Annotated in this window: 47 protein-coding genes (1 of these 47 only partly in view); 30 read left to right on the top strand and 17 right to left on the bottom strand. The window is 34.6% G+C overall.

Going from position 1 to position 57,671, the window contains the following annotated elements:
• Nucleotides 1–133: 133 nt before the first annotated feature.
• Nucleotides 134–343 (bottom strand): hypothetical protein, encoded by a 210-nt coding sequence (locus ACNQGJ_RS13095; protein ID WP_417973546.1) that lies wholly within the window; start codon nucleotides 341–343, stop codon nucleotides 134–136.
• Between the two features lie 754 nt (nucleotides 344–1,097).
• Here ACNQGJ_RS13095 and metK point away from each other — a divergent pair.
• A complete protein-coding gene (gene metK, locus ACNQGJ_RS13100) occupies nucleotides 1,098–2,348 on the top strand; it encodes a methionine adenosyltransferase (protein ID WP_417973544.1) in 1,251 nt (416 codons plus the stop codon).
• Nucleotides 2,349–2,548: 200 nt separating this feature from the next.
• Here the strand turns inward: metK and ACNQGJ_RS13105 are convergent, their stop codons facing one another.
• Entirely contained in the window at nucleotides 2,549–5,251 is a 2,703-nt protein-coding gene (locus ACNQGJ_RS13105; protein WP_417973542.1) for a carboxypeptidase-like regulatory domain-containing protein, read from the bottom strand.
• Between the two features lie 57 nt (nucleotides 5,252–5,308).
• Entirely contained in the window at nucleotides 5,309–6,199 is an 891-nt protein-coding gene (locus ACNQGJ_RS13110) for a GLPGLI family protein (protein WP_417973540.1), read from the bottom strand.
• Nucleotides 6,200–6,313: 114 nt separating this feature from the next.
• On the opposite strand from ACNQGJ_RS13110, the gene ACNQGJ_RS13115 reads away from it, so the two are divergent.
• The 4 genes from ACNQGJ_RS13115 (at nucleotide 6,314) to ACNQGJ_RS13130 (ending at nucleotide 8,594) form a co-directional block, all read left to right on the top strand.
• Nucleotides 6,314–7,105: a hypothetical protein gene (locus ACNQGJ_RS13115; RefSeq protein WP_417973538.1), complete on the top strand. Its 792-nt coding sequence runs from the start codon at nucleotides 6,314–6,316 to the stop codon at nucleotides 7,103–7,105.
• The gene (locus tag ACNQGJ_RS13120) at nucleotides 7,105–7,719 is read left to right on the top strand and encodes a deoxynucleoside kinase (protein ID WP_091204248.1); all 615 of its coding nucleotides are present in this window, start codon (nucleotides 7,105–7,107) and stop codon (nucleotides 7,717–7,719) included. The genes ACNQGJ_RS13115 and ACNQGJ_RS13120 overlap by 1 nt, the downstream gene beginning before the upstream one ends.
• 206 nt (nucleotides 7,720–7,925) lie before the next feature.
• Nucleotides 7,926–8,222, top strand: a complete 297-nt coding sequence (locus tag ACNQGJ_RS13125) for a type II toxin-antitoxin system HigB family toxin (RefSeq protein ID WP_417973536.1) — start codon at nucleotides 7,926–7,928, stop codon at nucleotides 8,220–8,222.
• Between the two features lie 3 nt (nucleotides 8,223–8,225).
• On the top strand, nucleotides 8,226–8,594 hold the full coding sequence (locus ACNQGJ_RS13130) for a helix-turn-helix domain-containing protein (protein ID WP_417973534.1): 369 nt from the start codon (nucleotides 8,226–8,228) through the stop codon (nucleotides 8,592–8,594).
• A 63-nt stretch (nucleotides 8,595–8,657) separates the two neighbouring features.
• Here the strand turns inward: ACNQGJ_RS13130 and ACNQGJ_RS13135 are convergent, their stop codons facing one another.
• From ACNQGJ_RS13135 to ACNQGJ_RS13155, 5 genes are all read right to left on the bottom strand, one after another.
• The gene (locus ACNQGJ_RS13135) at nucleotides 8,658–11,024 is read right to left on the bottom strand and encodes a sodium-translocating pyrophosphatase (protein ID WP_417973532.1); all 2,367 of its coding nucleotides are present in this window, start codon (nucleotides 11,022–11,024) and stop codon (nucleotides 8,658–8,660) included.
• A 112-nt stretch (nucleotides 11,025–11,136) separates the two neighbouring features.
• Nucleotides 11,137–11,667, bottom strand: coding sequence for an inorganic diphosphatase (locus ACNQGJ_RS13140; RefSeq protein WP_417973530.1), 531 nt, complete (start codon nucleotides 11,665–11,667; stop codon nucleotides 11,137–11,139).
• A 107-nt stretch (nucleotides 11,668–11,774) separates the two neighbouring features.
• A complete protein-coding gene (locus ACNQGJ_RS13145) occupies nucleotides 11,775–12,377 on the bottom strand; it encodes a DNA-3-methyladenine glycosylase family protein (protein ID WP_417973528.1) in 603 nt (200 codons plus the stop codon).
• Between the two features lie 98 nt (nucleotides 12,378–12,475).
• Nucleotides 12,476–14,962: a DUF5686 and carboxypeptidase-like regulatory domain-containing protein gene (locus tag ACNQGJ_RS13150; RefSeq protein ID WP_417973526.1), complete on the bottom strand. Its 2,487-nt coding sequence runs from the start codon at nucleotides 14,960–14,962 to the stop codon at nucleotides 12,476–12,478.
• A 133-nt stretch (nucleotides 14,963–15,095) separates the two neighbouring features.
• Entirely contained in the window at nucleotides 15,096–16,076 is a 981-nt protein-coding gene (locus ACNQGJ_RS13155; RefSeq protein ID WP_417973524.1) for a pyruvate dehydrogenase complex E1 component subunit beta, read from the bottom strand.
• Nucleotides 16,077–16,366: 290 nt separating this feature from the next.
• Here ACNQGJ_RS13155 and ACNQGJ_RS13160 point away from each other — a divergent pair, with 290 nt between their 5' ends.
• From ACNQGJ_RS13160 to ACNQGJ_RS13180, 5 genes are all read left to right on the top strand, one after another.
• Nucleotides 16,367–17,113 (top strand): electron transfer flavoprotein subunit beta/FixA family protein, encoded by a 747-nt coding sequence (locus tag ACNQGJ_RS13160; protein WP_417973522.1) that lies wholly within the window; start codon nucleotides 16,367–16,369, stop codon nucleotides 17,111–17,113.
• A 101-nt stretch (nucleotides 17,114–17,214) separates the two neighbouring features.
• Nucleotides 17,215–18,183 carry an electron transfer flavoprotein subunit alpha/FixB family protein gene (locus ACNQGJ_RS13165; RefSeq protein WP_417973520.1) on the top strand — a complete coding sequence of 323 codons (969 nt, stop codon included), beginning with the start codon at nucleotides 17,215–17,217 and terminating at the stop codon, nucleotides 18,181–18,183.
• Between the two features lie 145 nt (nucleotides 18,184–18,328).
• Nucleotides 18,329–18,952, top strand: coding sequence for a bifunctional nuclease domain-containing protein (locus ACNQGJ_RS13170; RefSeq protein ID WP_417973518.1), 624 nt, complete (start codon nucleotides 18,329–18,331; stop codon nucleotides 18,950–18,952).
• 334 nt (nucleotides 18,953–19,286) lie between these two features.
• The gene (locus ACNQGJ_RS13175) at nucleotides 19,287–20,570 is read left to right on the top strand and encodes a metal-dependent hydrolase family protein (protein WP_417973516.1); all 1,284 of its coding nucleotides are present in this window, start codon (nucleotides 19,287–19,289) and stop codon (nucleotides 20,568–20,570) included.
• Between the two features lie 33 nt (nucleotides 20,571–20,603).
• Nucleotides 20,604–21,428: a thymidylate synthase gene (locus tag ACNQGJ_RS13180; RefSeq protein WP_417973514.1), complete on the top strand. Its 825-nt coding sequence runs from the start codon at nucleotides 20,604–20,606 to the stop codon at nucleotides 21,426–21,428.
• 25 nt (nucleotides 21,429–21,453) lie between these two features.
• Here ACNQGJ_RS13180 and ACNQGJ_RS13185 read toward each other — a convergent pair whose 3' ends face one another.
• Nucleotides 21,454–21,750, bottom strand: coding sequence for an isoamylase early set domain-containing protein (locus ACNQGJ_RS13185; protein WP_417973512.1), 297 nt, complete (start codon nucleotides 21,748–21,750; stop codon nucleotides 21,454–21,456).
• A gap of 236 nt (nucleotides 21,751–21,986) precedes the next feature.
• Between ACNQGJ_RS13185 and ACNQGJ_RS13190 the strand changes: the two genes are divergently transcribed.
• The 4 genes from ACNQGJ_RS13190 to porT all read left to right on the top strand — a co-directional run bounded on the left by ACNQGJ_RS13190 (nucleotide 21,987) and on the right by porT (nucleotide 24,849).
• Entirely contained in the window at nucleotides 21,987–22,319 is a 333-nt protein-coding gene (locus ACNQGJ_RS13190) for a 2TM domain-containing protein (RefSeq protein ID WP_417973510.1), read from the top strand.
• 13 nt (nucleotides 22,320–22,332) lie between these two features.
• Nucleotides 22,333–22,815, top strand: a complete 483-nt coding sequence (locus tag ACNQGJ_RS13195) for a dihydrofolate reductase (RefSeq protein ID WP_417973508.1) — start codon at nucleotides 22,333–22,335, stop codon at nucleotides 22,813–22,815.
• Between the two features lie 575 nt (nucleotides 22,816–23,390).
• Nucleotides 23,391–24,122, top strand: a complete 732-nt coding sequence (gene ubiE / locus ACNQGJ_RS13200) for a bifunctional demethylmenaquinone methyltransferase/2-methoxy-6-polyprenyl-1,4-benzoquinol methylase UbiE (protein WP_417973506.1) — start codon at nucleotides 23,391–23,393, stop codon at nucleotides 24,120–24,122.
• Between the two features lie 22 nt (nucleotides 24,123–24,144).
• Nucleotides 24,145–24,849, top strand: coding sequence for a type IX secretion/gliding motility protein PorT/SprT (gene porT / locus ACNQGJ_RS13205; RefSeq protein WP_417973504.1), 705 nt, complete (start codon nucleotides 24,145–24,147; stop codon nucleotides 24,847–24,849).
• 63 nt (nucleotides 24,850–24,912) lie between these two features.
• Here the strand turns inward: porT and ACNQGJ_RS13210 are convergent, their stop codons facing one another.
• A complete protein-coding gene (locus ACNQGJ_RS13210; RefSeq protein WP_417973502.1) occupies nucleotides 24,913–25,638 on the bottom strand; it encodes a TrmH family RNA methyltransferase in 726 nt (241 codons plus the stop codon).
• Nucleotides 25,639–25,675: 37 nt separating this feature from the next.
• Between ACNQGJ_RS13210 and tamL the strand changes: the two genes are divergently transcribed.
• From tamL to accD, 3 genes are all read left to right on the top strand, one after another.
• Complete coding sequence (gene tamL / locus ACNQGJ_RS13215) at nucleotides 25,676–28,243, top strand: translocation and assembly module lipoprotein TamL (protein WP_417973500.1); 2,568 nt, start codon at nucleotides 25,676–25,678, stop codon at nucleotides 28,241–28,243.
• Nucleotides 28,244–28,303: 60 nt separating this feature from the next.
• Nucleotides 28,304–29,371 carry a class II fructose-bisphosphate aldolase gene (gene fbaA / locus ACNQGJ_RS13220; RefSeq protein ID WP_417973498.1) on the top strand — a complete coding sequence of 356 codons (1,068 nt, stop codon included), beginning with the start codon at nucleotides 28,304–28,306 and terminating at the stop codon, nucleotides 29,369–29,371.
• Between the two features lie 104 nt (nucleotides 29,372–29,475).
• Complete coding sequence (gene accD / locus ACNQGJ_RS13225) at nucleotides 29,476–30,330, top strand: acetyl-CoA carboxylase, carboxyltransferase subunit beta (protein WP_099713614.1); 855 nt, start codon at nucleotides 29,476–29,478, stop codon at nucleotides 30,328–30,330.
• A 121-nt stretch (nucleotides 30,331–30,451) separates the two neighbouring features.
• Here the strand turns inward: accD and ACNQGJ_RS13230 are convergent, their stop codons facing one another.
• Nucleotides 30,452–31,702 carry an ABC transporter permease gene (locus tag ACNQGJ_RS13230; RefSeq protein WP_417973495.1) on the bottom strand — a complete coding sequence of 417 codons (1,251 nt, stop codon included), beginning with the start codon at nucleotides 31,700–31,702 and terminating at the stop codon, nucleotides 30,452–30,454.
• A 199-nt stretch (nucleotides 31,703–31,901) separates the two neighbouring features.
• Between ACNQGJ_RS13230 and purH the strand changes: the two genes are divergently transcribed.
• The 6 genes from purH to rodA all read left to right on the top strand — a co-directional run bounded on the left by purH (nucleotide 31,902) and on the right by rodA (nucleotide 39,119).
• Complete coding sequence (purH, locus tag ACNQGJ_RS13235) at nucleotides 31,902–33,428, top strand: bifunctional phosphoribosylaminoimidazolecarboxamide formyltransferase/IMP cyclohydrolase (protein ID WP_417973493.1); 1,527 nt, start codon at nucleotides 31,902–31,904, stop codon at nucleotides 33,426–33,428.
• Nucleotides 33,429–33,481: 53 nt separating this feature from the next.
• A complete protein-coding gene (locus ACNQGJ_RS13240; protein WP_417973491.1) occupies nucleotides 33,482–34,510 on the top strand; it encodes a rod shape-determining protein in 1,029 nt (342 codons plus the stop codon).
• A gap of 95 nt (nucleotides 34,511–34,605) precedes the next feature.
• Nucleotides 34,606–35,430, top strand: a complete 825-nt coding sequence (gene mreC / locus ACNQGJ_RS13245; RefSeq protein WP_417973489.1) for a rod shape-determining protein MreC — start codon at nucleotides 34,606–34,608, stop codon at nucleotides 35,428–35,430.
• Complete coding sequence (mreD, locus tag ACNQGJ_RS13250; RefSeq protein ID WP_417973487.1) at nucleotides 35,423–35,929, top strand: rod shape-determining protein MreD; 507 nt, start codon at nucleotides 35,423–35,425, stop codon at nucleotides 35,927–35,929. The genes mreC and mreD overlap by 8 nt, the downstream gene beginning before the upstream one ends.
• Nucleotides 35,926–37,878: a penicillin-binding protein 2 gene (mrdA, locus tag ACNQGJ_RS13255; protein ID WP_417973485.1), complete on the top strand. Its 1,953-nt coding sequence runs from the start codon at nucleotides 35,926–35,928 to the stop codon at nucleotides 37,876–37,878. The genes mreD and mrdA overlap by 4 nt, the downstream gene beginning before the upstream one ends.
• A gap of 5 nt (nucleotides 37,879–37,883) precedes the next feature.
• Nucleotides 37,884–39,119 carry a rod shape-determining protein RodA gene (rodA, locus tag ACNQGJ_RS13260; protein ID WP_417973483.1) on the top strand — a complete coding sequence of 412 codons (1,236 nt, stop codon included), beginning with the start codon at nucleotides 37,884–37,886 and terminating at the stop codon, nucleotides 39,117–39,119.
• A gap of 730 nt (nucleotides 39,120–39,849) precedes the next feature.
• On the opposite strand, the gene ACNQGJ_RS13265 is transcribed toward rodA, so the two are convergent.
• The gene (locus ACNQGJ_RS13265; protein WP_417973481.1) at nucleotides 39,850–42,027 is read right to left on the bottom strand and encodes a carboxy terminal-processing peptidase; all 2,178 of its coding nucleotides are present in this window, start codon (nucleotides 42,025–42,027) and stop codon (nucleotides 39,850–39,852) included.
• A gap of 209 nt (nucleotides 42,028–42,236) precedes the next feature.
• Between ACNQGJ_RS13265 and surE the strand changes: the two genes are divergently transcribed.
• The 5 genes from surE (at nucleotide 42,237) to ACNQGJ_RS13290 (ending at nucleotide 47,175) form a co-directional block, all read left to right on the top strand.
• Nucleotides 42,237–43,016: a 5'/3'-nucleotidase SurE gene (gene surE, locus ACNQGJ_RS13270; RefSeq protein WP_417973479.1), complete on the top strand. Its 780-nt coding sequence runs from the start codon at nucleotides 42,237–42,239 to the stop codon at nucleotides 43,014–43,016.
• On the top strand, nucleotides 43,009–43,281 hold the full coding sequence (locus ACNQGJ_RS13275; protein ID WP_417973477.1) for a hypothetical protein: 273 nt from the start codon (nucleotides 43,009–43,011) through the stop codon (nucleotides 43,279–43,281). The genes surE and ACNQGJ_RS13275 overlap by 8 nt, the downstream gene beginning before the upstream one ends.
• 104 nt (nucleotides 43,282–43,385) lie before the next feature.
• Nucleotides 43,386–44,498 carry a lipid-A-disaccharide synthase gene (gene lpxB / locus ACNQGJ_RS13280; protein ID WP_417973475.1) on the top strand — a complete coding sequence of 371 codons (1,113 nt, stop codon included), beginning with the start codon at nucleotides 43,386–43,388 and terminating at the stop codon, nucleotides 44,496–44,498.
• A 46-nt stretch (nucleotides 44,499–44,544) separates the two neighbouring features.
• Nucleotides 44,545–45,066, top strand: coding sequence for a C40 family peptidase (locus tag ACNQGJ_RS13285; protein WP_417973473.1), 522 nt, complete (start codon nucleotides 44,545–44,547; stop codon nucleotides 45,064–45,066).
• 69 nt (nucleotides 45,067–45,135) lie between these two features.
• Nucleotides 45,136–47,175 carry a ComEC/Rec2 family competence protein gene (locus ACNQGJ_RS13290; protein WP_417973471.1) on the top strand — a complete coding sequence of 680 codons (2,040 nt, stop codon included), beginning with the start codon at nucleotides 45,136–45,138 and terminating at the stop codon, nucleotides 47,173–47,175.
• Here the strand turns inward: ACNQGJ_RS13290 and ACNQGJ_RS13295 are convergent, their stop codons facing one another.
• From ACNQGJ_RS13295 to ACNQGJ_RS13310, 4 genes are read right to left on the bottom strand one after another with little or no spacing between them, the layout of a single operon-like run.
• Entirely contained in the window at nucleotides 47,176–47,637 is a 462-nt protein-coding gene (locus tag ACNQGJ_RS13295) for a thioredoxin family protein (RefSeq protein WP_417973469.1), read from the bottom strand. It lies immediately after the preceding gene.
• Between the two features lie 46 nt (nucleotides 47,638–47,683).
• Nucleotides 47,684–49,489 carry a peptide MFS transporter gene (locus tag ACNQGJ_RS13300; protein ID WP_417973467.1) on the bottom strand — a complete coding sequence of 602 codons (1,806 nt, stop codon included), beginning with the start codon at nucleotides 49,487–49,489 and terminating at the stop codon, nucleotides 47,684–47,686.
• Between the two features lie 4 nt (nucleotides 49,490–49,493).
• Entirely contained in the window at nucleotides 49,494–51,038 is a 1,545-nt protein-coding gene (locus tag ACNQGJ_RS13305) for a peptide MFS transporter (RefSeq protein ID WP_417973465.1), read from the bottom strand.
• Nucleotides 51,039–51,046: 8 nt separating this feature from the next.
• Nucleotides 51,047–53,218 carry a S9 family peptidase gene (locus ACNQGJ_RS13310; protein ID WP_417973463.1) on the bottom strand — a complete coding sequence of 724 codons (2,172 nt, stop codon included), beginning with the start codon at nucleotides 53,216–53,218 and terminating at the stop codon, nucleotides 51,047–51,049.
• Between the two features lie 180 nt (nucleotides 53,219–53,398).
• On the opposite strand from ACNQGJ_RS13310, the gene ACNQGJ_RS13315 reads away from it, so the two are divergent.
• Together ACNQGJ_RS13315 and ACNQGJ_RS13320 are read left to right on the top strand one after the other, a co-directional pair.
• A complete protein-coding gene (locus ACNQGJ_RS13315; RefSeq protein ID WP_417973461.1) occupies nucleotides 53,399–54,715 on the top strand; it encodes a hydroxymethylglutaryl-CoA reductase, degradative in 1,317 nt (438 codons plus the stop codon).
• A 59-nt stretch (nucleotides 54,716–54,774) separates the two neighbouring features.
• Nucleotides 54,775–55,692, top strand: a complete 918-nt coding sequence (locus ACNQGJ_RS13320) for a GYDIA family GHMP kinase (RefSeq protein ID WP_417973459.1) — start codon at nucleotides 54,775–54,777, stop codon at nucleotides 55,690–55,692.
• A gap of 101 nt (nucleotides 55,693–55,793) precedes the next feature.
• Here the strand turns inward: ACNQGJ_RS13320 and ACNQGJ_RS13325 are convergent, their stop codons facing one another.
• Nucleotides 55,794–57,671, bottom strand: the 3' portion of a protein-coding gene (locus tag ACNQGJ_RS13325; RefSeq protein WP_417973457.1) for a peptidylprolyl isomerase. It continues 219 nt past the right edge of the window; 1,878 of the gene's 2,097 nt are visible here — the last part of the coding sequence; its start codon lies beyond the right edge, outside the window — the gene reads right to left on this strand; its stop codon occupies nucleotides 55,794–55,796.

Below are 57,671 nucleotides of genomic sequence, written 5' to 3' on the forward strand. Positions count from 1 at the left end.
ACTTGAAAAATCTGCACACATAATCAGTATTCCGACGAAAGAAAAAAATACAACACTAAGGTTTTATCTTTCGTCGAAATCACAACACAAGATTTTCATTCAAAGATTCAAAAACTAAAATAAGGATTCCTTTTTAAATAAAAAGCTCTTCATTTTCTTTTGAATACATTTGAAATAGCAATGAATTCGGCACCGTTTTTTGTGCCAAAGGATCATTTTTGGATATTTCAAATCGTGGATTGGTCAATTCATTTTTTAAATCGCTTTCCTTTTCTGTTTTGTTTTTCGATCTAAAGCCTTTTAGCAGCTGAATAGTTTTCGGGAAATATTTTAATGTGCTCATAATCTTTGAATTTTCGAGGTTAGTTATATTTAAATTATATTTTCAATTCGGAAATTTCTTTGCTTGCAAACTATTCTTAATAAAAAAACCCTTTTAGATACGTATCCAAAAGGGTTTTAAGCTTTATTATCAACTTATACTTTTGGAATCAACAGACACGAATGCGCATAATGGCATTGGTGTAAAACCTATTTTTGACTTTACAATTATTTGTTTTCTGGATTTTCAAGTTTTTCATTCTAAATTGATATTGTTTTCGTTCAGTTAAATAGATTTAAAAAAAAACCTTCGAATTTCTTGGAAGGCTTTTGCTATATAAATTTTAATTCAAATTTAAGCAATAGACGACCCATAGGACTTTTCCTGAATGGCTTTTGATTTATTACACACATTAAACTTCATCTTTCGTTTTTTGTTATTACAAATATGGCAACTATTTTTGAATTCTCCAAATAACTTTTAAAAAAAATAGAAATAAAAACAAACCTAACACTCTCAATTGTAGTAACATAAGGAGATCGAAAGATTTATCACCAAAAAAAAGTTAAGATTAATTTGCAATTCAAAATGGTTTCATACATTTGCACCCGAATACAAGAGGAAAAATTTGAACTGATTGCAACCTCTTCATAATGAAATCAATTCATTATGAATACTGAAAATTTTTCAGTAGAAAAAATGCTAAAGCAGAAACGCTCCTTTAGTCCTTTTCAGCAATTATTTTTTCTCACTTAATTTTAAAATAATAATTATTATGGCCTATTTATTTACGTCAGAATCTGTAAGCGAAGGACATCCAGACAAAATTGCAGATCAAATTTCGGATGCATTAATTGATAATTTTTTGGCATTTGATGCTGACTCAAAAGTAGCTTGCGAAACTTTAGTAACTACTGGTCAGGTAATTTTGGCTGGTGAAGTAAAATCAAATACCAATTTAGACGTACAACAAATTGCTCGTGATGTAATCAAGAAAATTGGTTACACAAAAAGCGAATATATGTTTGAAGCCAATTCTTGTGGAATTCTTTCTGCTATTCACGAACAATCTGCCGACATTAACCAAGGTGTTGACAGAGCAAATCCTGAAGAACAAGGCGCTGGAGACCAAGGAATGATGTTTGGTTATGCTACAAATGAAACGGAAAATTACATGCCATTGGCACTTGATTTATCTCATAAATTATTACAAGAATTAGCTGTTTTAAGACGCGAAAATAACGAAATCACGTATTTACGACCTGATGCTAAATCACAAGTCACGTTAGAATATAGCGATGACAATAAGCCGGCTCGAATTGAAGCTATTGTAATCTCGACACAACACGATGATTTTGATGAAGAAGCAAGTATGCTTGCAAAAATCAAAAAAGACATTATCGAGATATTGATTCCTAGGATTATTGCAAAAAATCCTGCTCATGCTCATTTATTCAGCGATGCAATCCAATATCATATTAACCCAACCGGGAAATTCGTAATTGGAGGTCCTCACGGAGACACCGGATTAACAGGACGAAAAATTATCGTGGATACTTACGGTGGAAAAGGGGCTCACGGTGGTGGTGCGTTCTCTGGTAAAGATCCAAGTAAAGTAGACAGAAGCGCAGCTTATGCTACTCGTCATATTGCTAAAAATCTAGTTGCAGCGGGCGTTGCTGACGAGATTTTAGTGCAGGTTTCGTATGCCATTGGAGTTGCAAAGCCAATGGGTATTTTTATCGATACGTACGGTACTTCAAAAGTGAATTTGACTAATGGCGAAATTGCCAAAAAAGTGGAAGCTATTTTTGATATGCGTCCTTACTTTATTGAGCAACGTTTGAAATTAAGAAACCCAATCTATAGCGAAACTGCTGCTTACGGGCACATGGGACGTACTCCAGAAACGGTTACTAAAACTTTTTCAGCTCTTGGGGGAAACAAAAAAACAGTTACTGTTGAATTGTTTACTTGGGAAAAATTAGATTTTGTTGACCAAGTTAAAACAGCATTTGGATTGTAATCATCTGAAAATATTTATATCTAAAACCCGAAATTCAATTGGATTTCGGGTTTTTTTTGGCCCTGATGGGAATGGAAATCCTTTCCTGGAAAAAAGATTTTTTTTTCTTATAAAAAAAGAGCGACCAACGGAAGCTCCTTTATTTATTTAGAAAAAGAATCTTTTTCAGGAAAGATTGCAATGTACAGCAGGATTAGCTCCTACAAATTATATTTTAAAGAAAAAATTATATACCGTGGCTGAACGGTATATTGCGAGGTTCTGGTGGCAAACTGACTGAAATTATCATCATTTAATGAACTGGTGTTTAATAAATTAGTTCCGCTTACTTTATATTCTACCTTGCTGCCCTTCTTTTGATAAATCAAACTGGCGCTCAAGAAATCATATTGATTATCGACTGTTTTGCTGTTATTGTAATAATGATAAAACTCACATTCAGTTACGAATGAGAAGCTCTTTAAAAAGAAATAATCCAGTTTTGCAAAAGGTCTTTCTGTGTAAAACGTAGCATTATTGTAGTCATTCGTAATCAAATTATATCCTAATTCCAGATTGGGCAAGTTTTTGTAATTCGTAGCCGCTTTAAAGGTGTAGTTTTGAGTAAAACTCTCGTTTGTTGAGAACACATTATTCTGAATGTTGTTGAATTTAGACCAATTTAGAGAAGCTGCCAAAGAGGCTTTGTAATTCTTCAAAAAAGAACGTCCGTAAGAGCCCATTCCTGACAGTGTTTCATCGGCAAAATCAGAGTTGAAAGGTGATGACGTTTGATTGACTCCGTTGAATACGGCTCGGGTTTTTATGGCGTCTACTCTTTTCGAATAAGTAGCAAAAGCAGTAATGTTTTCAAAATTAAACATGTTGTATTTAAAGTAACGCAGCGAATGAACTTGGGCAGTGGCGTTTTCTAAAAGTCGGCTTCCTTTTGTCAAACTGTTGTAATTTGAAAAAATAAATCCTTCGGCAAGTTGATTGATATCAGTAAAATTATTGGTGTACGAAAAATTATAGGTCAATGTTTCCGATTTTTTGATTTGATAAATCGCCAATAAATCTGGTAACGCTCTAAAGAAATTCTGACTGGTACTACTTTCTAATTGCTGATTTGTCATGTTATAGGAATGCAGACTTACACCTGGTGTAAAAGTGAATTTACCGCTTAATATTTTATAATGCAGACCCAAAAAAGTATCGTTGAAATTATAAGTCACATCATTTCTATTACTATTATCAGTCAAATTATTGACTGTTTGGTTATCCAAAATTTGAAAAATATGCGAATCAAAATTTTGACGGGAAAACGTATTTCCTAACGTCACATTGATGTTGCTTTTTGGGGTCACCATGTAATAGTAATCCAGTTTAGCGTCAATCTTATTGGTTTTCACAAAGCGAATTTGGCTGATGTTATTTCTGTTTTGTGCCGAAACATATCCCGCCAAACTAAAAGGCTGGGATCTCAAATTCGCATTATAAAAAGGATCTTCTTCTTGGTACAAATGTTGCATTTCGAACGCAAAAATATTCTTGTCGCTTTGCGTGTAATATAAACTCAAGTTTTGATTTATTGAGATTGGATCTTGATTTTTTATCGTATTGATATTTTCAGTTGTAGCATTATTGCTAACAATAGACTCTCTCAATAACGAATTATTCTCGTCCTGTTTGGACAATTTAGCCAATATATCATAATCAAATTGAAACTTCGTAGTTGGTTTATAGCTGGAGCTCAACTTGAATAATCCCAAATTACTTTTTTGGTTTGCGGTTTCCTGACGATTCTCAGTTGAGAGAATTTCAGAAGAATTAGGCTGTAAAATATTTGTTTGTGACTTCGTTTCTAAATCCGTTAGCGAAGAGGAAAGAATTCCAAAACCACTTAAAGTCCACGCTTTATTTACATTATAAGAGAAATTTGTAGCTCCAAATTTAGTCTCGATTTCCTTTGCTCGGTTATTTCTAAGCAGTGAAATTCCTAAATCATTTGACGACACATTAAAGCTGGAACCGCCTTTTTGCATCAAGCCTCTAAAACCGCCCGTGAATTTAAAATAATCCTGAACCGTCAACGGCAATTCTCCAATATTATTAAAATTCGTGATTACGTTAATGCTGTATTTTGGGCTGTAATAAAATAATTTTGGGTTAATTAAATACCGACTTTCCTCGTGCGCTACTCCAATTCCAGCGGTCATATCTCCAAACCAGAAATTTTTCTTCCCTGATTTAAGTTTGATATTCATCGCGATATTATCTTGATTGTTCTCCACTCCTTTTAGCGCACCAATTTCGCTGTAATTGCGCAACACCTGGATTTTATCAATGGCGTCCGCAGGAATATTTTTGACCCCTAGCTTTGTATCACCATCAAAAAAATCTTTCCCTTCCACCATTAATTTAGAGACTTTTTTCCCTTCGACTTCGATTTCGCCATCGGCATTGACCTCAACTCCCGGTAATTTTTTCAGAATATCTTCCAGTTTTCGTTCGGTACCGGATTTGAAAGAATCAGCATTATAAACAATGGTATCTCCTTTTATCGAAACCGGCATTTCACGAACAATTTCGACACCATCCAATTCAATTCCGCCTTCTTCAAGCGCTATATTTTTAATGCTGTTTTCTGAAGTTGTGGTGATTTCCAACTCTTTATTCTGCATTCCCAGATAACTGATTTTTAAGCTATACGAAGTATTTGGTTTTAGATTAAGCACAAACTTTCCTTTGTCATTTGTTATGGCGTAGGCATCCATAGCTTTTGTGGCTTTATTTACCGCCATAACATTGGCCATTTCAAGCCCAACAATTTTGGAATCGGTTATGAGTCCTTCTAATTTAACGGATTGCGAAAAGGAAATTGAGGTAATAAGAAATAGGGCAATAAGTACTGTATTTTTCATTTAGGAATTATGGATGTAATCTTATACTATTGATTTTAATTCTGATTTGGCGTATTATTATCCTCCAATTCTCATTCTCATTCCGCCATTTCCTCCACGTCCTTGATTCATATCTCTAAACTCTTCCATTTTTTTCACTACGATTTCGTCAAATTCTTTTTGAGTCGTTACTTTTCCTTTCGTTACCGCTTTTATTTCTGTTTTAACTTTAGGATTTAAAACCACTTTCGAACATAAAATAACCGTTTTACCGTCATTCACTTCCAATATTAAACCTGGCAATCCCCAGTAATTTTCCGGTCCTTGATTCACTGGAATTTCCGGAGTATACCACGCTGTAATTATCGTTTCCTTAGGCATCTCTAAAGCATCCATAAGATTTGTTTTCTTGGCCGCATCCGCTGGTTTTGTTGTTGTGGCATCTTCTTTTTTGGGTCTGAAATTTCTAAAATCAGTTTTACTTGCAACACGCACGGCAGTAGCCTTAAAACAATTGTATCCACCAATAACACGAGTTTCACTTTCCATTTTCCATTGTAAATTAGGCAGGGAATCTTTTATTAGAAATTCTTTCCCCATAAACTCTTTATCAACGGTATACGACTTGTCTTTTACATTTTTATAATACGTTCCGCCGCCGCCCGTCATAGACATCATCATTCGCATTCCACCACCATTTTGACCTGGAGTTTCTAGTTTTTCTTCTTCTTTGTATATCGATGCCGATTTATCAAAATTAAGAATGTATGTTTTTTCGAACATTTTTTTCATACTTTCCTCAATCCTTTTTTGCATATCCGGAGTCATTTCCTTATTTCCTTCCATTCGTGTTTTAAAATCGGATGTGCTTGTTTTTGATTCGTAAACCGCCATTCCTTGAAATTCCTGAGCGTGAAGTCCCATAAATGATGCAACCGCTATTACTAATGTGAAAATTACTTTATACATACTTTTGGATTTTAGTGAATAAGACTGGGAAATACTGTTTTTGTTACAAGCATTCTGTTAAAATAATAGTATGACACCCATAATTGTAGAAGGTTTAATTGTAATTTCGCTTTCATGAAAAAATTAGTGTTATTACTATTTATCGCCTCGTTTTCAGTTGTATCAAGCCAGAACCAAAAACTAACTGCTCTTGAAATAGATTTTATTGGTTTTGATGGAGATCAGTTTTTAGGATACGATTCTTTTGGTTTTTATTACACCATTAAAAACAATGTTTTTTCTAAAATTAATACGCACGATACTTTAGAATATAAAAATATTTCTTTGGGCAAAATCACCAAAGTTGACCTACAAAACCCACTAAAAATTATTTTATTTTACGAAAATTTCAATACTGTTATCGTATTGGATAACCAATTAAATGAAATTCAAAAAATAAATTTTTCAGAAAACATAATTCCAATCGTAGCTACTGCAATTGGAATCGCATCAATGAATCAGTTGTGGATTTACAACAGCATGAATCAGCAACTGGGACTTTATGATTATTTAAACAAGGAATACAAGACCATTTCAGTTCCTTTTACCGAAAGCATCAAAAATTATTCTTCAGATTTTAATGCCTTCCATTGGGTTGACACGAAAAATAATTGGTACACTTGTGATATTTTTGGAAAAATAACAACAAAGGGAATAATTCCTGATTTTGATTCCATTGTAATTATTAATGAGAGTCAGTTTATTTATTCCAAGGATGCTATTTTGACTTTATATGATTTGGAAAAAGGTAAAAAAACTGAAATTAAAATTTCAGAAAAAACGTTTAAAAAATTTTATTACAAGGACCAAATTTTATCTATTTTTACATCAAAAGGAATTACAAATTATAAAATCACAATACCGTAATGCATATAGCAATAGCAGGAAATATAGGTTCTGGAAAAACAACTTTAACTCGATTATTAGCGAAACATTTCAAGTGGGAACCGCATTATGAAGATGTAGTTGACAATCCATACTTAGATGATTTTTACCATCAAATGGAACGTTGGTCGTTTAATTTACAAATTTATTTCTTGAATAGTCGTTTTCGTCAGGTGATGCAAATTCGTGAAAGCGGTAAAAAAATCATTCAAGACCGAACTATTTACGAAGATGCGCATATTTTTGCTCCAAACTTATATGCAATGGGCTTAATGACCAATCGTGATTTCCAGAATTATTCTTCTCTTTTTGAATTAATGGAATCTACGGTTAAAGCACCTGATTTATTGATTTATTTAAGAAGTTCTATCCCTAATTTAGTGGGACAAATACACAAAAGAGGTCGCGAATACGAAAACTCAATATCCATTGATTATTTAAGCCGATTGAACGAACGCTATGAAGGTTGGATTCAAACTTATGACAAAGGAAAACTATTAATCATTGATGTGGATAACATTAATTTTGTTGACAATCCCGAAGATTTAGGAACTATTTTTAACCGCATCGATGCGGAATTAAATGGATTGTTTTAGAATCCTCTCCCCAACCCTCTCCGAAGGAGAAGGAGCAAAAAATAAATAAAACAAAAAATGCCTCGCAATTGTGAGGCATTTTTTGTTTTATGATGATTTCCAAAAATTTACATTTGTTTTACAACTCAATGAGTATAAATTAAAACATAAAAATTATTTTTCCCAAATAGGGAATTTTCAGCTATCTTTGACATAGAAAATAATGTATGAGAATAATCGCTAAAAGAACGTTACAAAATTTTTGGGAGCAATATCCAAACTCAAAACAGCAATTATTGTCTTGGTATCAGGTCATTGACAAAAACAGTTTCACCAATTCTAATACTATAAAAGCAATTTTTGGTTCAGCTGATTTTATTGGAAACAACAAAGTCGTATTTAATATTTGTGGGAATCATTATCGATTAATCGTAAAAATTAATTATGCAACACAAATTGTCTATATTTTATTTATTGGAACTCATCCTGAATATGATAATTTGGAAGACATTAAAAACTTATAAAAAATGGAAATAAATCCTATAAAAACAGAAAAAGATTATGATTTAGCTTTAGACAGAATAAACATTCTTTTTGATGCTAAACCAAATACAAATGAAGGTGATGAATTAGATATTCTAGTCACTCTTGTAGAAAAATATGAACAAATACATTATTCTATCCCTGAGCCAGACCCAATTGAAGCGATTAAGTTCATGATGGAACAAAACGGTCTTACAGATGCTGATTTAGGAGTCATTTTAAATAGTCGTTCTAGAGTAACTGAAATTTTTAAACGCAAAAGAGCTTTAACTATTAAACAAATTAGAGTTTTAACAAAAACACTTCATATTCCCGCTTCAACTTTAATTAAGGAATATGCATTAGAACAATAGTCTCATGATTTCAAACAACAAATGCCCCGCAACTGCGAGGCATTTTATTTATATAACGTTTAATTATTTCAAAGCATCAATTTTTGCCTGAACTTCGGCATCGGTTCCTTCAAAATTTTGGATATCCTCTTTCCCGTTTATATTTGTTTTAATAGTAGCTTTTACTTTTCCATCAACATTGGTTTTTTCGATCGTAACTTCTTTAGAAACCATTTCAGTTGCTGCTCGAAAAGGTGCTTTATCCGAAATAGTATGACTTCCATTTCCTAAAATTGGGGCAATTACAAGACCTATTAAACAGGTCAATTTAATTAAAATATTCATCGATGGTCCAGAAGTATCTTTGAACGGATCACCTACAGTGTCACCAGTGATGGCAGCTTTATGCGCATCAGAACCTTTATAGGTCATTTCACCATTGATTAAAACTCCCGCTTCAAATGATTTCTTAGCATTGTCCCATGCACCACCTGCATTGTTCTGAAAAACAGCCCAAAGCACACCAGAAACAGTAACACCTGCCATATATCCTCCCAGCATTTCGGCGATTAACTGATTATTATCTCCATAAACTAATTTACCCAGAAGTACAATAGCAATTGGAAAACCAATAGTCAATATTCCAGGTAACATCATTTCGCGCAAAGCGGCTTTGGTAGAAATATCAACACATTTAGCATACTCTGGTTTTCCGGTTCCTTCCATAATTCCAGGAATCTCCCTGAACTGGCGGCGAACTTCATATACCATATCCATAGCGGCTTTTCCAACAGAATTCATGGCTAAAGCCGAGAAAACTACAGGAATCATTCCGCCCACAAATAGCATCGCTAAAACAGGTGCTTTAAAAATATTAATTCCGTCAATTCCCGTAAAGGTTACATATGCCGCAAATAAAGCCAATGAAGTTAATGCTGCCGAAGCAATAGCAAAGCCTTTTCCGGTTGCAGCAGTGGTATTTCCTACAGAATCTAAGATGTCTGTTCTGGTGCGCACTTCTTTTGGTAGTTCGCTCATTTCAGCAATTCCTCCAGCGTTATCAGATATGGGTCCAAAAGCATCGATTGCCAATTGCATAGCAGTTGTTGCCATCATCGCCGAAGCCGCCAAAGCCACACCATAAAATCCAGCAAATGCATACGAGGTCCAAATCGCTGCTGCAAATAAAAGTACGGTTGGAAATGTAGAAATCATTCCGGTTGCCAAACCTGCAATTACATTTGTCCCAGCTCCGGTTGACGATTTTTGCACAATTGCCATAACGGGTTTTGTTCCCAATCCAGTGTAATATTCCGTTACCGATGAGATAACAGCTCCAACCACTAATCCAACGATTGTGGCATAGAAAACGCGCATGGATGAAATTTCTTTAGTGCCTTCGCCAAAGAAATCCATTTTCATCGTTTCTGGTAACATGTATTGTACTAAGAAGAAACACGCAATCGCTGTTAATACAATAGAAAGCCAGTTTCCCATGTTTAAAGCGCTTTGCACTTGTGCTTCTTTGGCATTTTCATCTGAAATTTTCACAACCATTGTTCCAATAATTGAAAATAAAATCCCAAAACCAGCGATTGCCATCGGTAATAAAATAGGTCCTATTCCGCCAAAAGCATCTTGAATATTTCCGCCCATGTCTTTGATCACATAATTTCCTAAAACCATGGCCGCTAAAACTGTCGCTACATAAGAACCAAATAAATCAGCACCCATCCCGGCAACATCGCCTACATTATCTCCTACGTTATCTGCAATTGTGGCTGGATTACGAGGATCATCTTCTGGAATTCCAGCTTCTATTTTCCCAACTAAATCAGCACCAACATCGGCCGCTTTGGTATAAATTCCACCACCAACTCTGGCAAACAAAGCGATAGATTCTGCTCCAAGAGAAAATCCAGCTAGTGTTTCCAATACAATGGTCATGTCTTCCGTAGAAGTCCAAACGCCGTTCATAAAAAAGTGAAAGAAGAAGATGAAGAAAGTCGTCAATCCTAAAACAGCTAATCCCGCCACGCCTAATCCCATTACGGTTCCACCGCCAAAAGAAACTTTTAAGGCTTGTGGCAAACTAGTTCGAGCGGCCTGCGTGGTTCTAACATTAGTTTTTGTTGCAATTTTCATTCCCATATTTCCCGCTAAAGCCGAGAAAAAAGCACCAAAAACAAAAGCAACAACTATTAATATATGTGTAGTAGGAACGACAAATGAAATTCCGGCTAAAACAATGCTTGCTCCAATTACAAAGAAAGTCAATAACCTATATTCTGCTTTTAGGAAAGCCAATGCTCCTTCATAAATGTAATCTGAAATTTCTTTCATTTTACCGTCACCCGGATCTTGTTTTAAAACCCATGCTCGTTTTGTAAACATAAATGCCAGTCCAATAAATGCCATGGCTATTGGCAAATAAATCATTATTGTATTCATAATTTTAGTTTGGTTTTTGGTTAAAGTTAATAATGTAACTAAACGAATTTAAACAAAAAAAGCAATACTCCTAACAGAATATTGCTCTTTTTGTATAAATTATGATGTAAAATTATTTAATACTAAATAATCCTTCTGGTTTGTTTTCGATTTGATTAAAACGCTCCGTACATTTTTTGATTATCGCATACGCCTCATTTACATCGCCCCAACCGCCTACATCAACTTTCTTGTTTTCAAGATCTTTGTACACTTGGAAAAAGTGTTCAATTTCTTTCAATAAGTGTGGATTCATATCGGATAAATCATTTAATGAATTCCAGATTGGATCTGAAACAGGAACGCAAATTACTTTTTCATCCGGTCCTTTATCATCCGCCATGTGGAAAACACCAATAGGCTTCACTTCCATTACACATCCAGGAAAAGTAGGTTCGTTTACCAAAACCAAAACATCTAATGGATCTCCATCTAAAGCTAATGTTTCAGGGATAAATCCATAATCAGCCGGATACATCATGGATGAGAATAACATTCTATCAAAACGCATTCTTTTTATTTCGAAATCATATTCGTATTTATTTCTACTTCCTCTTGGTATTTCGATTAAGACATCGAAAGTTGTTAATTTGTCTGCAGTCATTTTAGTTTTTTCTTATCTATAATTATGGTTGCAAAAGTAAGGAAACTATACGATTACACAATACGAAATTTATGTTATCTCTTGATTAAATTTCACCACGCCGTACTTTAATAAACCACCGTTCTGTTTCGTTTTTTTAAATAATGGTGCCACAAAAAATATGTGGCAAAAGAACGATAGGGACTCCATTTCATTGTGTGCGCTTCCATGGCGCCTTTATCGTGAATATCCAGCAATTCCTTTATCGTATTTACAACAGCAATATCTCCTAACGGCAATAAATCTGGGGCTTGCAGACAAAACATCAAGTAAATATCGATGGTCCAGTTTCCTATTCCTTTGATTTTGATAAGTTCTTCGCGCACTTGTTGCGCCGATTTGTTTGGTAAACTTTCTAAATCAAGTTCTTTATTTAACAGGGCTGTTGCCAATGCTTTAATATAAGACGTTTTTTGACGGCTTACGCCAAGATTCCTAAATTCGGCATCAGAGAGATAAAATAATATTTCCGGCGTTACCGTTTTTTGACTGGTTTTTATTTTTAGAAATGTGGCTTTAGCCGAATCTATAGATACTTGCTGTTCCAAGATTAACAATACCAAAGTTTCAAAACCTTGTGGCCTTTTGGGAATGACTGGCATCCCGTATTGTTCTATAATTGCTTTAAAGATGGTGTCTTTTTCTAAAAGATAGTCGATGGCTTCTTGCATAATCTGATGTTTTTTAGCCCAGATGGAAACGGCATCCTTTTTATAAGGCGACTTTTTTTCGCCTTATAAAAAGATATAGTGTACAGCTGGAATAGCTCCTAGAAATTAAATCCAAACGAACCTTTTACAGTAAAACGATTCGTATCAGGCGTATTAAGATAATTCCCTCGCCAAGCGAAATCGATACGAAAAACTTTAAAAATATTCCCAATTCCGGCACTATATTCCCAATACCCTTTTTCGGGTGCATTGTAAACTAATCCTGAAGCATTGATGGCTCTGTTCGCATCCGATATACTGCCATAAACCCCTTTTACGGAAACGATTTCTCTCCAATTGAGTTTTCGCATAAACGGAATTCTGGAAAAAAGTTTGCCATTAAAATTGTGATTCCACTGCAAAGTCACATATTGATCGGCTACAAATTCATAGAAATTAAGATTGCTAAAGGTGTTTTCAAGCAGGAAAAAAGTTTGATTCCCCGGAATTACACTCATCAATCCTAAGGGAACTGTTCCAAAGGTTTTCCCTGCTTCCATAATAATGTTGGTTCTTCCCAATGGCCCAATGATGATGGGTTGCTTGTAATACAATTGTATTTTGTCATACTTGAAATCGCTGTTCAATAATCCTTTAAAACCATGGCTGTAATTGACAAAAAAGCGACTGTAGGGACTGTCTACATTTTCTCTTTCTACAGCAAATCCAATGGTTTTTCTTTTAGGTGTAAATTCTACCTGAAAGTTAACTTCGGATTGTTTCACATCACTTTTTGTTACAGCATTTGCTATATCCGTGTAATAATCCAGACTAAAAGTTGGCGATGCTGATTGTAGGGTTCGATAGGAAATTCCGGTTTGAAAAATTAAATTTTTAATCGGCTCTATTTCCACTGCAATATTGCTCAGATTGATGTTTGTCAATTTTCCATTATTCCCTGATGAAAACACCGAAGAAGAAGCAAAACTTCGGCCCAAAATATCGTAAGTAGTAGTCAGACTCGCCCCAATTTGTTCAATATCGCGCCTGTTGCCTCCAGACAAAATGATTCTTTTTTTCTTATCGACCATCCATTTTCCAGAAAACCCATATTTGAATTTCTCATCCTTAAAACCATACGCCGTGTAACCTTGTATACGCCAGGTGTCGTTCGTTCCAAAATACGTTCTTCCACCCGCTCGCAATCGAACACCTTCTACATCATTATAACCGAAAGTTGAAAAGATAGGGCCATAATCAAAATTACCAAACTGTAAAAAACCACTCGCCAAAACCTGTACAGTACTGTAAATTTGCTTAAATTTTTTAACCGTTTGCAACGTATCAAGCATTTTATAAACGCCCAATTCATCCTTAGTCAAATTCTCAAATCGGTTTTCGTTCCAATATTCATCCGATTTATTGAAAACATCGGCATCCATGTAATTGACCTCATCTTTATAAAAAGAAACTGGCTTTTCAATATTGAATTTATGATTTCTATAATAAGTGGTTCGTTTTCCGTAAACGCCTTTGGATTTTTCTTTTTTATTTAAAGCAAAGTCAGACATTAAATAATCCTTGGTCAACAAGAATACGGAATCGCTGACTACTTCAAATTCCTGTTCTAAATAAATGTCTTTTACCCAGTTGATATTGGCGCTTTTGGTCACGGCCATGTTAATTTTCTTAATGGCAAATGTGGAATCATTGACCCAAAAATCACCTTTAAAAGTAAGTTCATTTTTGCGTCGGGGATAAAACACAATATTATAACACCATTTTTTATCAATAAACGCACTGTCTTTCAACACATAATTGTACACATCAATCCCTGTTTTAGATAGCGGGCTAGTGAAACTTTTGTCAAAAAAAGTTAAGTAGTTATTGTAGATGTCGTAGTTAGCGTATAAATCTTTTACAAAGGTTAGAATCTGTTGGTTCCCGTTAAAACCGGATGTTTTACTGGCTTTTATTTTTTCTTTAATTTTCTTCAATTTAGTATCTCCGTAAACGTCGTGTAGTGATTCGTTTACAAAAATGGGTAAATATGTTTTACCGGTAATCTTTGAAGTATCCATTTGATTGAAGATAAACTCCATCCCTTTGAAGAGTTTGCTTTTCATGAAAGCACTATCAATAGAATTCATATCAAATTCTACCTTCTCATATTTCTCCATTTGGTATTGGTCAAACAAATACAAGCCATTTTGACGTTTTCTTTCCCAAATTTTCCGAAGAATATCTAGCGCAGGATTATTTTTTTTCGACGTTTTCCCAGCAAAGACAACGACTTCACTTAAGCTCTCGCCTTCACTAAGCTGAATTATGAAATTGTAATTTACAGGCTTGTCTAAAATAATTTCTTTCTCAGAAAAACCTACTGACGATATAACTAAAATTGTGTATGTTTTTTGAGATTCGAGATAGAATCGACCGTCTTCATTGGTAACAATTCCTTCGCTGGAATCTCTGAAAATCACATTTGCAAAAGGAATAGGCTGATTCAATTTATCTACCACAATACCGCTCACTTTTGTTTGTGCAAAAACTGCGTTAGCAGCAACACACATAAAAAACAAAAAAAACAAAAAATTATTTTTCATAATCATTCAAAAAAAAACTTCATCAAATAGAAAATTGATGAAGTTTCAAATATAGTTAATTAGAGCGTTTGATTATTCGATATTTAGAGTCCTGATTGTTAATTTTTATCTAAAACCAAATTCATCAAAACGACTATTTTTTATACATTACTTTTTTAACCGCTTTCACAACATCACTTGCATTTGGCAACCATTCTTTAAGCAATACTGGAGAGTACGGCGCTGGAGTATCTGCGGTTGTGATTCGTTGAATAGGTGCATCTAGAAAATCAAAAGCACGTTCTTGAACGATATAGGTAATTTCAGAAGCGACACTTGCAAAAGGCCAAGCTTCCTCAAGAACTACCAATCTATTTGTTTTTCTAACTGATGTTAAAATCGTCTCATAGTCCATCGGGCGTACGGTTCTCAAATCAATAATTTCACACGAGATTCCCTCTTTGGCTAATTCTTCAGCAGCAATATGCGCTTCTTTGATAATTTTTCCAAAAGAAACAATAGTTACATCTGTACCTTCACGTTTAATATCAGCCACTCCAAGTGGAATGGTATATTCACCATCCGGAACTTCCCCTTTATCACCATACATTTGCTCCGATTCCATGAAAATCACAGGATCGTTGTCACGAATAGCTGCTTTCAACAATCCTTTTGCATCATACACTGTAGATGGAACCACCACTTTAAGTCCCGGGGTATTCGCAAACCAGTTTTCTAATGCTTGTGAGTGCGTCGCTCCTAATTGACCTGCCGAAGCCGTTGGCCCACGAAAAACAATTGGTACATTAAATTGTCCACCAGTCATTTGACGCATTTTGGCAGCATTGTTTATGATTTGGTCAATCCCCACTAAACAGAAATTGAAGGTCATGTATTCTACAATCGGTCTGCAACCGTTCATTGCTGATCCTACTGCAATCCCAGTAAAACCAAGCTCAGCGATAGGAGTATCGATGACTCTTTTCTCGCCAAATTCAGCAAGCATTCCTTTAGATGCTTTGTAGGCACCATTATATTCTGCAACTTCTTCACCCATTAAGTAAATGGTCTCATCGTGACGCATTTCTTCACTCATCGCTTCGCAAATGGCCTCTCTAAATTGTATCGTTCTCATATTATATGTTGTATGTGTCTAATTTTCCAAAAGCAAAAATAAATATTTTAAACCACTTAAAAGCATAAATTACTTTAAATTAATCAGGTTTTATAGCGATAATTTTCAGGAGCTATTTTCGGCTATACGCTGTATCTTCCTGTAACTAAAGAAGCCACAGGAAGGATGCCGCTGCTATCCGGGCTACGAAAACGTAATAGTTATGTGAAAATATTATGCATGCATAGTATATTATTCAAATTAATATTTTAAATTTGTAAAAGAAATTTAGAAAAATAAAATTTATAATTATGAAAATATTAGTTTGCATCAGTCACGTTCCTGATACTACTTCAAAAATTAACTTTGTCAACGGAGATTCTGAATTTGACACCAATGGCATACAATATGTAATCAATCCAAATGACGAATTTGGTCTGACACGTGCCATTTGGTTCCAAGAACAACAAGGTGCAACAGTAACTGTTGTCAATGTTGGCGGACCAGAAACGGAACCTACTTTAAGAAAAGCATTAGCCATTGGCGCTAACGAAGCCATTCGTGTCAACGCAGCTCCTGCCGACGGATTTTTTGTTGCCAAACAACTTGCCGAGGTAATCAAAAATGGCGGATACGATGTAATTATCGCCGGAAAAGAGTCATTAGATTATAATGGCGGAATGGTTCCTGGAATGATTGCCGGAATTTTGGGATACAATTTCCTAAATTCTTGCACTAGCCTTACTGTTGATGGAACCAGCGTAAAAGCAGTTCGTGAGATTGACGGTGGAAAAGAAACTGTTGCTACAACTTTACCATTAATTATTGGTGGTCAAAAAGGATTGGTTGAAGAAAAAGACTTGCGCATTCCAAACATGCGAGGAATAATGACGGCACGAACAAAAGTTTTGACAATTCTAGAGCCTGTTGACGCCACTGTTAATACAAAAGCAGTGAAATTTGAAAAACCAACTCCAAAATCAGCAGTGAAATTAATTGCTGCCGATAATTTAGATGAATTAATCAATTTATTACACAACGAAGCGAAAGTAATCTAACTGTCAAAAAGCTGAATGTCAAAAGTCAAATGAATAGAAGTTTACACTAATTTCCCTTTACGACTTTAGACTTTAAAACTTTAAGACTAAAATAAAAAAATATGTCAATATTAATATACGCAGAATACGCAGAAGGAAAATTTAAAAAAGTAGCATTCGAATTAGCTTCTTACGCAAAAAAAGTGGCGGAAACGTTAGGAACTACAGTTACGGCTGTAACCGTAAATGCGGGAGATGTTTCAGAATTATCAAAATACGGAGTAGACAAAGTATTGAAAGTAACCAACGATAAATTATCTGGATTTACGGCTAAAGCGTACGCTGATGTCATCAAACAAGCGGCTCAAAAAGAAAACGTAAAGTTAGTTCTACTTTCATCAACCACAGATAGTATTTATCTTTCTTCACTTGTTGCAGTAGCTTTAGAAGCTGGATATGCATCAAATGTTGTTGGATTACCGGTAAGCACTTCGCCTTTTCAAGTAAAAAGAAATGCTTTTTCAAACAAAGCATTCAATATTACAGAAATTGCCACTGATATTAAAGTACTAGGCCTAGCCAAAAACTCTTATGGTGTTTTTGAAAATGCATCTACATTAACTCAAGAAGATTTTAACCCAACTATTGGAGATAATGATTTTGGCGTAAAAGTAGAATCAGTTGAGAAAGTCTCTGGAAAAGTTTCCATTGCTGATGCTGACATTGTTGTATCTGCAGGTCGCGGATTAAAAGGACCTGAAAACTGGGGAATGATCGAAGAATTAGCTTCGGTTCTTGGTGCTGCAACGGCATGTTCAAAACCGGTTTCTGATTTAGGATGGAGACCTCACGGAGAACACGTAGGACAAACAGGAAAACCGGTAGCTACAAACTTATATATTGCAATTGGAATTTCGGGAGCGATTCAACATATAGCGGGAATCAACTCTTCTAAAGTTAAAGTGGTCATTAACAACGACCCCGAAGCGCCATTTTTTAAAGTAGCGGATTACGGAGTTGTTGGGGATGCTTTTGAAATTGTACCACAATTAATTGAGAAATTAAAAGCTTTCAAAGCACATAATTCCTAACAACAGGAAATCATTAAATCGATTTAAATGCTACATAAAAACAAGATATTTGTATCTTTGCTTTTAAGTAGCATTTTTTTTAACAAATAATGAAACTTGATTTTTATCAAAAATAAGTACACTGTATTTACCCACTTTAAGAATTATGAGCTTAGTTAAATTATCCATAAAAGGAATTTCATACAGTCAAACTCAAAACGGAGCGTATGCTTTGATATTGAATGAAGTTGATGGCGAAAGAAAATTACCAATTGTAATTGGTGCTTTTGAAGCCCAATCGATTGCTATTGCATTAGAAAAAGAAATAAAACCTCCACGTCCTCTGACTCATGATTTATTTAAAAATTTTGCCGAGCGTTTTGACATCGTGGTCAAACAAGTCATTATTCACAAGCTAGTTGATGGTGTTTTTTATTCGAGTATTATTTGCGAAAGAGATAAAATTGAGGAAATTATAGATGCCAGAACTTCCGATGCTATTGCTTTGGCATTGCGATTTAATGCTCCTATCTTTACTTACAAAAACATCTTGGACAAAGCAGGAATTTACCTGAAAGCGAATCCATTGGATGCCGATAAAGGTTCCCAAGAAATCGACGATGTACTGTCTAATCCAGAAACTTTTGGTCGTGAACAAGAAAGCAATCAATCTGGAGAAACGTATTCTAAGCACAGTTTACAGGAACTGAATGAACTGTTAGATCAAGCCGTTTCACATGAAGATTATGAAAAAGCAGCAAAAATTAGAGACGAAATCTCGAAAAGATAACTTTAATCTTGATTTTTAGTCTTGCATTATTTGATGAATAAACAATTAAAAAACGCAGCTAAGTTTAATGCTGCACTTTTTTTACATTTCATTGCTATTTATTATAAAACTAACCCGTTGGGTGTAATTAATAAAAATTTCGATTAATCTTAAATAAAAAAATTGAACCACATAGAAACATAGAAAAAAAGAGTCGGATAGCCTAATTCTTGGGTTCACATAGTTATGGTTTCCTTTAAAAAAGTGAAACGCCTTACATTATTTCAAAATAGATGTTTCTATGTGGTTAAAAAATTAAACAAATTGAATTACACCCAACGGTTAAAACTAATCTATGAAACCAAAATTTGCCCTTATTGTAGTTACCTTATTTATCTCTACTGTTGTATTTTCTCAAGACTATTATTTACATTGTGGAAAAATTCTAAATACGCAATCTGGCAAAGAGTTAACCAACCACACCATAGTTGTTTCTAAAAATAAAATCACAAAAATACAAGATGGATTTGTATCTAAAGCCAAACCTGAAGACATTGAAATTGACCTGAAAAACAAGTACGTATTACCTGGTCTTATAGATTTACACGTACATATTGAAGGAGAGCACGATACCAAAAGTTACATGTCAAAATATCTAGACAATGAAGCTGACATTGCATTTCAGGCAGTTCGATGTGCAGAAATCACGCTTCTGGCCGGATTCACAACCGTACGTGATTTAGGAGGAACGGGAGTTAATATTTCCATAAGAAATGCCATTAATAAAGGTATCGTAAAAGGCCCCAGAATATTTACTGCGGGAAAATCAATTGCCACAACAGGCGGGCATGCAGACCCAACGAACGGAAGCAACCGAAAACTTGTAGGCGACCCCGGTCCGCATGAAGGCGTAATCAATTCACCCGAAGAAGCAGTAAAAGCAGTACGAGAACGCTATAAAGAAGGTGCAGATGTTATTAAAATAACAGCTACTGGCGGCGTTTTAAGTGTTGCTAAAAGCGGTAAAAATCCACAGTTTACTTTAGACGAAATCAAAGCTATCACAACAACAGCCAAGGATTACAATATGCTTACCGCTGCTCATGCCCACGGCGATGAAGGAATGCAACGAGCTATATTAGGTGGTATAAAAACCATTGAGCACGGCACTTTTATGAGCGAAGAGACAATGGAATTAATGAAAAAATATGATGCTTATTTAGTTCCTACCTTAACGGCTGGAAAAGAAGTAGAAAAAAATGCAGAAATTAGTGGTTTTTATCCTGACATAGTAGTTCCTAAGGCCAGAGAAGTGGGTCCGCAGCTGAAAGCTACTTTTGCAAAAGCATACAAAAAAGGCGTCAAAATTGCTTTTGGAACTGATGCCGGTGTATTTGCACACGGTACAAATGCAAAAGAATTTGGATATATGGTTGAAGCCGGAATGCCTGTATTAGCCGCTATACAATCAGCGACAATAACAAATGCCATGTTATTAGGTATTGGAAATGAAGTAGGTCAAATTAAAGAAACCTTTTTTGCAGACATTATTGCAGTTGACGATAATCCTTTGAACACTATCAAAACGCTAGAAAAGGTCGTGTTTGTAATGAAAGACGGAAAAATATATAAAAACTAACAATCGCTTATCGCACAATAGAATAAAAAGACAATGAAGCAATATCTAGATTTAGTGCAACACGTGATGGAAAACGGTTGTCAAAAAGGAGATCGTACCGGAACCGGAACAAAAAGTGTATTTGGTTATCAAATGCGTTTTGACTTAAATGAAGGTTTTCCGATGGTTACCACTAAAAAACTGCATCTTAAATCTATTATCTACGAACTGCTTTGGTTTTTAAAAGGCGACACAAACATTAAGTACCTTCAAGAAAACGGCGTTAAAATCTGGGATGCATGGGCTGATGCCAATGGGGATTTAGGACCAGTTTATGGACACCAATGGCGCAACTGGAATAGTGAAGAAATTGACCAAATCTCAGAACTTATTAAGGAACTAAAAAGCAATCCTAACAGCCGCAGAATGTTGGTTTCGGCATGGAATCCTTCGGTTCTTCCTGACACTACAAAATCATTTGACGAAAATGTAGCCAACAATAAAGCGGCTTTGCCTCCTTGTCACGCGTTCTTCCAGTTTTATGTTTCTGATGGCAAGTTATCATGTCAGTTGTACCAGCGAAGTGCTGATATTTTCTTAGGCGTTCCTTTTAACATTGCTTCTTATGCATTACTGACGATGATGATTGCACAGGTTTGCGGCTTAGAACCAGGGGAATTCATTCACACTTTTGGTGACGCACACATTTACAACAATCATTTTGAACAACTCGAACTCCAATTGTCCCGTGAGCCAAAACCACTACCAAAAATGATTTTGAATCCCAATATAAAAGACATTTTCGATTTTGATTTTGAAGATTTCACGCTCGAAGGCTATGAACCGCACGCCTTGATAAAAGGCAGTGTTGCAGTGTAACGTAATAAAAAAAAAGGTGTTTTAGTTAAACTACTAAAACACCGTTTTCATTTCCTGCAAACTCATTCCATTTGAAAGAATCTGCCTCTGGCTCGTTGACAAATGCACCATCAATTACGTACTTGAATTCGTATGCCGCATCTTTGTTTAAATCGAAAACACCCTTGAAAGTACCATTTTTTAATTTGCTTAAAGCGCCTTCAGCTACATTCCAATTATTGAAATCCCCTACAACAGAAGCTTGAATTGCCTCCTTTGCAGCTACCGAAAAAGTAACTTTACACACTGGTTTTGTTTTAACGAATTGTTTTTTAATTGCCATAACTGTTTCATTTATAGATTTATAAGACAAAGAAAACAAAAGTATTTGAACTTACAATAGCTACCAGAAGATTTAATAAAATTGACCCAACTATGTTAATTTATGAATAATTCAATAATTATAGGTTAACTAAACCAACTAATCATAAATCAAAAAACGTTTTACTTTAAATAATCTACAGGCAAAATAGTGACTTATCAAAATAAATTTTACCTTTATACACTAAATTTTGATCAATGGAAAAAGAAGTACACGAGCAGTATGAATATGCTAGAAGAAGAATTAAACAGAAAAAAAGACTGTATTTTCATTTTGTTCTTTTCGTTTTAGGAAGTTTGCTTTTATTTATTGCTAATAAATTTTTTGAAATTGCTGTAGATTCTCACTGGTCAATTTGGGTAATTACAATATGGTTGTTCCTCTTTATTTTACATTTTATAAAAATTTTCATCACGGATCGCTTTATGAATAAAAATTGGGAAAGAGAACAAATCGACCGACTTGTAGCTTTACAACAAAAAAAAATCGACCAATTAGAATCACAGGTCAACAACGACGACCTTAAATAACATAAAATCTATTATGATAATAATGATTGCGGCCGTTGCCGAAAATAATACTCTAGGTAAAAACAACGAGCTGGTTTGGCATTTACCAAATGATTTCCAAAGATTTAAATCCCTAACAACCGGACATCATATTATAATGGGAAGAAAGACATTTGAAAGTTTTTCAAAACCGTTACCAAACAGAACCCACGTTATTATCACCCGACAGAAAGAATATCAAGCCGAAGGCTGTATCATAGTAGACAGTATGGACAAAGCATTAGCAATTTGTCCCAAAGACGACGACACATTTATAATTGGTGGTGGTGAAATTTATGCATTAGGACTTCCTTTTACAGATAAAATAGAAATCACGCGGGTGCATCACAACTTTGAAGGCGATGCGCATTTCCCTGAGATTAATGAGGATGAATGGAAAATAACAGCTTCAGAGTTCAATGAGAAAGACGAAAAGCATGCCTACGATTATTCATATCAGACATACATTAGAAAATAAAACAAAAAAACATCCTTTTTTACGGGATGTTTTTTTTTAACCATTAATCAAAGAGATGACCTACTCTTGAAAGAGTATTTGATAACATAAAATAAAAATTACAAATATTAGTAAAACTCCAGAAACGAAGATTATAACATTTGATGTTTTCTGAGAGTACATCTCAAAAAAGCCTTTAATACCAAATACCACGAAGGTACTAAAGACGAAAAAAATTAAAATTTCCAAAAACAAATTTAATCCTAAGAACGTATTTTGCGCTTTAACTACAGCACTGCTAAGTAAAGCAGTGCCCTCAAAACAGCTAACAAGAACAAATGAGATAAAAAACGCTAAAATTATCCACTTGATTTGGTCGATCGATCCTCTTTTAATCATTTAATATGGTTATTTTCCTGAATAACAAATTTGTACAATAAAATCTAGAGTTACAATACCCACTTTTAGTGATATTTCAAATAAATTAAATTTTAGTTTTTAGTCTCTTTTAAAAACTAAATACAAATCTTGTTTCTAATTTTTGAAACTCATTTTAAGTTGATCCAGTTTGTATTATATTTGTACAAATTAAAAAAATGTCAGAAAAAATAACGCCCTATAAAGATTCAGCTTTAGGTAAAAAGGAACAAGTAGCTAAAATGTTTGACACCATTTCTGGAAATTACGACAATTTGAATCGTGTCATTTCCTTCGGTATTGATATAAAATGGCGTAAAAAAGTGCTACAAATAGTATCTAAATCAAATCCGAAGATTGTATTGGATATCGCAACGGGAACTGGCGATTTAGCCATTTTGATGGCACAAACAAATGCTGAAAAAATCATTGGATTAGACATCTCTGCAGGAATGTTGGAAGTAGGTGTAAAAAAAATTGCTGCAAAAAAGCTTTCCGATACCATCGAAATGATTTTAGCCGACTCCGAAAACATGCCTTTTGAAGACAATTATTTTGATGCGATAACCGTCGCTTTTGGTGTACGTAATTTTGAAAATTTAGAAAAAGGCTTAGCCGAAATTTTAAGAGTTTTAAAACCTACTGGTGTATTTGTAATTTTAGAAACTTCGGTACCGGACAAAACACCGTACAAACAAGGTTATAATTTTTACACAAAAAACATTCTTCCCCTGATAGGCAAAGTCTTCTCTAAAGACGAAGTGGCTTATGGTTATTTATCTGAATCTGCCGCCGCATTTCCTTATGGCGAAGCATTAAACAATATTTTGAGAAAAATTGGGTTTATAGATGTTGTAGCCTTACCGCAAACTTTTGGCGTGGCTACAATTTACTCCGCTTCTAAAAAATAATACTGAAGATTTCAGCATAAACATGAGAAAAATAATTGTCTTACTATTTTTTGCTTTTATTCTAAAAGGATATGCTCAAAAATCTAAAAATATATTTAGCAGAGACCCTATTATTAATTTGGAAAATTTTCAAAAAAAGAGAATGTACTACGGGTTTTATCTGGGATTCAACTCCTATGATTTTAAAATAGACTATAAAACGGTAGGACCTGATATTCTTGTAAATAGAACCACGGGATTTAATGTAGGTATAGTTGCTGATTTGAAACTTCAGGAATATATTGACTTGCGATTTGAACCTGGTCTTTATTATACAAAAAGAGATTTATATTATCCGAATTTCACAGACAGCGGAGATGCGCTGAGGGAAGTAAACAGCACCTACATTCATTTTCCTTTATTAGTTAAACTATCCTCCCTTAGAACTGGAAATATTCGTCCGTATTTACTGGGAGGAGTATCTGCAACGCTTAACTTATCAAGCAATTCTAAACTAATTGATGACAATTTAGAACAACGCTTTAGAGTAAAACCATGGACAACTAATTATGAAATTGGTTTTGGAATTGATTTGTTTTCAGAATATTTCATATTCTCCCCTTCCATAAGAGGTGTTTTTGGGATGAATGACGAATTAATTAGAGATAAAGACCCAAATAGTCCCTGGACAAGCAACATAGAATCATTGAAAACCAGAGCAGTCTTTATCAATTTCACCTTCCACTAAAGAATGGTTTACCGTATTATTCTCTGTATTCAGTTCCTATCGTCAACAACGAAACACGGAGCACTAGCCCCGACAAAACTCGCTTAATACTATAGCAGTAGCAGTGGCAACATTAAGGCTTTCTGTTTTTTGAAGATCACCAAAACGAGGAATTGTAAGTCTATTTTTGACTAATTTTTCAAGTGCTGTTGATACTCCATTAGCCTCATTTCCCATAATAATAATTCCTTTTTTAGGCAAAACCGATTTATAAATATTCTCTCCATCCATAAAAGTACCAAAAATGGGCATTTCTGTTTTTATGATAAAACCATCTAGATCAATATAATTTACGTTAACTCTTGCGATGGATCCCATGGTCGCCTGAACCACTTTCGGATTGTAAATATCCACCGTTTCTTTGGAACACAACAACTGCTTAACACCAAACCAATCACACAAACGCAATATAGTTCCTAAATTTCCCGGATCACGAATAGCGTCAAGCGCAACGATTAAACCGGTTTCAATAATTGGTTTTTCCAATGGCATCTTGAAAACTCCCAAACAAGTATTTGGCGTTGCTAATGCGCTGATTTTTTTCAGCTCGCTTTCGTGAACAATCGTTTTTCTAGCTTCAGGAACTTCCTCAAAATCTGCTTGGGTTGTATATAAATGTTCCAATTCAAATTTAGATTCCAGCAGTTCCTGAATGCCTTTTACGCCTTCGGCAAAAAATAATTTATTGGCAATCCTATATTTTTTTTGTTGCAAACTCGTTATAAGCTTTATTTGGTTTTTACTAACCATAAAATAATGTACTTTTGAATTAAATATTTTAGAACACTTGAAAAAAACTTCCACAAAAATAACTGCATTTATTCTAATTGCAATACTAATTTGCGCATGTAACGCTGTAAAAAGAGTTCCCGACGGAAAACTACTGCTGACAAAAAACGAAATTACTGTAAATGACAAAATAATTAAGGATGAAAATGTTTTTAATCAACTGTATCAAAAACCAAACAGCACCTTACTTGGATATCGCTTGCGATTGAATCTCTACAACCTTGCCAATTTAAATCCAGATTCAACTTATCAAGCCAAGTTTACAAATAATCCGGAAAAATTTGCCAGAAAATCAAAATGGCTGTCGGAAAAACAAGTTAATCGACTAGGAAAGTCTTTCTGGTATCACGGAATCCATGATTTCTTGAAAAGAACGGGAGAACCACCAATAATTATTGATAAAGAAAGAGCCGACAAATCATTATTGCGCTTGAAATACTATTATTTCAACAATGGCTTTTTTAATGTCAATGCCACGTACAAAATAGACACTTTGAGTATCAAAAAAGCTAAAATACAATATGCTATTACTCCAGGAAATGCTTATTTTTTAGATACTTTAAGAACTACCATTTTAACTCCGGCTCTAGATTCTTTATATGAAACTAACCGGTCAAACGCTTTTATTAAATCAGGAAATCAATATAAAACAGAAGATTTTGATAATGAGAAAAATCGGATCACCACTCATTTCAGAAACAACGGCGTGTATTATTTCCAACCAAATTATATAACTTTTGACATAGATACTATTAAAAAAGTCAATCAGGCCAATATAAATTTGAAGATTAATAATTATTCTTATCAAGAGCAAGATTCGAGCAGAACGGAACCTTTTAAAATATATAAAATAAGCGATGTAAATATTTATACTGATTATTCACCAAGCACTAGCAGCGTAAAATTTACAGATAGCACAACCTATAACAACTTTAATTTATACAGTCAAGACAAATTAAAATACAAACCACGATCAATTACTAATGCCATATTCATAACAAAAGGAGGGTTATTTGCAGATTACAAAACCGTATTGACCACGCGATATTTAAATAATCTTAAAATTTTCAACTATCCTTCAATACAATATGAAATTGACCCTAAAGACTCAACCGCACAATCATTGATTGCCAAAGTATATTTAACACCCAGAAAAAAATATAGTTTTGGGACTACATTTGATGTTACCCATTCTAACATACAGGATTTTGGTGTGGGTTTAAGTGTTTCTGAAACGGTACGAAACGTTTTCAATGGAGCCGAAACGCTTGAATTAGCCGTTCGTGGTAATATTGGATCTTCAAAGGATTTAGCAAATCCAAAGAATAACTTTTTCAATGTTTCTGAATATGGTTTAGATTTAAAACTTAACATTCCAAGGATTTTCATGCCATTCAGCACTGAAAAAATCATTCCAAAAAGTATGATTCCATCTACGCTAATCACAGTTGGTTTTGCAAAACAACAGAATATTGGTTTAGACAAAGAGAATTTCACTGGGGCATTATCATACAATTGGACTCCCAAAAGAAACAATACGGCTAGATTTGATTTGTTTAACACTCAGTTTGTACGGAATTTAAATCCGCAGAATTACTTTAATGTTTACGGCTCTTCCTATAATGCCTTAAATGAAATCAGCAAAGAATACAATACTAATTCGTCCTATTACAACAATGATCTTGATAAAGATTTGCTTATTGAAGAAGGGACACTTGGTTTCACAAATGATGTTCTTACTGGAAACGCTAACTTTTTGAAACCATTAGAACCCGCAGATTTTCAGTCTGTAAAAAGTATTGAGGAAAGAAGATTGAGACTGACGGAGAATGATTTTATTTTGGCAACCAGTTTCACGTTTTCAAAAACCACCAAAAAAGATTTAACAGACAATAATTTTTACCTTTTTAAAACAAAAATAGAATCGGCCGGTACCATTTTATCTGCTTTTGCAGTAACAACAAATCAGAAGAAAAATTCAATTGGTAATTATGAAATATTCAATTTAGAATATTCAGAATACATAAAAACAGAATTTGATTATATTAAACATTGGGATTTATCCAAAGAAAAAATATTTGCCTTTAGATCGTTTTTTGGAATAGCGATCCCATTTGGAAACTCAGATAACGTTCCCTTTTCAAGAAGTTATTTTTCCGGAGGATCTAATGACAACCGAGCATGGCAACCGTATGCTTTAGGTCCAGGAAGCAGTGGCGCCTTAGATGATTTCAATGAGGCAAATATGAAAATTGCCATTAGTGGAGAGTATCGATTTAGGCTACTAGGCAATTTAAAAGGAGCTCTCTTTGCCGATGCTGGAAATATTTGGAACGTATTGGACAACGTCGAGGATGAGAAATCAACATTTACACAATTTAAGGACTTAAAAGATATTGCTTTAGGTACTGGATTTGGACTTAGATATGACTTGAGCTTTTTTGTAATTCGTTTTGATTTAGGATTTAAAACTTACAATCCAGCCAATGAAAGTAACAAAAGATGGTTTAGAGAATACAATTTTGCGAACTCCGTTTTAAATTTTGGAATAAATTATCCCTTCTAATGCTAATTAATTCTTATTTTTGCAAACTAAAAACTAATTAAAATAACTAAAAAAAGTACAATGGCACACAACATAAAACCAGGCGTAGCTACAGGAGATCAAGTTCAGGAAATTTTTAATTATGCTAAAGAAAAAGGATTTGCGCTACCTGCAGTGAATGTTACGGGATCAAACACGATTAATGGTGTACTGGAAACGGCAGCAAAACTTAATGCTCCGGTAATCATTCAATTTTCTAACGGAGGAGCACAGTTTAATGCAGGAAAAGGACTTTCTAATGCAGGCGAGAAAGCAGCAATCGCTGGTGGAATTGCTGGTGCATTGCACATACATACTTTGGCGGAAGCTTACGGAGCAACCGTAATTTTACATACTGACCATTGCGCAAAAAAATTATTGCCTTGGATTGATGGTTTATTGGATGCTTCAGAGGCACATTTTGCTAAAACTGGAAAACCATTATTTTCTTCTCACATGATTGATTTATCTGAGGAGCCGATCGAAGAAAACATCGAAATTTGCAAAGGATATTTAGAAAGAATGAGCAAAATGGGAATGACACTTGAAATCGAACTTGGAATTACAGGTGGTGAAGAAGATGGTGTTGACAACTCTGATGTAGACAGTTCTAAATTATACACACAACCTGAAGAAGTTGCTTACGCATACGAAGAACTTTCTAAAGTTAGCCCACGATTTACAATTGCTGCTGCTTTTGGAAACGTACATGGAGTTTACAAACCAGGAAATGTAAAATTGACTCCAAAAATTTTAAAAAATTCTCAAGATTTTGTTCAAAATAAATTTAGCACTGGACCCAACCCCGTAGACTTCGTTTTCCATGGTGGTTCAGGTTCTACTCTTGAAGAAATCAGAGAAGGAATTAGCTACGGAGTAATAAAAATGAATATCGATACTGATTTACAATTTGCTTTTACGGAAGGTATTCGTGATTATATGGTGAAAAATATCGATTATTTGAAAACTCAAATTGGAAACCCAGAAGGTGCTGATGCTCCAAACAAAAAACATTACGATCCAAGAAAATGGTTGCGTGAAAGCGAAGTTACTTTCAACACCAGACTTGAGCAAGCATTTGCTGACTTGAACAACGTGAATACATTATAAATAGTATTCAGTGATCAGTGTTCAGTTCTCAAAATACTTAATTCTGAACATTGATTATTTACTGATTACTGAACACTGATTACTGAACACTGAATACTAAACAAATGGCTTGGTTTAAAAGAAAAGAAAAAGGGATTACTACTGCTACCGAAGACAAAATGGATATTCCAAAAGGACTTTGGTACAAATCTCCAACTGGAAAAATTATTGATGCCGATGAACTAGCTCGTAACTTATTTGTAAGTCCCGAAGATGGTTTTCACGTTAGAATTGGAAGTACAGAATATTTTCAAATTTTATTTGACAACAATGAATTTGTTGAATTAGATAAAAACATGACGTCTAAAGATCCTTTACATTTTGTTGATACAAAAAAGTATGCAGATCGTTTAAAAGATGTGATGGAAAAAACCAAACTGAAGGACGCAGTGCGCACCGGAGTTGGTAAATCAAAAGGAAAAGATGTTGTTATCTGCTGTATGGATTTTGCCTTTATCGGTGGTTCTATGGGAGCTGTAGTGGGAGAAAAAATCGCAAGAGGAATCGATCACGCCATCAAAAACAAGTTACCCTTTGTAATGATTTCAAAATCAGGTGGCGCGAGAATGATGGAAGCTGCCTATTCTTTGATGCAACTTGCTAAAACATCGGTGAAACTAGCGCAACTTGCGGAAGCAAAATTGCCTTACATTTCGTTATGTACGGATCCTACAACAGGAGGAACAACTGCATCTTATGCCATGTTGGGCGATATTAATATTTCTGAACCAGGCGCATTAATTGGGTTTGCCGGGCCAAGAGTAGTTCGTGACACTACTGGTAAAGATTTACCCGAAGGTTTTCAGACTGCGGAGTTCTTACTTGAACACGGTTTCTTAGACTTTATAACCCCACGAAAAGAATTGAAAGACAAGATTAACTTGTATATTGATTTGATTCAAAACAATACTATCAGATAAATAAAATCTCGAGCAATCGGGAATATTTATTCTTGACTATTTCACTACAAATAAAAACAGCTTCCAAATAATTTTGAAAGCTGTTTTTTTTATTTCTTTAACTTGCCGGATCGTCTTAGATTTACATTCCCGTTCTAATCGCTTCTACAGGATCTAGTTTTGAAGCAGAAATAGCTGGAAGTATTCCTGATATTAATCCAATTACGGCTGCCAGTCCGGTTCCCAAAACAATATTTCCGACGCTTAAAACAAATTCGAAATCTAATGCTTTTGTTAAGATTACAGAAATTATCCAAACAAGAAAAAGTCCAATCATTCCGCCAATCACTGAAAGTATAATCGCTTCAAACAAGAACTGAAATAATATAAATCTATTTTTGGCTCCTAATGATTTTTGAATTCCAATCAAATTAGTTCGCTCTTTCACTGAAACAAACATAATATTGGCAATCCCAAAACCTCCAACCAGTAACGAAAAACCACTGATTATCCAGCCTACTACATTCATCTGGCCTAAAATTCCATCAATAAGATCCGTAAAGCCCGAAAACACATTGATAAAAAAATTGTCAATTTCTCCTGCTTTCAATCCTCTAAAACTTCTTAGTTTTTGAGATATTTCACTTTTGTAAGCATCCATATCCACGCCTTTTTCTGGTTTAAAAATAATAACGTTAGTCAACGAAGTATTGTTATCGCCATACAGCTGACGAACAAAATTTACTGGAATGTAAGCTGATGTATCATTACTGTCGCCAAACAAACCCGAGCCTTCTTTTTTGAGGACACCTATTACGGTAAAACGCTTACCGTATAAGCGAACATTTTTTCCGATAGGCTCCAAATTTTCAAATAAAGATTTTGCAATTTCATTTCCCAGAACAATCACTGTAGCGCCAGAGTTGGCCTCAGATTCATTATAAAATCTCCCTTTGTCAAATTCAAGTCCTTGAATAGCTATAAATTCATGAGAAACAGGAACAATATTGATATCACTAACTGTTTTTGAGTCATATTTAATAGATTCCCTTCGGGTAAATATTTGATATGCCATCTGGTTCGTATTAGTCATAGCACCTTTCATAAAAGTGTACTCGTCGTACTTCACATTAGGAAACTGTTCTCTTTTCCATTGTGGAATCTCTGAAGGCCCGAAAGAAAACTTCATTAAATAAATCGTATTCTTATCCAAACTACTCAAGTCTTTTGTGATTTTTCTGTCCAAAGAATCAACAGCAGCTAGTACGGCTATGATCGAAAAAATTCCAATAGTAACTCCTAGCAAAGAAAGCAACGTTCTTAACTTGTTGTTTCGCAATGCATTCATAGCAAAGCCTAAACTCTCTTGTAACAATCGCAGGTAAACTAGCATAAAAATTTTTTTGTATTAAAGTAAAATTCCATAAATATTATTCAAAAACCTAATGAAAAATGTATCTGCCGTTGTGTGAATCAATTATTTTATCTTTGCCAATGAATTGAGAGTGAAAAATTACACATTATCTCATTTTCAAATGGCTTAATTTTCACATTAAAAAACTATTTTTGCACTTTATAACTATAACTACATAATGAACACAACAAAAACAATTCAATCGGCATTAATCTCTGTCTTTTCAAAAGAAGGATTAGAACCTATAGTAAGACAACTAAACAGTCAAAATGTTACACTTTATTCTACAGGAGGAACTGAAGATTTTATAAAAAATTTAGGAATTCCTGTAATTCCTGTTGAAGATGTTACTTCCTACCCTTCTATTTTAGGTGGTCGAGTAAAAACATTACACCCAAAAGTTTTTGGAGGAATCTTAAACCGCCAAGACAATGAGAGTGATGTGCAACAAATGATAGAGTTCAACATTCCACAAATAGATTTAGTAATTGTTGATTTATATCCTTTTGAAAAAACGGTAGCTTCCGGAGCAAGTGAATCAGATATTATTGAAAAAATAGATATTGGTGGTATTTCTTTGATACGTGCTGCCGCAAAAAACTTTAAGGACACCGTAATTGTTGCATCGGTTGACCAATATGGTTTGCTTTTGGATTTGATTACATCGCAAAACGGAGCAACAACACTGGAAGACAGAAAATTATTGGCTACAAAAGCATTTCATGTTTCATCACATTATGATACTGCAATTTTTAATTATTTCAATACTGACGAAACAATCTATAAACAAAGTATCGCCAGCGGTCAAGTTTTGAGATACGGTGAGAACCCGCATCAAAAAGGATTTTTCTTCGGTGATTTTGACGCTATATTCAAAAAAATTCACGGAAAAGAGTTGTCCTACAACAATTTATTAGATGTAGATGCTGCGGTAAATTTGATCACTGAATTCAAAAATGACGGCCCTACATTTGCGATCTTAAAACACAATAATGCCTGTGGTTTAGCAACAAGAGCCACAATTAGCGAAGCTTACCTTACGGCTTTGGCCTGCGATCCAACTTCAGCTTTTGGCGGAGTTTTAATTTCGAATACAAAAATTGATGTTGTTACTGCTTTAGAAATAAACAAATTGTTTTGCGAAGTGGTGATTGCTCCGGAATATGATACGCAAGCCATTGTTATACTACAAGAAAAGAAAAACCGAATTATATTAGTCCAAAACGAAGTAGATCTGCCACAAAAACAAGTTCGCACTTGCCTAAACGGAATTTTAGTTCAGGAAAGAAACAATATAACTGACAATAAAGAAGACTTAAGACCCGTTACTATAACGGCACCCACTGAACAAGAAATTCAGGATTTAATTTTTGCCTCTAAAATTTGTAAAAACACAAAATCAAACACAATTGTTTTTGCAAAAAATGGTACACTTATTGCTTCAGGAACCGGACAGACATCAAGAGTTGATGCCTTGCAACAAGCAATTGAAAAAGCGAATAATTTTCACTTTGATTTGCATGGAGCAGTGATGGCGAGCGACGCTTTTTTCCCTTTTCCAGATTGCGTCGAAATAGCCAAAGAGGCTGGAATAACCGCTGTAATTCAGCCAGGAGGATCAATAAAAGACGAATTGAGTATTAATTATTGTAATGAAAATAAAGTTGCAATGGTATTTACAGGAACTCGTCATTTTAAACATTAATTTGTTTAACTTTGCCCGTCACAAATTTATAACTTTTAACCCTTAAAAAACTTATGGGATTTTTTGATTTCATGACCGAGGATATTGCGATAGACCTTGGTACCGCCAACACTTTAATTATACATAATGATAAAGTTGTCATAGACAGCCCTTCGATAGTTGCTCGTGATAGAGTTTCTGGCAAAATCATCGCTGTTGGTAAAGAAGCCAGTTTGATGCAGGGTAAAACACATGAAAACATTAAAACAATAAGGCCTTTGAAAGATGGCGTAATTGCTGATTTTGATGCTTCTGAAAAAATGATAAGCTTATTTATTAAAAGCATACCCGCATTGAAGAAGAGAATGTTTACGCCCGCTTTACGAATGGTTGTATGTATTCCTTCCGGTATTACTGAAGTGGAGATGCGAGCTGTAAAAGAATCATGCGAAAGAGTGAACGGTAAGGAAGTCTATTTGATACACGAACCTATGGCTGCGGCAATAGGTATTGGAATCGATATTATGCAACCTAAAGGAAACATGATCGTTGACATAGGTGGTGGAACAACAGAAATTGCCGTAATAGCATTGGGTGGTATTGTATGTGATAAATCAGTAAAAATTGCTGGAGATGTGTTTACAAATGACATCGTTTATTACATGCGTACGCAACACAATCTTTTTGTTGGCGAGACTACCGCTGAAAAAATAAAAATTCAAATTGGTGCTGCAATAGAAGATTTAGAAACTCCTCCCGAAGACATGTCAGTTCAAGGTCGAGATTTATTGACCGGTAAACCAAAACAAGTAGAAGTTTCATATAGAGAAATTGCTAAAGCATTAGACAAATCAATCCAACGAATTGAAGATGCTGTAATGGAAACGTTATCCCAAACACCGCCTGAATTAGCTGCTGATATATACAACACAGGAATTTACCTTGCTGGTGGAGGATCTATGCTAAGAGGTCTTGATAAAAGGATTTCACAAAAAACAGATTTGCCTGTTTACATTGCTGAAGATCCTTTAAGAGCCGTAGTTAGAGGAACTGGTATGGCACTTAAAAACATCGCAAAATTTAAAAGCATTTTAATAAAATAGTCCGTTTGTGTTACACTAGTCAGCCTTCAAGCTCAAGTTAACTTTAAGCAATTAGATTACAAGACCTACAGTTATTTACATTATACCGTTAAGAAATGCAGCAAATATTTAATTTTATTTTTAAAAACAGTAATAGATTACTGTTTTTGCTGCTTTTGGGTATCTCGTTAACACTCACCATTCAATCCCATTCGTTCCACAGGAGCAAAATAATTAGCTCTGCAAACTTTTTAAGTGGCGGAGTATACGAAAAGGTGAACAATCTTAACGAATATTTGAATTTAAAAACTCAAAATGATGCACTTGCTCTCGAGAATGCAAAACTAAAAAGTCTTTTATTTAATCGTAAAGACACTACAGTAATAAAAAAACTGGACAGTATCAAAGGTGTAAATCCGGCCGACATTGTTGTTTCAAAAGTGATCCATAACTCCTACAATGTCTATGAAAATTACTTGACCTTAAATTCAGGAGAATTACAAGGCATAAAACCAGATATGGGCGTAATTAACAGTTTAGGAATTGTTGGTATCATAGAAAATACATCGCCAAATTATTCAACTGTAATTAGCATTCTAAATAAAAAATCTCGAATCAATGCCAAAATCAAAAAGTCAAATCACTTTGGTTCTTTAATTTGGGACGGAAAAAGCACTGGCTTTGTTCAATTGATTGATGTCCCTCGATTAGCGGCAATACGTAAAGGAGATACCATCGTAACCGGTGGTCAATCGGTAATTTTTCCAGAAGACATAGGAATAGGCACTATTGAAAATATATATATAGAAGAAAAAAATAATTATTACACTATAAACATAAGATTATTTAATGACATGACAAATTTAGGTCATGTCTATATAATAAAAAGCAAAGATCGTGAAGAAATCATTAATTTAGAAAAAGGAGAAAACGATGAATAGCGCATGGTTAGCCAATATTTTTCGATTTATTCTGTTATTAGCAGTTCAAATTATCATATTTAACAACATGAATTTTTTGGGATATATAAGCCCTTTTCCTTACCTACTGTTCATTATACTTTACCCAGTTAATGGGAACAAGTCAGGTCTAGTAGTGACAAGTTTTTTACTTGGACTTATAATGGACATGTTTAGCAATTCAGGCGGAATACATGCCACTGCATGTTTAATTCTAGCCTATTTTAGACCATCTATTTTTAAATTTGCATTTGGACTAAGCTATGAATATCAAACAGTGAAATTAAATGACGTATTAACGCCTGAAAGATTCTCTTTTATATTACTCTCTGTTGTAATCCATCACTTTACATTATTTTTATTGGGAGCATTCCAATTTAGTTTCATATTTGATATCCTAATCAGAACTTTATTAAGCACCGTATTTACAATCATTATTTGTATTATTATAATATATTTAATTAAGCCAAACAAAAGATGAGAAAAGTCTTGTTACCTTCTTTAATCATTTTAGCTACATTTTCTCTTGTACTGCGAATCTTTTATTTGCAAATTGTTGACGATACTTTAAAACTAAAGTCGGAAAACAATGCCATTAAAAAAAAATTTGAATATCCAGAAAGAGGCTATATTTATGATCGAAAAGGAAAGTTATTAGTTTCCAATCAAGCATCCTATGACATCATGGTCATTCCAAGGGAAGTAAAAAAAATGGATACGTTAGAATTTTGTCAATTACTGAACATCACAAAAGAAGATTTCATTAAAAAAATTGCAAAAGCTAGGACATACAGTCCGCGGTTACCCTCTGTTTTTTTATCTCAATTGAACAAAAGTGAATTTGCTGCTTTTCAAGAGAAAATAAGAAAATACGAAGGGTTTTATGTTCAAAAGCGTTCACTTCGTGACTACGAAGTAGCATTTGGGGCTAATGTATTTGGGGGCATTACTCAGGTAAATGAAAAATTGGTAGCCAAAAATCCATACTACAACAGCGGCGATTTAATTGGACGACAAGGAGTTGAAGAAAGCTATGAAGAACTTTTACGAGGAGTAAAGGGCGTAAAATACATTCAAAAAGACAAATACAATAGGGAAATCGGTTCTTATAAAAATGGAAAATACGATACTACCGCGGTTCAAGGTGAAGACATTAACCTTACGATAGACGCCACAATTCAAAAGTATGGCGAGGAGTTAATGATTAATAAACGAGGTGGAATTGTAGCAATTGAACCTCGTACCGGCGAAATATTAGCATTGATAACTGCACCATCTTATGACCCAGGACTTTTAGTAGGTAGACAACGATCAAAGAATTATACAGCGTTGTACCGCGACTCCATTGCAAAACCGCTATATGACAGAGGTTTACTGGCCGAATATCCTCCTGGCTCACCCTTTAAAATCCTGACTGGACTGGTAGCGCTGCAAGAAGGAGTCGTTGATGAGCAAACTACTTTCTTTTGTAATGGCGGTTTTAGTTACGGGCGTGGGCGATTTCAGAGATGCCACTGTAAAATTTTTGGAAATGTCCGGTTAAACAACGGAGTCTATAGATCTTGTAACGCTTACTTTTCAAATGCCTATTTAAAAACAATCGCCAAATATGCAAAACCTGCTTATGCCGTTGACGTATGGAGCAATCATTTAAAAAGTTTTGGATTAGGGCAATTTATGGGCTATGATTTGCCAACCGGTAAAAAAGGAAACGTACCCAATTCAAAAACTTATAAAAGAGTATATCCAAACGGAGGCTGGAGAGGCACTACAATCATATCCAATGCCATCGGGCAGGGAGAAGTTTTGATGACGCCTATACAGCTCGCCAACATGATGGCAACCGTTGCCAATGAAGGATATTACTACACGCCTCATATCATCAAAAAAATAGAAGGACACAAAATCGACAAAAAATTCACAACCAAACATGTCACCACAATCGACAAAAAGTACTACAAACCTATTATAAGTGGTTTATTTGACGTTTATAATTTGGGTACAGCAAGTTCACTTCGAGTAGAAGGAATAGATATTTGCGGTAAAACAGGAACCGCAGAAAATTACGCAAATATAGGAGGTAAAAGAATTCAACTAAAAGATCACTCTATATTTGTAGCTTTTGCGCCAAAGGATAACCCCAAAATTGCAATAGCCATCATGATTGAAAACGGAGGCTTTGGAGCAACAATTGCGGGCCCAATTGCCAGCTTGATGATTGAAAAATACCTCAGACAAAAAATCACCAGAACAGATTTAGAAAAAAGAGTACTCGCAATAAGTTTACAAAGCGAATATGCTAAATTAGGAGGCCTGTCTGAAGCCGTGAAATTACAATTAAGAATTAGCGATTCACTTCTAAAAAAGAAAACAATAATTCCAGCTGTAAAAAAAGCAGATACCACCAAATCGATTAAACAAGCTATTTAATTCAGATGAAAAACCAAAGCATAACAAATAACATTGACTGGATAAGCATCATAATATATGTATCATTAGTTATTATGGGTTGGCTAAATATCTACTCGTCTTCGCTTTCATCAATGGAAGACACTCATGAAAAACAGCTGATATTCATTATATTAACTATTCCTTTAATTTTTATTGTGCTTTCTGTTGACGGTAAATTTTACGAGAAATACGCAAGTATCATTTTTGGAATTTCTTTACTTACATTAGCAGGATTGTTTTTATTTGGAAAAACTATCGCCGGTCAGCGTTGTTGGTACGCGATAGGAAGTTTTACTATCCAACCTTCTGAATTTGCAAAAGCTGCCACTGCTTTAGCGTTAGCCAAATATTTAAGCGACACCCAAATTAATCTAAAAGAAGTGAACAGGCAAGTACAAGCGCTTGCAATAATACTTTTGCCGGTCATCCTAATACTGCCGCAACCTGACCCTGGGAGTGCGCTAATATACAGCATCTTTATCATCGTCTTGTACCGCGAAGGCTTACCTTCATGGTATGTTTGGACAGGATTTATTGCTATCCTTTTGTTTGTATTAACACTTGTATTAGAACCGCAATATGTAATTTTTATAGCACTAATAACATTAATATTAGTTTATTTCAAATCAAGATTAGCCGATAGAAATATTATTTTAAGCAGTATTCTTTTTATTATTATTTCTGGGTTTGTTTTATCGGTAGACTATGTTTTCGAAAATGTATTTAAACAACATCATAGGGACCGTTTTAATATACTTTTGGGCAAAACCGTCGATCTAAAGGGAATCGGTTATAATACCAATCAATCTGAAATCGCAATTGGTTCAGGAGGTTGGTTAGGAAAAGGGTTTTTAGAAGGCACGCAAACTAAAGGAGGATTTGTCCCTGAACAACATACTGATTATATATTCACAACTGTAGGTGAGGAATGGGGCTTTGCAGGCTCATTAGTAGTAATCGCTCTTTTTGCAGGTTTATTTCTTAGAATAATTTACCTGGCAGAACGACAAAAAACAAAATTCAGCAGAGTTTATGGATATTGCGTTGCCGGTATTTTATTTATTCATTTCTTTGTAAATATTGCAATGGTAGTTGGTATTTTTCCAACAATTGGAGTTCCACTTCCTTTCTTTTCTTACGGAGGATCTGGTCTCTGGGGGTTCACTATATTATTATTTATATTTATAAAAATGGACGCCAATAAAGTAAACGAGTGGTAATTAAACAGGCTTTAACTATTAATATTTTAATTCGTATTTACCGTTTTACTAAATTTAATTTTTCGATTTAGAAGCAGTTTTGGCTTTGCAAAAAGACAAAGCATTAGTAATTTTTTACTTTTCAGGGCGAGTTAAAATTCCTATTTTTATAAAGAGCTATTTTTTTACTGTTTTTTTACTGTGGCCATTCAATCTACGCAGAAATTGTTTCATTCTATTTTTTGATTTAAGTAACTGAAAATATCACTTATTGAATTGCCATTTAAATTCCTCATCCTATCATTTTATGTGGCTGCAAATCTATTGCCTAATCCTTTTTTACTAAAAAATCATTAGGAATAATATCACTTGGGTAAACTGTTCGCTATTGTCACGTTCTGCCTTTGTATTAACAGGGGACGATTCTTCTAAATTAACATTACGTCAAGGCTATTACTATTGTTTTACGGAGTTTCTGAAGACTATTTTATACCATTGATTAGTTCATTACAGTCCAATTGTTTTTTGTCATATCGAGCGCAGTCGAGATGTCATAATGGTTCTCGACTGCGCTCGATATGACAATTGGACTATTTTAAATAACCAATGGTATTACAGTAACAGATTCTAAAATTTGGTAAAAAGGAACCCATTAATATACGAAAATAAAAACGCTCCAAAAATTCGTATTGAACTTTTGGAGCGTTATAGTTAGAACTGATCGTAAATTTTATGAACTAAAAAACACTTATCAAGATTTAGCTAATTTATCTTTTTTTAGTTTAACTGTATTAACTTTTTTCGAAATGGCTTTAGGTTGTAGGTCATCCAAAACATTAATTGCCTCCTCAACATAAATATCTTTAGATAAAGATTCATGCCATATCTCTCTTTTTTCTTTCAAAGAAATATCTTTACTCATCGCTTCTGCTTCATGTGGCAAAGAAGTAAATGTCAATGCGTTTTTGTAATTTACAATTGGCTTATATTTTTTAGCTTTCTCTTCAATTTCAGCTTGAGCAATTTTAAATTTGTCAATATTCAAACTATAGACGTTTTCTTCACTTCTGCTATCAATCCATTTTGCATTTTCTTCAATTAATTGAAACTGTGAATTTTTACTAATTCTGTTTTTACTATTGGTAATTGCTTGACTAAAGTTGGCATTATTATTCCAAACAGTATAATTAGCCTGATCTATTTTATCCCAAGGCATTGCATTATCAATATCACGCTCACCCATTTTTAAGTAAGCATATCGATCCGGCATAACGATATCGCTTCGCACACCTTCTAATTGTGTAGACCCTCCATTTATTCTATAGAACTTTTGCGTAGTAGTTTTAATAGCACCTAAATCACCCACAGAACTGCTTCTTACAAACTGGTTTAAATCAATTACGTTTTGAACCGTTCCTTTACCATAGGTTTGCTTACTTCCAATGATAATTCCTCTTTTATAATCTTGAATTGCAGCAGCAAGAATCTCCGAAGCCGATGCTGAGAAACTATTCACCATAATTACTAAAGGACCATCCCATTCAATTTTTTTATCTCGGTCATATAGCACCTCTTTTTTAGTGCCAGCTGATTTAATTTGAACTATTGGACCTTGCTCAATAAACAACCCAGCAATGTCAACAACTGTCGATAAAGATCCTCCACCGTCATCACGTACATCTAGAATAATTCCATTAACACCTGATTTTTTTAGTCGGTCAACTTCTAAGGCAATATCTTTTCCAGCATCTCTTCCGTCTCTATTTTCAAAATCAATGTAGAATTTTGGCAAATAAATCACTCCGTATTTCAAACCGTTTTTGTTTACAATACTTGACTTCGCATATGTTTCTTCTATTTCGACAATATCTCTGATGATAGAAATAATCTTAATCGTTCCATCCACTTTTTTCACTGTAAGACGAACTTCTGAACCTTTAGGTCCTTTTATTTTCTTAACAACGTCGTCCAAGCGCATCCCCACAACATCTACCGATTCACCATCACCTTGAGCCACTTTCATAATTAAGTCTCCTGCTTCAAGCTGTTTTCCCCTCCAAGCTGGACCACCAGAGATAAGTTCTGAAATTTCAGTAAGATCATTTTTCTTTTGTAAGCGGGCGCCAATTCCTTCTAATTTCCCACTGATGCTTACATCAAAACGCTCTTTTTCTTCCGGTGCAAAATAATTCGTGTGCGGATCAAAACGTGCCGTTATAGAATTTATATACACTGAAAACCAGTCGTTTCTATCTAAATCTTTAATAAAACCAAAATACTCGTCTAATGATTTTACTGAACTTTCTCTCGTTTCTTTTTCTAAAACAGCAAAAGATTTAATTTGATACGTGGCATCATTTTTCTTTTTATCTTCTTCTAATTTTTGCTTATCAACAAGAGACGAAAGCGTAGATAATTTAATTTGCTTACGCCATTTGTCACTTAGTTCAGCCAAATTTTTAGTGTACGGCGCTTTTTCATAATCAATATTGAAGCTTTCTTCAACTGAATAGTCAAAAGGCTTACTCAAAATATCTTTGTAAATTTTTTTGCTTTCGTCCATGCGCTTCGTTAAACGATCATAAGTCAAATTGAAAAAACTCAAATCTTTATTCAATAATTGATCATCTAATTGCATTTCAAATTTTGAAAATTCATCGATATCGGACTGCAAAAAGAATCGTTTTGATGGATCTAAAGCTTCAATATAATCTTTATATATTCCTTTCGAAAACGCATCATCAATAGTAGCTGGACTATAATGTCCTTTTGCTATAACAAATGTCAATAGCTCTAAAAGCAATTTATCTTTTTCAGGATCGGCTGATTTTTTCGCATTCATTTTGAAAGCAAATAATGTCACCGAAAGGCAGACAACAACCAGAAGTATTTTATAATTTCTTTTCATAAAGTTAATAATAGTATTCATGAATCTTTTAATCGAAGTTACGGTAAAAACTATGCCAGCAGTAGCAGTGTCTCCATAAATTTTTGTTAAAGATATAAAAATGATCGTTTATTTTAAGTTAATTGGATCAACTAAACATATTTTTATCTTTTGTTTACGCATTCGATTCTGTGTCATTACATTTGTCATGAAAATTAGCAATAATCACTCTCTTTTTACAAAATAAAACAATGAAAAAAACCAGACCTTTAATTTTAATAACAAATGATGACGGTATTTCGGCACCCGGACTTAGAGCTTTAATTGCCGTTATGGCAGAAATAGGCGAGATTGTTGTGGTGGCTCCTGACACCCCTCAAAGTGCCATGGGTCATGCCATTACCCTAAACAGCACTTTATATCTGAATAAAATATCTAAAGAAAACGACCCGTTTATAGAATACAGTTGTTCTGGAACACCGGTAGATTGTGTAAAACTTGCTGTAAATGAAATTCTGAAACGAAAACCGGATTTATGCGTTTCCGGCGTCAATCACGGATCAAATTCTTCCATAAACGTCATCTATTCCGGAACAATGAGCGCCGCAGTAGAAGCTGGCATAGAGGGAATTCCAGCGATTGGTTTCTCTTTATTGGATTACGATTGGAATGCCAATTTTGACAATATAAAATCTTTTATTCGAACAATAACAGTAGAAGTTTTAGAAAACGGGCTACCGGAAGGCGTGGTTTTGAATGTGAATTTTCCAAAATTAAAAGAAAAAGACATTAAAGGAATTCGAATTTGTCGTCAAGCGAAGGCCATTTGGGTAGAGCAATTTGATAAAAGAAAAACCCCTCAAGGAAAGGATTACTATTGGCTTGCCGGAGAGTTTGTAAACCAAAACAAAGGCGAGGATACTGATGAATGGGCTTTGCAAGAGGGATACATATCCGTTGTCCCTGTTCAATTTGATTTGACAGCGCACCACGCCATTCAACAACTTAACACCTGGAAATGGAATGAATAAAACCGACTTGTTTTTAGGAATTTTAATAGGATTTGCCACAACGCTACTTGGGAGTTATATTTTTATAACGTTTTTTACTGCATTTAATTTTATGGCAGGAATTCAAATTATAAAATCACAGGGCAACTTAGGTAAAATCATAACATTAGGCACAATCCTTACTTTGGCAGCATTTGGAATTTTATTAAAAATGAATAAAGAAACAATGGCTCGCGGTGTGGTTTTAGCCGTCATTACAATGGCAATCCTCACTATGTTTATTTAAGAATTGTTAATAGTTTATCTTTGCAATTTAGAAAACAGTTTATTACAATAAATATGATTTTATAGGTTTGAAATCCAAATTTATAAACTCCTTATCAAGAAAGAATGAAATATTATATTATAGCGGGTGAAGCTTCAGGCGATTTGCATGGTTCCAATTTGATGAAAGAATTGTATAAAAAAGACCCACATGCAAACATCCGATTTTGGGGTGGCGATTTGATGCATAATGTTGGCGGCACGTTAGTAAAACACTATCGGGAATTGGCATTTATGGGTTTTATCGAAGTGATTTTCAACTTAAAAACCATCCTGAACAACATAAAAATATGCAAAAAAGATATTCTTATGTTTCAGCCCGATGTGCTTATTTTCATAGATTATCCCGGTTTTAATTTGCGTATCGCAAAATGGGCCAAAGTGTTAGGCATGAGAACACATTATTATATTTCTCCTCAAATCTGGGCTTGGAAAGAAAGTAGAATTACCGATATCAAACGCGATATTGATAAAATGTACGTGATTTTACCTTTCGAAAAACAATTCTACGAGGACAAACATCACTTCCCAGTTGAGTTTGTAGGGCATCCGCTGATTGATGCTATACACAACCAACCTGCAGTGGACCCAATTCTTTTTAGAAAAGAAAATCAATTAGACGAAAAACCAATTATCGCTATTTTACCGGGAAGCAGAAAACAAGAAATTACTAAGATGCTATCACTTATGTTAAGTGTTGTAAATGATTTTCCCGATTATCAATTTGTCATCGCTGGCGCTCCAAGTCAGGAATTCTCTTTTTATGAAAATTTCATTGTTCATAAAAATATAAAATTCATCTCGAATAAAACTTATGATTTATTGCGAAATTCGACTGCTGCATTAGTTACTTCGGGAACCGCAACGCTGGAGACGGCACTTTTTAAAGTTCCAGAAGTGGTCTGTTACAAAGGCAGCTGGGCTTCTTATCAAATTGCGAAACGAATCATAACACTCAAGTACATTTCATTAGTAAATTTGATACTGGATGAAGAAGTGGTTACTGAATTAATTCAAGAGGAATGTACCACAAAACGCATTTGTGAAGAACTGGCAAAAATTTTGGAATCCAATCATCGCAATACTCTTTTAGAAAAATATGCGTTATTAGAAGACAAGTTAGGTGGCATGGGCGCTAGTGAGAAAACCGCTAAATTAATTGTATCTGATCTACAATAACTTACCCCTAATTTGCAACTATTTAAATTCATCAAAACATATTCTTTTGAAACATTTCGGATTCCTAGTATTGATTCTTATATTTTTTACAGCCTGTAAATCGACTTCCAGCATAGTCACTTCTAAAAAATCTGACCTAAAAAAAGAGAGGGTAACAAAAACCGAAAAGAGAAAAACAAATCGTTTGGCGGAAGAGCTAATAGATGCGGCAGCAGAAAATCTTGGCGTAAAATACAAATATGCGGGCACAACAAAAGCAGGTTATGATTGTTCCGGCTTAATGTACACTATTTTTGATTCACACAACATAACCCTCCCTCGCAACTCGTATCAACAGTCAAAAGTTGGCGAGGTTATAAATACCAAGAACAAAGAAGCTCAGAAAGGCGATTTAATATTTTTTAAAACCAATAAAAATTCGCAGATAAACCACGTAGGAATCGTGATTGAAGTCAGCGATGATGAAATAAAATTTATTCATTCTTCTACCTCTAAAGGCGTAATTATTTCCTCCACCAAAGAACCATATTATAAAAAGACCTTTGTACAATTGAATCGCATACTATAGACATCCGGAAAAGCGAGTCACTTTAAAATATTAAAGTTGTTTCTTACTAAAAATACGTACTTTAGTTCCATGAAAGTATTCCAATTCCCTTTGGCAAGAATAACAATTGGATTTATTTCAGGAATTCTTTTTGCCTTTTACTTTCCGCTTCCGATAGCACAAGTCTTTACTATCTTAGCAATATCCCTTGCTATTTTTGGGGCCATGTATTTTTTATTCAAAAATAAAAGCAATAATGGTTTCTTTTTCAGTGTAACAACGTACCTCGTGTCTTTTCTTATTGGGATTTCCACTCAAGTCATTCACACCGATCATTTTCAAAAAAGCAATTATGTTCACCATCCGAGTATTTTTCAAAAACCACATTCCATTTCCTTAATTATTCGCGAAAAATTAAAAAGCAGCCCATTCAGTGACCGCTACATTGCTATTATAAATCGTATCGATCAGAAAGTGCAAACAGGAAGAATTATATTAAATATTCCGAACGGTAGTATAGATTCTGAATTTAAGGTAGGAACGCCCTTACTTATCCAAGGCGTTTTATCTAAAAACAAATCTCCCAGTAATCCAAATCAATTTGATTACAGTAAATATCTCCAAAACAAACAAATCTATGCACAACTGTATGCCGATGTTGACGAAATTAAAATTGGGTCTAAAATAGAGAAAAATATCTGGTACTATTCCTCTCAATTAAGAACAAGAATTATTCGGAATTTAGAAAAAAACAACTTCCATACAACCGAATTAAATGTTGCCGTTGCTTTAATAATGGGACAACAGCAGGATATTTCTCCAGAAATTATTCGGGATTATCAATATGCCGGAGCGGTACACATTTTATCGGTATCAGGACTGCACATTGGATTCATTTTGATTTTTGTTACCTTCATACTAAAACCTATTCCTAATACTAAACGTGGTTCATTTATAAAACTACTCATCATTCTCGCCTCTTTATTCACTTTCGGAATCATTGCGGGTTTAGCACCTTCAGTTGTTCGTTCGGTAACAATGTTTTCATTTGTTGCCATCGGAAATCATTTGAGACGAAGTGTCAATATTTACCATACTTTATTAGTTTCTATCCTACTGATTTTACTTTTTGAACCTTCGTTTTTATTTGATGTCGGTTTCCAATTAAGTTATTTAGCGTTATTTTTTATTATTTGGTTGCAACCTCTTTTGGCCTCAATTTGGTCACCAAAAAAAAGGGTTCCAAAATATATTTGGGATATTCTTACGGTTTCGTTTGCCGCTCAAATAGGGACTTTACCTTTGAGTATTTATTATTTCCATCAATTTCCGGGATTATTTTTTGTGACCAATTTAATTATCATTCCGGTATTGAGCATCATTATGATCTTGGGAGTTATAGTGATGCTTTTAGCCGCATTTAACAGCATTCCAATATTCCTTTCGCAACTATTAGAATGGAGTATTTATTATTTAAATAAAATCATCAATGCGATTGCGTCTTTGGAACAGTTTATACTACAAGATATTCCATTACATTTTTATCTGTTGCTAAGTAGCTATTTATTACTTATAACTGCCGTTATTTATTTAAAGAAACCAAGTTTTAACAAATTAGTATTGGTATTAGTTTCCATCATGATTGTACAAATTTCATGTCTGGGTATTCAATGGAATACTCAAAGCGAACAGGAGTGGATTGTATTCAACGTTAAAAAAAACACTTTATTGGCAGAACGAAAGGGAGAAAAAATTACGATCTATGCCAATGACAGCCTTTTAAAAACCGTTCCAAAAAACAAGACATTAAAATCATATCAAATTGGGAATTTAAGCCGCATTAGAACGAAAAAAAAATTGCAAAACCTTTTCTATTTTAATGGAAAAAAGATTTTTATCATAGACAGTTTTGGTGTCTTTCCAAAAAACATGAAACCGGACATTATTATACTGACGCAATCTCCCAAAATAAATTTTGAACGACTTTTACGAACCATCAGACCAAAGATAGTCATAGCCGATGCCTCTAATTACAAAACCATTCAGAAACAGTGGAAGGCAACTTGTATGAAACAAAAAATCCCTTTTCACGCTACGAGTGAAAAGGGATATTATAAATTGAATTACTAATTATTTTTTATGCAGGAATCCATTTGCAACAGCTAACCATGCAGTTGGTCCACCTGCAATGTAACCGGTACTTCCTACACTTTCAAAATTGACTTTGCCCGCTACAGTTGTAACATTCGCAAAATGAACTGTGGGGAATCCTTGAATCGCAAAAACTTGCTGCAATTCGTCATTTTGTTTTTTAATCTCAGGAGTCTGTGGCGTTTTTCTAGGATAATCTAATTCGACTAAAACCACATTTTCTTTGGCCCAAGCAGCAAATTCAGGTGTTTTTAAAACCTCTTTCTGTAACCTGATACACCAACCACACCAATCGCTACCAGTAAAAAACAATAGCATCGGTTTTTTAGTTTTTTTAGAAACTTCCATCGCCTTAACGACATTAGTTTCCCAAACTAATTCTTGTGCTTCAGCGGCGAATGAACCCGCAAACAATAATAAAGCAATTACTATTTTCTTCATATTTATAATTTTTAATTAGTGACAAATCAAAAATGATGCCTAAAAATTATCGAACACCATGCATTAATTTCTTAATTATCGGCCCCATTAAAATAGAGAATAAGGCCACAACTATCGATATTATAGCTAACATCCAGAAGAAATAACTCAATCCATGTTCGTTGGCAATTTTATCAATATTTTCTCCAAACATACCGGCTCCCTTCATTCCTATTGCAACTGCAAGATACCAAACTCCGAACATAAATGCAATCATTCGTGCAGGAACTAATTTACTCACGTACGACAATCCTACCGGAGAGATACATAATTCAGCCATTGTATGGAAAAGATATACCAAAATTAGCCATATCATACTTACTGAAGCTGTTTTTGCACCTGCTTCGATTCCACTTGCGCCAAAAGCAACACAAGCCATACCAAGGGCTAATAATCCCATACCAATGCCATATTTTAAATTAGCAGAAGGATTGTATTTACTTTCCCACCATTTAGAAAACATTGGTGCTAATGAAATAATAAACAAGGAGTTTAGGGTAGAAAACCAAGTTGCAGGAACTTCGGTTAAGGCAGTCGTTACTTTATCAATTTTTAACGCCTGCAACGTATCATCTGACAATGATAAATATCCTGCTGTGTAATAATCTCTGGCCAGCATCCATATTGCTATTGCCCAAATAATTATAAAACTTACGCTTAGAATAACATTTGCAAGAGCGTAAAATTTAAAAGTTTGTTTGAACAATAAAAATAACACCCAAGTAATAATTACTAATGGTAAAATAGTTATCAGTGAATTCATCACTAAAAACACCACACTCCAATTTCCAGTTAAAACCCGATCCGTGTAATCATTCGCAAAGATGGTTAAACTGTTTGGCGATTGTTCAAAGATTGCCCAAAAGAAAATAGTTAAAAATGCGAAAAATGTAACCGCTATTAATTTTTCTTTGGTAATTTTAGAATACTGAGTAAATCTATAAATCAACAGTATAATAAATACAACCAGCGCTGAAAGGATCGCAATAGCGTTTCCATTTTCACCTAGGAATGAAAAAATATTTACTTTTCCTTCAGATATTTTGGAAGCTGGGTCATTTATCAGCCATAATAAAGCCAATAATGAGGAGAATGCAATCGCTGCTAATTGTATTGGTGAAAAGGGATTTCTTTTATCCGTATCTAAAGCTTCAGCTTTCGCTTTGCTTTCTTTATTTGGTTTCAAACCAATGTCTCCAAAGATATCTTGAGAAAACCAAAACTGTAACATTCCAAAGAACATAAAAATTCCAGCAAGGCCAAAACCGTAAGTCCATCCCACTTTTTCGCCTAAATAACCACAAAGTAAAATACCAAAGAAAGCCCCGGCATTCACACCCATGTAAAATAAAGTATACGCACCATCTTTTTTCTCCGGACGGTCTTTGTACATTTCAGACACGATAGAAGTCATGTTGGGTTTAAAAAACCCATTCCCGAAAACCAACAACACTAATCCTAAATAAATAGAAAATTCTGTTTCAACGGCCATAGAAGCATGTCCTAAAGTCATCAAACTGGCGCCAACCACTACAGCCCATCTAAAACCGATAACTTTATCAGCAAAATAACCTCCTAACATGGTGGATAAATAAACCAACCCAACGTAGGATCCAAATAATGCAGATGCATTTTCACGAGTCCATTCCCAACCACCATCTGTAAAGGAAGCCGTTAAAAATAATATCAATAAAGAACGCATACCGTAAAATGAAAATCGCTCCCACATCTCTGTGAAGAATAAAACGAATAATCCCGCCGGATGTCCTAGAACGGTACTTTTAAAAAATTGATCTGTAGTATTTTCACTCATATTATTAATTGTTTAATTCTTTATCTACTCCGTGCATTAATTTTTTGATTACTGGCGAAAGAATTAATAGCAGCAATCCGAAACCAACTCCTGTATAAAATAAATATTCAAAAAGCACTAAATAACTCTGTTTTGCTAAATTTAAATCGGGAGCTGTACCATTTGAAGTATCGACAGAAGCGATATTAGCTAAAATGGAAGCAATAAATTCCGAACTGGCTGTTGCCAAAAACCAAACGCCCATCATGAACCCAACGATTTTTGCTGGGGATAATTTAGTCACTGCAGAAAGTCCTACCGGTGACAAACTCAGTTCGCCACAAGTATGTAAAAAATACGCTAATATTAGCCAAATTGCCGCTACTTTTCCTGCGCCAGAAAGATTTATCCCCATTACTAATGCTCCAAAACCTAAACCAACTAAAGCTAATGCTAACGCAAATTTTACTGCGGTATTCGGATTATATTTTCCTAAATTTGGCCATATCCAAGCAAAAACTGGCGCCAGCAAAATTATAAATAAAGCATTAAAACTTAAGAACTGTCCAGCAGAAACTTCATATCCAAACATAGTTCTGTCTAAAATGCGGTCAGCAAATAAATTCATGGAAGTATACGCCTGTTCAAACAATGCCCAGAATACAATTGTAAATACAATCAATATGGTCAAAGCAATCAATTGATGACGCGCTTTTCCATCTAATTGGGTAATAGCATAATAAACAATATAAACAAAAGAAATACCACCAGCAATCTTCAAAGCCCATGAAACTGCATCATGATTTTGGACCATTTGCCAAAACAATAACGTTGAGCAAACACTTCCAATATAAATCAACCATTCATTTTTAAGTCCAAACGATTTTTTCTCTAAAAAAGAGGGGTTGTTTGTTTCGCCCTTACCCATTAATAATTTTCTACCGGAAATAAAAGTCACCAATCCAAAAAACATTCCAACTCCAGCTGCAGCAAAACCATAACTCCATCCGTATTTTTCTCCGAGCCAAACACAGATCAGCGTAGCCATAAAAGACCCTAAGTTGATTCCCATATAAAATAAAGTGAATCCAGAATCTCTTCTTTTATCGCCCCTTTCATACAACTCCCCTACTAATGAAGAGATATTGGCTTTTAGAAATCCAACCCCAACAATTATTAAAGATAATGAAAAATAAAATATTTGCAAGGCGGTTTCGTCTCGTGTTATTTCCCCAGTAATGGATTCAGTTGCGGCATTCCCTTCATACGCCATTCCTATGTGTCCCAACACCAGCATAATCCCTCCAAAAACGATCGCTTTTCTAAATCCCAAATAGCGATCCGCAATAAAACCGCCTAGAACAGGCACTGCGTACACCAAAGCAGCGTAGCTTCCAATCAGTAAATTTCCGGAAGTATCCGAAAACAAATGATACTTTGTCAGATAAAAAATCAACAAGGCTTTCATTCCATAAAAGGAGAACCGTTCCCACATTTCGGTAAAAAACAATATAAAAAGCGCTTTTGGATGTCCAAAAAATTCTTCTTTTTTCAATACGTCGTTTGTCATAAAGTCTGTTATAGATTTTCTTTGATAAAATTAGTCATTTTTGTGTACAATTGAATTCTGGTTTTACCTCCATAAATCCCGTGATTATTGTCGGGATAAATTTGGGAATCAAATTGCTTGTTGGCCTGAATCAAGGCTTCCATCATTTGCATCGAGTTCTGAACATGCACATTGTCATCTCCTGAACCGTGAATCAAAAGGAATTTTCCTTTCAATTTATCCACATGATTTATTGGGGAATTATCGTCATATCCGCTCGCATTTTCTTGTGGAGTCTGCATGTAACGTTCCGTGTAAACACTGTCATAAAAACGCCAGTTCGTAACAGGAGCAACAGCAATTGCCATTTTGAAAACATCATTCCCTTTCATAATACAATTAGATGCCATAAAACCACCATACGACCAGCCAAATATACCAATTCTAGCTTTATCAACAAATGCGTAATTTCCTATTACTTTCGCAGCATCAATTTGATCTTCTACTTCGTATTTCCCTAACTGCAATTGGGTTACTTTTTTGAAATCCGCTCCTCTAAAGCCGGTTCCTCTTCCGTCAACACACGCCACAATATACCCTTGTTGTGACAACATCATAAACCAGTAATCATCCGTACTGTTCCATTCGTTATTCACTTGTTGTGAACCAGGACCAGAATATTGGTACATAAAAACTGGATATTTTTTTGCCGGATCAAAATCTTTAGGTTTAATTATCCAAGCATTTAGTTCATTCCCTTTTGCTGTTTTTAAAACAAAAAATTCTTTAGCTGGTAAATTATAGCTTTTTAGTTTCGTAGCCAATAATTCATTGTTTTCAATAACTTGTACTTGTTTTCCAGCCTTGGCCTCGTTCAATGTATACGTCGTAGGATGAGATGCATTAGAAAACGTGTTGATGTAGTATTGGAAATTCGGACTGAATGTTGCCGCATTTGTTCCTGTATTTTGTGACAAACGGACTTTGTTTTTTCCGTCAAGACCTATTCTATAAACATCTCTGTTAATAGATCCGTTTTCTACCGACTGATAGAAAACCGTATTTGTTTTTTCGTCTAAACCGTAATAATTCGTCACTTCCCACTTTCCTTTGGTCACTTGGTTTTTCAATTTTCCGTTTTTATCATATACGTAAATGTGATTGAAACCGTCTTTTTCGCTTGTCCAAATAAAACTGTTGTCTTTCAAAAAAGTTAAGTTATCCGTAACATCAACATACGCTTTGTCTTTTTCGTTCAAAACTACCTTTGCAGTTCCTGAGTTCCCATCAATAAACAATAGATCTAAATTGTTTTGGTGGCGGTTTAATACCTGAGCCGATAAAGTATTCGCATCATTCGTCCATTGCATTCTGGCGATATAAAAATCGTTGTAATTCCCCAAATTTATATTTTTTACCGCATTCGACTTTACATCGTAAATATGTAAAGAGACCAAAGCATTCTTCTCACCAGCTTTTGGATATTTAAAGGTTTGCATCGTTGGATACAAGTCTTTTCCAAACATGGACATCGAAAATTCCGGAACCTGACTTTCGTCAAAACGAATGTATGCCACTTTTTTGCTGTCAGCGCTCCAATCGAAAGCTTTCACAAAAGCAAACTCTTCTTCATAAACCCAATCCGTAATACCGTTAATAATGCTATTTTTTTGTCCGTCTGTTGTTATTGCAGTCGATTTATTAGAACCTAAATCATATACATACAGATTATTTTCTTTGGCGTAAGCAATTTTCTTCCCATCAGGTGAAAAAGTGGGCTCCTGAACCTGAAAATCAAATAACTTTTTTAATTTTTTACTGGCAATATCATACAAGTAATAATCAGCCGTAAACGAGTGACGAAAGATTTGATTGGTATTGCAAGCTAATAAAATCATTTCTTCAGAAGCATCAAACGTATAGCTGTCAATCCCATTTGATAAATCTTTGTGGGATTTTGTATCGATAAGTGTCGCTACTTTTTTTAACGTGGCAAAATCATATAAATCGATTTGCGCACTTCTTGACCGTCTGTCTAAATTCAATACCGTGTATTGATTTGTATTTTTCATGGACTGTAATTCGTCCATTCCTTGAGCACGAAATGTGCCGTTGTAAATTTCATCAATTGTGATTTTTTGTTGGGCAACAACACTAATACACAGGAATAAAAATAATGCTATAATTTTTTTTGAATACATACTATTTATTTAAATATAAAAACCGTCAATTTTAGTGAAAAATTTACAATAATCTCACATTCGATGTGTTAAATGTTAAAAACAATATTCCAAACACTCCTTTATTGAGGATATTATCATAGTAAACAAAACAGCTAAAAGGTGTATCTTTGCCTCCACACATATTATAATCTATTGAGAATGAATAAGGCCGTTACCGGATTTTCTAAATTATCCAAAGAAGAAAAAATTAAATGGATTGCCAATCAATATTTTTCAACACCTTCAACAGCGATTGCCTTGCTGAAAAACTATTGGAATTCTGATGAAAAAATACAGAAATTACACGATGAATTCATCGAAAACACGATAACTAATTTCTACATTCCACTGGGAGTAGCTCCTAATTTTCTAATTAATGGAAAATACAGCACCATTCCCATGGCAATTGAAGAAAGTTCAGTAGTTGCCGCTGCCGCCAAAGCTGCTAAATTTTGGTCCACGCGAGGCGGGTTTAAAACGACTGTAATCAATACCGAAAAAATTGGCCAGGTTCATTTTATCTATAAAGGTGATGTTTCAAAACTGAACTTATTTTTTGCCCAAAACAAAAACAAATTTTTCTTAGATACAGAATCGATTACAACAAATATGCAAAAACGCGGTGGCGGAATTTTAGATATTATTCTAAAAGACAAAACTGATTTATTGCCCAATTATTTTCAGCTGCATGCCACTTTTGAAACCAAAGACAGCATGGGCGCTAATTTCATTAATTCGTGTCTGGAACAGTTTTCCAAAACCCTGAAAGAAGAAGCGCGCCATTATGATGTGTTTACGGAGACGGAGCAAAACATTGAAGTGGTGATGAGCATTCTTTCGAATTACGTTCCAAATTGCCTCGTAAGAGCCGAAGTTTCCTGCCCTGTTGCCGACTTAGAAGAAAAACACATTTCGAACCCTAAAGAATTTGCGGAGAAATTTGTGCAAGCCATTCAAATCGCCGAAGTCGAGCCCTATCGTGCCGTAACGCACAATAAAGGAATAATGAATGGAGTAGATGCCGTAGTTTTGGCAACGGGAAATGATTTTCGTGCCGTTGAAGCTGGAATTCATGCCTACGCTTCCCGCAACGGAAAATATTCCAGTCTTTCCCATGCCAAAATCGAAAATGGTATTTTTACTTTTTGGTTGGAAATTCCCTTAGCGTTAGGAACGGTTGGTGGTTTAACTTCCCTGCATCCACTGGTAAAATTATCCTTGGAAATGCTGGAAAAACCATCTGCCAAGGAATTAATGCAGGTTGTCGCCGTCGCTGGTTTAGCCCAAAACTTTGCCGCATTGCGTTCATTAACTACAACTGGAATTCAGGAAGGACACATGAAAATGCATTTAAACAACATCATCAACCAGTTTGAAGCCAATGATGAAGAACGCGTTTTAATCTTAAAACATTTCAAAAAAAACACCGTTTCTCATAGTGCTGTGGTCACTTTTATTGAAAGTTTAAGAAAATAACATCGATTTCGACATCCCTGTCAGGATTTTAAACCCTGACAGGGATTAAAATAAGACTAATGAAAAAAACATTCTACAGTAACGGAAAACTTTTGATCACCGGAGAATATTTGGTTCTTGATGGCGCAACAGCATTTGCGCTGCCGACAAAAAAGGGACAGCACCTTACTTTAGAAGAAGGAAGCAACCAGGAAATCATTTGGAAGAGTTATGATGCGGACGGAAGCATTTGGTTTGAAGACACGATTTTATTTTCTGATATTTCAAAAGGAATAAATCCTGAAAATGACTCCGTCAAAGAAACACTTACGATCATATTACACGAAGCTTTTAAATTAAATTCGGATTTTATTTCAAATTCCGAAGGATACACAGTTACCACTGCACTTGGGTTTCCAAAAAGCTGGGGTTTAGGAACCTCATCGACCTTGATAAATAATATTGCGCAATGGCTACAAATTGACGCTTTTACACTGCTTAAAAACAGTTTTGGAGGAAGTGGTTACGATATTGCCTGCGCTCAAAACGACACCCCTATTTTATATCATCTGAGGCAAGGCAATCCTATCGTTGAAAAAGTGTGCTTCAATCCGGATTTTACAGACAATATTTACTTTATATATTTGAATAAAAAGCAGAGCAGCAAAAGCGCAATATCGGCATACAATATTAATAAAAAGAATAATCTCGAGAAAACCATTGCTTTAAATGACCAAATAACTCTTGAAATATTAAATGCAAAAACGATTACAGCATTTGCTTTGGCAACAGAAGAACACGAAATTCAAATGAGTTCTATTCTTGAAATGCAAACCGTAAAAGAATCCTTATTCCCTGATTTTAATGGGGCAATAAAAAGTCTGGGGGCTTGGGGCGGTGATTTTGTGATGGCAGTTACTGATGAGAATCCAACAGCATATTTTACTTCAAAAGGGTATAACACAATCATTACTTATAATGATATGATATTGTCTTAGTTTCTATAAATAATTCACGGTTTCGAAAAAACTACATTAAAATTAAAATCCCGATACATTCTGAATGTATCGGGATTTTTATTGATTCCTTCTTTTAAAAACTAGTAATTGAAATCTATTCTGTTGTCTTCAATTTTAGCGTTAGCTTTCAATGCAGGAATTACTCTGTTTGCATCTGAAGCGCTTTGTGCTTTTAATTTAGTTACATAAGCAGCGTGGCTTTTTAAAACTGGTGCTTTTAATGTGCTTCTATTTTTCACTACATAAATACCCGTATTCCCTTCAATAGGAGCAGACATTTTGTTAGCCGCTAATGCAAAGGCATTACCTACTACTTCTGGCTCTTGACCTACACCTGGCAACATGGTGTTTTCCATCGTAAGACCAGTTGCCTGTTGAACTGTACCACCTACTGCTTTTGCAATTGCTTCAAGAGAAGAACCTGACATTTTTGCTTTGATAAGTGCTGCTTTTTTCTTGTTTTTAAGAATTGGCTCTACAGAAGCTCTAACTACAGACACGGCTACTAAACCAGAATCGTCAATACTTTTCAATTTTGCGATAACGTGACCTACATTAGCTACTTCAAATCTTTTTAGTGATCCTACTTTAACACCGTCCTCAAAAGCCCATCTAACGATTGTTCTTTGGTTTCCTAATGTTCCAAAGTTCTCATCCATTCCTACTACAGAAACAGCCGGAGCAACTTCAAGTCCCATTTCTTTTGCTACTTTATTAAAATCCTTTTCCGTAGCATCCATTTCTAATTTAGTGGCCTGAGTAAATAATTTATCAGATGTTGCTTCTGAAGCTTCAATTTTTTGAGCTACAGTAGCCAAACGAATTCCGTCTTGTTTATCCGTAATTTTAATAATGTGGAAACCAAAATCAGTTTCTACCAAACCAATTTTACCAATTCCGTTATTAAAAACAAAATCATTGAATGGTTTCACCATTTGGTTTTGACCAAAATAACCTAAATCACCACCTTGTTGTGCTGATGAATCATCAGAACTACTGAAAGCCAACATCATGAAACTATCCGGATTAGCATTTACTTGCTCCAAAATACTTTCTGCTTTTGCTTTTGCTTGTTCTTTTGTTCTTTTTTCTTTTTGATTCGGAACCTGTGTTCCTTCATAACCAATTAAAATATGACTTGCTTTCGCATTCACACCAGATTTCATCCCCATTGATTTTGAAATACAATAGTATTTTCCAAACATATACGGTCCATAAACCGCTCCTGGAGCAAGGTTAAACAATTTATCAGCATCTATAGCCGGCAAATCTTTTTTGGCAATATAAGTTGAATCGTAAGGAACATCTGAATTTGAATTGACAAATTCTACGGTGTTTGTAGTGGCTCTAAATCCAGGCAGCGTGTCATTTTTACCTGTAGCTTGGTTGTACACTAAGCTTCCAGTCAACAATGCATTGATTTTTGATTTTACATCCGTTTCATCCGCTGGAGATGCTTTGTCTTCAATCAAAACATATTCTACTTCACGAGACTCGTCAGCTTTATATTTTTCTTCATTTTTCTTCATGAAATCAATAATTTCAGCATCAGTAATTTTCACTTCACTGTCTTTAATTGTAGAATATAAACCAGCAACGTAATCAAAATTTACTTGGTTCGTTTCCATTTCATACTTCAATTTTCCTTCGCTATCAGTTGTGTAAACTGCGGCTTTAATCAATGTATTATACATTTGATATTTAGCGTTCAAATCAGCATCCTTCTCTCTGTCTTTCAAGAATTGTGCTTGTGCAGGATTAGCTCTAAAGTATTCTTTAAATTTGGCAACGTCAAAAATACCGGCAGCGTTTAAAAAGAGTGGATTTGCACCAATATTTTGATCCGCTTTCAAAACTTCCAACAAGTGTTTCGCTCCTACTCTAAGTCCTAATTTTTCAAATTCAGAAGTTAACAAAGCTACCGAAACTTCTTGTTCCCAAACTCTGTTTGAAGCTGC

The sequence above is a fragment of the Flavobacterium cryophilum genome, from assembly GCF_048286555.1.
Lineage (GTDB): Bacteria > Bacteroidota > Bacteroidia > Flavobacteriales > Flavobacteriaceae > Flavobacterium.

Bases quoted from the DNA above. Each gene is read 5' to 3' on its own strand.
- ACNQGJ_RS13275 (WP_417973477.1), top strand. From the start codon at position 43,009: ATGAATAAAACCGACTTGTTTTTAGGAATTTTAATAGGATTTGCCACA.
- fbaA (WP_417973498.1), top strand. From the start codon at position 28,304: ATGGCACACAACATAAAACCAGGCGTAGCTACAGGAGATCAAGTTCAG.
- rodA (WP_417973483.1), top strand. From the start codon at position 37,884: ATGAAAAACCAAAGCATAACAAATAACATTGACTGGATAAGCATCATA.
- ACNQGJ_RS13185 (WP_417973512.1), bottom strand. From the start codon at position 21,750: ATGGCAATTAAAAAACAATTCGTTAAAACAAAACCAGTGTGTAAAGTT.
- ACNQGJ_RS13175 (WP_417973516.1), top strand. From the start codon at position 19,287: ATGAAACCAAAATTTGCCCTTATTGTAGTTACCTTATTTATCTCTACT.
- ACNQGJ_RS13145 (WP_417973528.1), bottom strand. From the start codon at position 12,377: ATGCAAGAAGCCATCGACTATCTTTTAGAAAAAGACACCATCTTTAAA.
- ACNQGJ_RS13295 (WP_417973469.1), bottom strand. From the start codon at position 47,637: ATGAAGAAAATAGTAATTGCTTTATTATTGTTTGCGGGTTCATTCGCC.
- ACNQGJ_RS13135 (WP_417973532.1), bottom strand. From the start codon at position 11,024: ATGAATACAATAATGATTTATTTGCCAATAGCCATGGCATTTATTGGA.
- ACNQGJ_RS13155 (WP_417973524.1), bottom strand. From the start codon at position 16,076: ATGAGAACGATACAATTTAGAGAGGCCATTTGCGAAGCGATGAGTGAA.
- ACNQGJ_RS13150 (WP_417973526.1), bottom strand. From the start codon at position 14,962: ATGAAAAATAATTTTTTGTTTTTTTTGTTTTTTATGTGTGTTGCTGCT.
- ACNQGJ_RS13095 (WP_417973546.1), bottom strand. From the start codon at position 343: ATGAGCACATTAAAATATTTCCCGAAAACTATTCAGCTGCTAAAAGGC.
- ACNQGJ_RS13125 (WP_417973536.1), top strand. From the start codon at position 7,926: ATGAGAATAATCGCTAAAAGAACGTTACAAAATTTTTGGGAGCAATAT.
- ACNQGJ_RS13160 (WP_417973522.1), top strand. From the start codon at position 16,367: ATGAAAATATTAGTTTGCATCAGTCACGTTCCTGATACTACTTCAAAA.
- porT (WP_417973504.1), top strand. From the start codon at position 24,145: ATGAGAAAAATAATTGTCTTACTATTTTTTGCTTTTATTCTAAAAGGA.
- ACNQGJ_RS13305 (WP_417973465.1), bottom strand. From the start codon at position 51,038: ATGACAAACGACGTATTGAAAAAAGAAGAATTTTTTGGACATCCAAAA.
- ACNQGJ_RS13310 (WP_417973463.1), bottom strand. From the start codon at position 53,218: ATGTATTCAAAAAAAATTATAGCATTATTTTTATTCCTGTGTATTAGT.
- ACNQGJ_RS13320 (WP_417973459.1), top strand. From the start codon at position 54,775: ATGAAAAAAACATTCTACAGTAACGGAAAACTTTTGATCACCGGAGAA.
- ACNQGJ_RS13230 (WP_417973495.1), bottom strand. From the start codon at position 31,702: ATGCTAGTTTACCTGCGATTGTTACAAGAGAGTTTAGGCTTTGCTATG.
- mreD (WP_417973487.1), top strand. From the start codon at position 35,423: ATGAATAGCGCATGGTTAGCCAATATTTTTCGATTTATTCTGTTATTA.
- ACNQGJ_RS13190 (WP_417973510.1), top strand. From the start codon at position 21,987: ATGGAAAAAGAAGTACACGAGCAGTATGAATATGCTAGAAGAAGAATT.
- ubiE (WP_417973506.1), top strand. From the start codon at position 23,391: ATGTCAGAAAAAATAACGCCCTATAAAGATTCAGCTTTAGGTAAAAAG.
- ACNQGJ_RS13210 (WP_417973502.1), bottom strand. From the start codon at position 25,638: ATGGTTAGTAAAAACCAAATAAAGCTTATAACGAGTTTGCAACAAAAA.
- surE (WP_417973479.1), top strand. From the start codon at position 42,237: ATGAAAAAAACCAGACCTTTAATTTTAATAACAAATGATGACGGTATT.
- mrdA (WP_417973485.1), top strand. From the start codon at position 35,926: ATGAGAAAAGTCTTGTTACCTTCTTTAATCATTTTAGCTACATTTTCT.
- ACNQGJ_RS13165 (WP_417973520.1), top strand. From the start codon at position 17,215: ATGTCAATATTAATATACGCAGAATACGCAGAAGGAAAATTTAAAAAA.
- ACNQGJ_RS13130 (WP_417973534.1), top strand. From the start codon at position 8,226: ATGGAAATAAATCCTATAAAAACAGAAAAAGATTATGATTTAGCTTTA.
- ACNQGJ_RS13195 (WP_417973508.1), top strand. From the start codon at position 22,333: ATGATAATAATGATTGCGGCCGTTGCCGAAAATAATACTCTAGGTAAA.
- ACNQGJ_RS13290 (WP_417973471.1), top strand. From the start codon at position 45,136: ATGAAAGTATTCCAATTCCCTTTGGCAAGAATAACAATTGGATTTATT.
- mreC (WP_417973489.1), top strand. From the start codon at position 34,606: ATGCAGCAAATATTTAATTTTATTTTTAAAAACAGTAATAGATTACTG.
- ACNQGJ_RS13180 (WP_417973514.1), top strand. From the start codon at position 20,604: ATGAAGCAATATCTAGATTTAGTGCAACACGTGATGGAAAACGGTTGT.
- ACNQGJ_RS13105 (WP_417973542.1), bottom strand. From the start codon at position 5,251: ATGAAAAATACAGTACTTATTGCCCTATTTCTTATTACCTCAATTTCC.
- purH (WP_417973493.1), top strand. From the start codon at position 31,902: ATGAACACAACAAAAACAATTCAATCGGCATTAATCTCTGTCTTTTCA.
- metK (WP_417973544.1), top strand. From the start codon at position 1,098: ATGGCCTATTTATTTACGTCAGAATCTGTAAGCGAAGGACATCCAGAC.
- ACNQGJ_RS13120 (WP_091204248.1), top strand. From the start codon at position 7,105: ATGCATATAGCAATAGCAGGAAATATAGGTTCTGGAAAAACAACTTTA.
- ACNQGJ_RS13110 (WP_417973540.1), bottom strand. From the start codon at position 6,199: ATGTATAAAGTAATTTTCACATTAGTAATAGCGGTTGCATCATTTATG.
- ACNQGJ_RS13170 (WP_417973518.1), top strand. From the start codon at position 18,329: ATGAGCTTAGTTAAATTATCCATAAAAGGAATTTCATACAGTCAAACT.
- accD (WP_099713614.1), top strand. From the start codon at position 29,476: ATGGCTTGGTTTAAAAGAAAAGAAAAAGGGATTACTACTGCTACCGAA.
- ACNQGJ_RS13240 (WP_417973491.1), top strand. From the start codon at position 33,482: ATGGGATTTTTTGATTTCATGACCGAGGATATTGCGATAGACCTTGGT.
- ACNQGJ_RS13115 (WP_417973538.1), top strand. From the start codon at position 6,314: ATGAAAAAATTAGTGTTATTACTATTTATCGCCTCGTTTTCAGTTGTA.
- ACNQGJ_RS13315 (WP_417973461.1), top strand. From the start codon at position 53,399: ATGAATAAGGCCGTTACCGGATTTTCTAAATTATCCAAAGAAGAAAAA.
- ACNQGJ_RS13140 (WP_417973530.1), bottom strand. From the start codon at position 11,667: ATGACTGCAGACAAATTAACAACTTTCGATGTCTTAATCGAAATACCA.
- lpxB (WP_417973475.1), top strand. From the start codon at position 43,386: ATGAAATATTATATTATAGCGGGTGAAGCTTCAGGCGATTTGCATGGT.
- ACNQGJ_RS13300 (WP_417973467.1), bottom strand. From the start codon at position 49,489: ATGAGTGAAAATACTACAGATCAATTTTTTAAAAGTACCGTTCTAGGA.
- ACNQGJ_RS13265 (WP_417973481.1), bottom strand. From the start codon at position 42,027: ATGAATACTATTATTAACTTTATGAAAAGAAATTATAAAATACTTCTG.